Source organism: Rhodococcus sp. FG69, from assembly GCF_057808915.1.
In genome coordinates this window covers 1-57,671 of sequence record NZ_JBMDIX010000033.1, presented here as the reverse complement: position 1 = coordinate 57,671, position 57,671 = coordinate 1, and the positions used below count along the sequence as shown (strand labels likewise).

Sequence of the window (57,671 nt, the reverse complement as noted above, 5' to 3'; positions counted from 1 at the left end):
AGCACTGCGATCTGAATCTCGTCCGCCGACATATGGATCTGTCGGAGTTCGCCGGTCATCGCAGTGTCGATCCACCGCAATGGAACGAACGTCACGATGCGGCCGATATCGGAACCGTCGAGCCGATAACCCGGCTTGCTCACCTCCGATGATCGGACCAGTTCAGGACGCGGTGGTCGGAGACGGTGACGCCCGGACGGACGCGAGTGCAGCTCGTGATCGAATTCGGAGATCACCGCAGCCCCCGATCGGTAACAGGACGCGATGCTTCGACGGTGGCACTCGGCGCTTTCCTCTCACGAGGCTGGGCGGGTTGCCGATTGAGCATCGACCGCAGACTCGCCGGTTGCGACGACGACCGGGACGCGCTGACGTCCTCGCCCTGCACTTCGGTGCCGGTCCTCACGCCGCGAGGACCGCCCTCCTGGATGGCGGCTTCGAAGGACGGCGTCTGAGCCTGCAGGCCCGTCATCTCTTTTTTCAGATCACCGAGTAGTTGTGCGTCGGTGGTCTTGTCCAGAGTCGCAATATTCGCGCGAAGATGATTGATCCGATCCTGACGTTGGACCGCCTCGCTTTCGGAGTCGGTGACCTCGACTGTGTGTTCGACGGCGAGGACCTGGTTGTCGTGCGTCGAGGCGACCGTCCCGCCGACACGTGTGGCGATCGCGTCAGCGATGCGCACAGCATCCTCTTTCGAGTACACGCCCACCGGAGTACGCGAGGTGGGGAGGGGATCGATGCGATAAGACCGAACCACCACTTCGACGACGTCGACGCCGGAGGGTGCTGAATCGGCGTAGGTGGGTGCCGAGCCTGCAAGCTCGGACACGACCTCGGATACGACCGCCGGCGGTGGAACTTCGGCGCGCCGCACCCCGGCGGCGTAGCTCGGTAGTCCGCTCAACACCACCGCGAGCTCGTTCGGTGTTCCGGTGAAGGGCAGCTCGGTCGCGGTAGCACCGACGGTGGCGGCGGTGATGGTCGCTGCGATGCGCTCGACTTCCCGACCGGCCGCGAGCATCGCAGCTTGGCTGACTGCGAACGTCGCGGCCGCGGTGCGTCCGAGGAACTCGGCGCGTGAGTGCACGTGGCCCGGGTCGCCGTGTTGGTCGATCGTGGCTATCTCGACGGTGATGGTCTCCGAGCGGGAAGGGACGTGTTCTGCAGAAGTCATCGTGATCCGTTTCGTCGAGCGCGACGAGGGACTCGCCGCGCGAAGAGTTAGGGGTCGAGCAAGAGCAGAGAGGGACGAGCGCGCAGAGGCACAGCGAGCCGGTCACGCTTGGGTAGGGGACAACCTGTCGGTGTCGTGGTGTGTAATGACCGCCAAACGGGCAGATCCGTTCAATCGACAAGGAAAGAGGCGAGGATCGTGGTGATAGCGATAGTGGTCAGCGCGGTCATCGCGCTTGCAGTGCTCCGCGCCGGAGTGACCGACGACGGCGGGTGGAGATTCGCACCCGTGCGCGCTACCGGCATGGTGTTCGGGATGGGCTTCCGGATCGTGAGTGTGGTGCTGGGAATCTTGTTCGCAATGGCCGTTGCGGTGGTCGTCAGCGCGTTCAGCAGCCCGCTCTGACACCGCCGACGAACCCCACAGCTCAGCACACCGCGATATTGCTGTGCCGGTGTGCGTCCGTGTCAGAACAGGGTCGGAGTATCGCTGTCCAACAACGCCTCTTGCACCGCAGTCTCGTTCCAGCCGCCGCGTACCGCGGTCCGTAGCCGCCGCGATCGCGCTGCCCTCGCAGCGCGGTCGGGGCCGTACCAGAGCCCAGGTTGCCTGCGTCCGCCGCCACGTCCCTTCGCGGCCATGTCCAGCAGATTCTGGGACTGATTGCCGTCGACGACGTGCAGGGTTTGCCCCTGAATTATCTCGAGCGTCACCCGCACGCAGATCGGGTTGTCGCACAGGTGCAATGCGTTCACCGTGTCGTCGATCGCACCGCCCAGCGCGCACGCCAGCGCGTAGCGATGTGGGCGCACCACACGTTGTCGCCCATCCCGGGCCACCCAAAATCTGCCGTAACCATCGTCGGCAATAGCCCCGGTCCACACCGCACACGACGAAGGCAGCGGGCCGGCGACGACGTAGCTGCGAAACCGCGCTTGTTCTGCGGCGTCGCCCACGACTAACGGTTGCGGCACGAACTACCCACCCACCTAACGGTTCCCGGCTCATCGGTCGTCCCTCGGGATGGAACCCAGAGTACGGAGCAACTGTGCCGCAGCCAATTTCACCACGGCGTTCGAGCTGGACGTGGCACCGACATGATCGAGCCACAGCAAATCGTCCGGTGTGCGGACCGACTCCAGAACTACCGCGTCGACCGCTGCATCGAAGTCCGGTCGCGCACTGAGTTCGTTGATGACGGCGAGCAGTTCACCGAATCGATCGGCGCTGGCGACGGTGAGCTGACCCGACATCATCTCGAATGCTTCGACTGCGCAGCGGCTTTCCAACATCGACACGATCCGGATCTCGGTCCGGTCGAGACTGGTGAGCGATGGTTCGTCGGGTTGCACGTGATTCGACTCCGAAGACGTCATCGCACTCGCCCTACCCGGTGTGCGCGTACGTCGACGCCGAATCGACCACAGCACCCGAGCTAGGAATCTCGTGCACCGTAGATGAACCGGACTGGCTACTGTGCTCACTCACATCAGCGGCGGCGGTGGTTTCGGCGGCCGACGTGTCGTCGAGGCCGACCCGTCGTTGCCGAGGAGTCGTCGAACGTTTGCGCGGTTCGGACGCCGACGAACTCGACGCAGCGATCACCGATGTCGGCACTGTCAGACCGAAACCGCGCAGTTGCGACGCAGTCCACCCGTCGTCCAACGCTTCCCGAATCGCGGCAGTGACGTTCTTCTTTCGCGCGTCGACATCTTTGTTGGCCGCGCGTTTGACCGCTTCGGCTTCCTTGATCGCCGCGTCGGCTTTCGCCTTGCGTTCAGCAGCTTCTTCTTCCGCAGTGGTGACTGCGGACTGCGCGGCCACGATGGCCTCGACCTTGGCGACACGTTCGCGGATTGCAGCTTCCGCGAGAGCGCGCACGGCATCTTGATTCACTGAATTGGGACTCATGAGTTTGCGGGCCTTTCAAGTCGCCCGAACCATCGGCCACACGAGGCGCGACGAATTCGGTGGGTACACGAACCGGCGCTTCGAGATAGACCCGCAACGTCATCCTCAGCGGGTGTGAGTCTACCCGGTCGACGCCGCGCGCACACGGGCGAACTACAACGTCAACTACCGCGATCGAGACGATGGAACACGAAGTCGATCTGGCGAGTTGCACGAGGGCGGATAGCTAGTCTCACGAGTGCATGTTGTTCGAGATCGAGAGGCCCTGTAGATGACGCGCACCGACGAAACCTGGTTCCGTCTCCGAGAATGGACTCACGGCCAGACGTCGTCCGAACGGCTCGCTGCGCACGTTCTCGGTGCCGAGGGATATGAAGGCATCGATCCCTCACACCCGCTCGGCGGGAAGGACGGCGGTAAAGATGCCGTTGCGACCAAGGATGGATCGAGCTGGGTGATGGGGGTGTACTTCCCCAGGGGACAGAAGTCGATCGGCAAGATCACGAAGAAATTCACCGAGGATCTCGCCGGCGCCAAGAAGCACGGCTCGCAGGGTTTCGTCTTCGTCACCAACCAGGAGCTGACCCTAGGCCAGCGAGACGACCTGAAAGACCTCGGGGACGGTATCGAGGTCGAGCTCTACCATCTCGAACGAACCATGCACGTCATCGACCGGCCCGCAATGGCCCAGATCCGAAAGCAGTATCTCGATATCGAGGCTGACGCACTTCCCATCGATGTCGAACTGTCAATTGACGGACCGGCCCGCTGCTTCTCGGATGGCGATGATGCGAGATCGAAGCTGATCGCAGTCATCGGCGATCAGGAGCGCAAGCGCTTCGACGAAGCCGACGCGAAGGCAAGGAAGAGTTCACCGTTGGGTATCCCACCTATCTACATGCCGAATGTGTTCGGACTCGACGACAACCCGCAGCCGAGAACCAGAGCGCAGCTCGACAATCGTTTGGACGAGTGGGCCGAAGAGGTGGAAGACGGTTGGGCCGAGAGCGAGCACTACTTGGCTGCCATCGCATGGTCGGGCGTTCGGTTGCGCCTACGGAACGTCGGGCGCGTCTTCCTCAATGACGTTCAGGTCATCGTCACGATCAAGGGCGCGCAAGGACTCGATTGGGAAGAGCGCGATGCTTTCGACCAGAACGAGTTCATCACGCCGTTCGCCCCGCCTAGCAAGCCGCTGTTCGACGCCTTCATACCGAGCCCGGCCATGGACTACCGCACAGGCCTACAACTGGCCGGCGCACCCCTTACATGGGAGAACACAGACGACCAAACACTCACCATCACCGTCGACCTCAAACACCTACGGCCACACCCGGCGTGGCGAAGCGACGACAACATTCTCATCCTGCGTGCCGTCGACCACACGACGTCGTCTCTGACCGCCGAATGGACAGTGACCGCACAAGGCTACGGTGACTCCCACACCGGACCAGCTCTAGAAATCCCGGTCGAAGCGACGTCCTTCGCCGAGAGTTACAGATCAGCGTGGAATGCGCGGCCAGTCTACGACTGACGGAATCGGCGCGAGATCTACCGCGAAGTCGCCAGTGCACTTCACGTGTCAATTCGGCGACGACTGCCTGCGCAACAATCTGCAACCGAAGCCCGGAAAGGACCAGACAACCCGGCTCTATCGGCCACGGTGCACTGACCACCTAACGTCTCCTGGCTTGTCGGCGTTGGCGCGCGAGTCGCATTCGGTGCGAGGGGTGAGTGTGTGACGGCCAGGCCCGTCGCCGGGGGTTGTGCGCGGCGTACACCGCCAGGCATGCAGCGACGCCGCCGGCACCGAACTGTCGTATCGCGACGTCGTCTGCGTAGAACTCGCGCGGCCAACTCAACGCGGCGAACACGGGAATCAGTGCACCGCCGAAAAACAGAACAGACGCTGGAACGAACCACCACTGACGGACCACTGGCGCGGCGGTGACGTCGAATTCGGTCGCCAGCAACGTCATCACGATCGACGTAACCAACGCAGCCATCAACACAACGAACGCCACGAAGTACATCTGCCGCGCCCGCCGGACGCGCACCACGTCCTCGCGATGACCTAACTCGTGCGCCAGCAGCGACGACGAAGCGAGTGAATGCGGATCCGGCTCGGCTGCGATCCATCCATCGGTCACTCGGACCGTGTCGGTTCCGTGGTCGTACTGCGCACCGACACCCAACGGTCCCGGCAGAAACTCGACAGCCGGGGGGAGAGGTTGACCGAGCAACGCCGCGACTTCTCCGACTCGCCGCGTCCACACCTGTCGTTCGCCATCGGTGGTCGACGACTCGCCCGCAACCGGGGGAGTCACTCGCGACTTCGTTCGGAGGCAACGCGAGTCAACAAGGCATGCGCAGAGTCGAGCTCCACACCAACCATCGAAGCGGCGGCCTCGATACCGCCGACTTCACCGGCGAGTTCGATCAGTGCCGATGCCATGGCCTGTTCGGCAGCCATCGCTTGGGCGTGCGCCGCATGAAACGAGACCACCATCGGCCGGGTCGATGCCGCCGCGTCGGCCAGTTTCGCCGCCGCAGCCGCACGCACAGCGACGCGGGCGGAGATTCGATCCCGCGACCTACCCACCGCGCACCACCTTCCCGACACGACCCTCAGGCCTGCCACCAGCGTCCCCAGGCCCACCGCCTCAGGCCCTGACCGTTCCCCACACCCTGCCACCGCCCCAAACCAAGATCAAGCCCTACAGACCTCTTGCATTCAGGATAACGAAACGATAACGCACGCTATGCTGTCGTTCGTGACCGCGACGATGCACAAGCTGACCGCCGGGGACGGGTACATGTACCTGATCCGGCAGGTCGCCGCGCACGACGCGACCGCACGTGGCCGGGACACCCTCGCGGACTACTACTCCTCGAAAGGCGAATCGCCGGGCCGCTGGGCCGGGTCGGGCCTTCCCTCGCTGCATTCCATTGGGGCAGGGGATCAGGTCACCGAAGAGCAGATGCTCGCCCTGTTCGGTGAAGGCAAGCACCCCGACGCCACCGCGATGGAGAAGAAGCGGGTCGCCGAACTCGTCGCAGACGGTGCCAGCAAGAAGAACGCGACACTGTTGGCGTTGCGAGAGACCAAGCTCGGCAACCCCTTTCGAATTCACGCCGGGGTCACCGAGTTCCGCAAGGCCGTCGGGGAAGCATTCGCCGACCACAACACCGCCCACGGCGTGCCCGCGCACGCCGCGATCGACGACGATGTTCGCGCGCAGATCCGTACCGACATCGCCCGCGAGATGTTCCACAGCGAACTCGGCCGCGATCCGCTCGACGACCGCGAACTCAGCGGATGGGTCGCGAAGAACTCCCGCGCCAAGACCACCGCCGTCGCCGGATACGACGTCACCTTCAGCCCGGTGAAATCGGTCAGCGCACTGTGGGCACTCGCGCCGCGGGAGATGTCTGAAGCCATCGAAGCCGCGCACCACGACGCCGTCGCCGACGCCCTCGACTGGTTCGAGAACAACGCTTTGCTCACCCGCCTCGGCACCGACGGAGTGCAGCAGGTCGACACCGAAGGGATGCTCGCCGCAGCGTTCACCCACCGCGACTCCCGCGCCGGCGAACCCGACCTGCACACCCACGTCGCGATCTCGAACAAGGTCAAGGTCAAAGGCCAGGACAAGTGGCTCGCGGTCGACGGGCGACCACTGCACAAAGCGATGGTCGCGATCTCCGAGACCTACAACACCCGATTGGAGGGATACCTGCGCGAACGTCTCGGAGTCGACTTCGCCGAACGCCCGGGGACCGATCCGAACAAGCGCCCCATCCGCGAGATCGTCGGTGTCGACGCCGATCTCGCCGCCCGGTGGTCCTCCCGCGCCGGGATGATCGACATCCGGCGCGGTGAACTGGCCGCAGAGTTCCAGCGCGAGCTCGGACGCGAACCCACACCGGTCGAAGCGCGCAAGCTCAACCAACGCGCAAACCTGGAAACCCGCGAAGCGAAACACGAACCACGCTCGCTCGCCGAACAACGTGTCGCCTGGCGCAGCGAAGCGATCGAGGTACTCGGCACCGAACGTGCACTCTCGGACATGATTCGACGCACCACCCACGATCACGGCGGCGTACGCACCGCCGCAACAGTCGATGCGCAGTGGATCTCCGAGAGCGCCGACCGGGCACTGGCAGTGGTCAGCGAAAGCCGCGCGCGGTGGCAGGAATGGCATGTGCGGGCCGAAGCAGCGCGGATCGTGCGTGCGGAGTCGGTACCGAGCGCAGAGATGGAACGCGCCATCACCGCTGTCACCGAAGCGGCACTGTCACCCCAGCGTTCGGTCTCGCTCGGCCCCGTCGAAGAACTCGACGAACCAGAGATCCTGCGGCGCAGCAACGGTGCAAGTGTCTACACCACCGAAGGCACCCGCCTCTACACCTCCGAGGCGATCCTGGCCGCCGAAGACCGACTCGTGCAGGCCGCGCAACTCGGCGGTGGCCGGACCGTGGACGCACTGACCGTCGACCTCGCGCTGCTCGAACACGCCGCCAACAAGTTCGACCTCAACACCTCCCAAGCCCAGATGGTCCGCGAACTCGCCACCTCCGGCGATCGCCTACAACTCGCGCTCGCACCGGCCGGCACCGGCAAGACCACCGCCATGGCCGTCCTGCGCAGCGCATGGGAAGCCGAAGGTGGCCATGTTCTCGGTTTGGCCCCGACCGCAGCCGCAGCCGCAGCACTCGAAGGCGACCTCGACGCGACAACCGACACGCTCGGCAAACTCGTCCACACTCTCCGCGAATTCGACGACGCCGAACCCGGCGACGTCGTCGGTGTCCCGGAGTGGTTCGACCGGATCGACAAGACCTCACTCGTCGTCATCGACGAAGCCGGAATGGCCTCCACCGCCGACCTCGACCGGGCCGTGCAGTTCTTCCTCGACCGCGGCGCAAGCATCCGTCTCGTCGGAGACGACCAACAGCTCGCCTCCGTCGCAGCCGGCGGCGTCCTGCGCGACATCGCGACCACCGCCGGGGCGATCACCCTCACCGACGTCGTCCGATTCGAAGACAACGCCGAAGGCCTCGCCTCCCTCGACCTACGTGCAGGGAACCCCGAAGCCATCGGCTTCTACATCGACAACAACCGAGTCCACGTCGGAGACATCGTCGCGGCCGAAGACCAGGCCTACTCGGCGTGGCAACGCGACATCGACAACGACCTCGACGCGGTGATGCTCGCACCCACCCGCGAGACGGTCCGCACCCTCAACGAGCGCGCACGCACCGATCGACTCGCAGCCTCAAACAAGAAGATCATCGGCCGCGAAGTGACCCTCGCCGACGGATTGCAGGCCTCGGTCGGGGACGTGATCACCACCCGCCGCAACGATCGCCGCATCGTGGTCGGAGCAACCGACTTCGTCCGCAACGGCAGCCGCTGGATCATCGAAGAAGTCCGCATCGACGGCGCCCTGCGCGTGCGCCGCATCGGCGACCAGCGCACGGTCACCTTGCCCGCCGACTACGTCGCCGAGAACGTCGACCTCGGCTACGCCCGCACCATCCATGGCGCTCAAGGAATCACCGCCGACACCTGCCACACCGTTCTCAGCGGAAGCGAGACCCGGCAGCTCGCCTACGTCGCCGCCACCCGTGGCCGCCACGAGAACCACCTCTACTTCGGCTCCGCCCTCGACGGGGATCAGCACTCCGTGATCACCCCCGGCGCAATATCGCCGCAAACCGCGGTCGATCTGTTCACCCGCATCCTCGGACGCGACGGCGCACAGGAATCGGCCACCACCGCCGCACGCCGACTGGCCGATCCGGCGCAACGACTGTCCATCGCAGCGTCGGCGTACGACGACGCGCTGGGCACCGCCGCCGAACACGTCACCGGCGATGAAGAAATGGCGCGGATCGACGCCGAAGCCGAGAAGATCGTCCCCGGTGTCACCGACGCCGACGCTTGGCCCGTGCTGCGCAAACACCTCGCCACCCTCGCCGTCGTCGGCACCGACCCCATCGCCACACTCGCCCGCGCCGCCGGTCACCGCGAACTCGACACCGCCGTCGACGTCGCGGCCGTCCTCGACTGGCGACTGGACCCCAGCGGTGCACACTCCGGCGGCCGGGGTCCGCTGCCGTGGCTACCCGCCATCCCGCCTGCACTGAAAACAGATCCGACGTGGGGTACATACCTGACGGCCCGCTCCGACCTGGTCACCTCCCTCGCCGCCGACGTCGACGACCACGCGCAGTCCTGGACGAGCGAGACCGCCCCGGTGTGGGCGCGGCCGTTCCTCGAGCACACCGACCTCGCCGGTGAACTCGCAGTCTTCCGCGCTGCCCGCGGCGTAGACGAGATCGACCTACGCCCCACCGGGCCCGCGCAGTACGCCGTCGCCCCACGTCGACACCAGACCCGGCTCGACAAGCGCGCCGCACGAGTCATCGGCTCGCCGCACGCGGCCACCAATGCATGGAAGACGCTGGCGGAAAAGATCGAACCGCGAATCCTCACCGATCCGTTCTGGCCGGTGCTCGCCCTACGCCTGACCACGGCACGGCGCGCCGGACTCGATGTCCCAGCGTTGGTCCGCTCGGTCACCGGCGACCGGCCACTGCCCGACGAGATGCCCGCCGCTGCTTTGTGGTGGCGACTGTCCCGGACCTTGAGCCCGGCCACCCTCGACGCCACCACACCGGGCAAGCACCTGGCCCCGCACTGGACTCCCGCCCTCGATGTGGTGTTCGGCGACGAGACCGCCCGACTGATCCGCAGCGACAGCGCATGGCCGTCGCTGGTCGCTGCCGTAGAGACCGCACAAAGCTGGACTCCCGAAGCCCTGCTGTCGTTCACGCGCGATCTGCTCACCGAAGCACGAGAGGCCGAGGACGTACTACGTCCCGACGAGCTCACCCAGGCGCTGGCGTGGCGGATCACCGCACTGGCTCACCACGAGTACACCCACCACGATTTCCCGGACGTCGAGACCGAACTGGTCGACCTCGCCGACGAAGAGGCAGCGGCAGCGTCCGCAGGCAAGAGCGATACGCATGCGTTTGCAACGGACGCCGCGACGAGCGCGCCCGATTCGGAGCGCGCACCGATGGCCGAAGTCGTCCTCGACGACGACTTCTACCCCGAGCTGACCGACGCCGACGTACCGCCGGACCCGGACATCGACATGCCGCCTCCGGATCTCGCCTACGACACCGGCACCGACTGGGACATGCTCGCGCAGTCGCTGGACTCGCTGCGCATGGTGCGCCCGGAACACCAGGACATCGCCCCCGCCGACCGCGTCGCTGCTCTGCATGCAGAGCTGGCCCAGGCACGCGCCCACAGCAACGAGCTGTGGCGCGCCTACCTCGATGGCCGGGGACCGGCGATGACCGCGGCCATCCCGATGATCGTCGAGATTCGCACCCGCGCGGACGCACTGCGCCCGCTGTACTTCGCAGCCCAGGACGCACACGCGCACTGGATCGACGCCGCCCACGAACTCGAAAGCCTCGACGCACGCCTACGAGAGCTGACCAGGTCGGCGGCCGCAGCAGCAGCCGACGCCGACCGGACCGCGTCGACAGGGGAGGACACCGATCTCGCGCACATCGAGGCAGTGCGTACATCGCTGAGCGTGCAAGCCGATCTCGCCCTGACCGAGACCCTTCGCGACAACGCCGTCTACGCAGAAGCGGACTCACGTCAGCGCTGGACGTCCGCACAGACCGCCCTCGAGGAAGCCGCGGGAGGCCCTGAGAACGTCGTCACGACCGCCGATGCCGATGTCGTGAGCGACACGGCGTCGAGCATCGACTTGATGTCGGTCGACGATGCTCGACGCACCGTCCGCGGGCTCGAAGGCGAAGTGCTGCGCGCGGAAATGAGCGAGGCACACACCCACGCTCCGGACGCCGCCGAACACACACCGCTGCCGCCGGCGGCACCGCCCGAGTCGGACCGGCCAGGACAGGTCGCGACCCTCACCCGACCCGACGTCGACCGTGCAAGCCCCACTGTCGCACTGAAAGACCCTGCGCCGAAACGCAGTACGCCGGACCGCACCGCACCGCGCCTTGCCCTGTCCGATCCGGCGTACACAGCATCGCAGCCGTCGCGCGATCCGCGTGCGGTCGATGTCGATGCTGCCGAACACGACGCCGAGACCCCGGCTACCGCACAGGTGGCAGATCCCGACATGCCCACAGCAGAGGTGAACACCGAACCGCCGAACAGCGCCAGCGCCGAAACCGCAGCGACCGCAGTCGAATCGGGCGAGACGAACCTCGATCCGGACGCGATCGAAGAGCGGATCGCAGGAGGAACCAAGGCGATGAAGACGGGCACCACGGAGCTGAGGTCCAAGCTCAAGCAGACCATGCTCAACCAGCGGCTCAATCCCAGCGAGAACGGGGCCACCGCCCTCGCCCGCTACCGCAGCGAGCTCGAACGGCGAGCTGGCCTGCCCGAGACCGAACGCGCCGCCGAGGACGCCGTCCGCGAACGCCTACGGGCACACCACGCAGGCAAGACCAAAGGCCCGAACCGAGAACCCGAGACCGGAACACGAAAGGACCGTGGACGTGAACTCTGAACGAGGGACGAAGGGAACAACACCGTGGAGCAGATGCCAGACGGGGCAGGCGGGCACACCCGACGTATGTGCCGGATGGGTACATTTTCCTCTCACACCACACACCGAGCGGGGGCTCAGCGGACATGGCGCGTGACAACCAAGATCAACCAGCACTGTTTTCGATCGGAGAGGGGACCGACGATGTCGGATCCGGAAGTGAACGTGGATCTGAAGATCCGCGACGAGGTACGCAGGATCTGGGGGGAGTGGATCGGGCTCGATCCGGCGCTCTCGGAGCAGCGCCGCGAGGAGCAGATCGAACAAGAAGCAGCGCGACTGACACAGCTGGTGGAGGAGACGGTCGGAGACAGCGCACACGGCTTTCTGATGGATCGTTGGCGTCAGGAGAATCCGGGCGTGACGCCGGACTACCCGACGACCGTGGCCTTGATGAACACCGCGTGGCAGTCGGCACGATCGAAGATCCTCGAAGAGCACCTGTACCCGCAGGTGACAGAGGAGATCTACCAGCGAGTGACCGAGACGGACACCCTGATCGAGGACGAACGTCAGAACCACCTGCAGGCCTTGCAACAGAGCCGCGACGAGAATCGTTGGACGACGCTGTCGGTGGACATCTCACCGCTGGCCAGCAGGATCGTCGATCGGGTGTGGATGGGCCAGCCGGGCAGATTCCTGCTCCTCGCGCAGGCGTTGATCCAACAGAGGCTCGACGACAATCAGCCGACACCGACGACAGCGACCGACCCGATCGCCGAGACACTGACGGCGATGATCGACGCCGAGATCGAACGCAACCCCGGCACGACGCCCTTCTGACCCTGCAAGCACGGTGGGTCACCGCCCACGCAGAGACAACGGACATCCTGCACAAGGGCGGTCGTGTGCGCCAGCACCTCGACAGCGCCACCCGCGCGCTCAAACGCGCACAGCAACAAGGCAACACCGACGGGATCGAGTCACTCACCCAGCGAATCTCGGACCTGTCCTACCGTCGCACCCGGCTGCTGGCCGACTACGAGAGCGCACGCCGCGCCGAGGGCCAACTCGTCAACGAGCTGCGAGCGTCAGGAATCGACCCGGCCACGATCAACCAAAGCGCCGTCACACGCGCCGAGACCGCACAACGACGAACACCGCCGACCTGGTCGAACGATCCCGCCACTCACCGCCAACTGGTCACCCTGCGTACGCTGCTCGCCCGATCCGGGCTCCCCGACGACCCCGTCGACGGACGCTTGACCAAAGGCGACGCCGACCGCGCCATCAAAGCCATCCTCGCCGGCGAGCTACCACTACTCCTGCGCGAGACCGGCACCGACGCCGACACCACCGACCGGACGACACAAGCAGACCCGTCCGAGATCGCCCCTCCCACAGATACTTCCGAAGCGCTGGAAGAATCCGGCGACACCGTCACCGCGCCCGCCAGTCCAGCCACCGAGCCAGACCTCGTCGAGACCACCGATCCAGACCTCGTCGAGACCACCGATCCAGACCTCGTCGAGACCAATGAGCCAGACCTCGTCGAGACCACCGAACCGGACCTCGAGATCACCGAACCGGCCGACGCCGTGCTGGCCGAGCGCCTCGACGCCGCCGTCCGCGCCGACGCCGAACTGACCGAGGCTGCGCAATCCACCGCGAACACCTACCCCCAGTTCCAGGACTGGGCCCTGGGAAGAACTCGATCGCTCGCGCTCACCGTTCTCGCGGACGTCGTCGACGAGAACACCGCCGACCCCGCACTCGCTGCCGCCGCTCGCTCCTTGCTGACCGACACCGAGCGCATCGACACCCTGCCTTACGAGCTGACCGAGGCCCTGTGGCGGACCCACCGCGGCACGCCGCACGCCGCCACCGACTCCGACGACATCGGTACCGACGAATCCGCACGCCAGCACCGAGCCCAGAGAGAGCTCGACGAGGCAGCCGCCGCCGCGATCACCGACTTCGAGCAGCGCGGCCGCAGCTCCTACGACCCACAAGCACCCTTCGCTGCGCCGGATCCCTCCGCCGACGCAGTCGTCGGCGCCGCGCTCACCGCACTGCCCTCCGACAGCGACGACGCCACCCGAATCCGCAGCGACTTCATCCGCGGATACGACTCCGCAGCAGCCGAGCCTGCCGCGACCGGACCAGCATCCGAGCCGCCGGCACCCTCCGGCGCCGGGGCCGCGAACGCTACCGAACGCGACGACACCCCCACCAGCAGCGACTCCGCACCGGACGAGGACACTTCCGCGCCGACGGAGCAGCCGATCTCGGTACCCCAGTACGAGAGCGGAGAACCGCTCACCAGCCCACTGTGGCGCAGCAAGAGCCTCATCCCCGCGCGCAGACCCGACGGATCGACGGTCTACATCAGCGAGGCCACCGCCGAGCGCTACGCAGACCACGCGACACCTCAGCTCGACGACGACGTCGCGGACGAGCACGACAGCGATGCGGCCGTCACTGCCACTGTCGCGGGCGAGCATGAGACCGGAGCGGTCGTCGACCTTCCCGTCACCAGCGAGCTCGCCGGAACCGAGATCATCGACGCTGCCGCGTCCGAGAACGACGACGCAGCGGCCGGTGATCCGGAGCAGGGCAGCCGGGAACCGTTAGGTTCCGGGTTCGGCGCAGTGGATGCATCCGAATCAGGTTTCGAAGCAACAGATTTCGTGCTCGGAACCGATGTCCTTGCACCGTCCGGAGCCAAGGCCCGAGCACGCGCCAATCTCGATGCACTCGCCGTCGTGCGCGCACTCGAATCCCGGCGACGTCCCGCCACACCCACCGAGCAGGCCACGCTCGCACGCTGGTCCGGGTGGGGAGGGGTACCGCAGATCTTCGACACCGCCAAGGACGAATGGGAACACGAGCGCACCGAGCTGCGCACCCTGCTCAGCGACCAGGAATACACCGCAGCGCGGCTGAGCACCGTCAACGCCCACTACACCGACCCCGCCATCACCGCAGCGCTGTGGCGCGCAGTCGAACGTGCTGGTCTGCCTGCCGCAGCGCGTGTCCTCGAACCTGGTTGCGGCAGCGGTCACTTCGTCGGTCTGGCCCCCGCCGGAACCCGCATGGTCGGCGTCGAGCTCGACCCGATCACCGCCGCCATCGCGCACCACCTGTATCCGCATCAGCAGATCCGCAATCATGGCTTCGAAGAATCCTTCGCCGCCGACGGAGTGTTCACCGCAGCGATCGGCAACGTCCCGTTCGGCGACTATCCCGTCTACGACGACATCCACAACCCGAACAGCCGCTCGATTCACAACCACTTCATCATCAAGTCCCTGCACCTGACCGCACCCGGCGGGTACGTCGCCGTCATCACCAGCGCGTTCACCTCGGATTCGGTACGCCCGGCTGCGCGACGGGAGATGGCCGCGCTCGGAGATTTAGTCGGCGCGGTCCGGCTCCCATCGGCGGCGCATCGCCGACAAGCCGCAACGGACGTGCTCACCGACGTGTTGATCTTCCGCCGGCGAGAAGACGAGCGCACGATGAGCGCGGACACCGAACAGTGGCTCGAGGTCAGTGAAGTCGTGCTGCCTACCGGCAAGGGCGAGGACACCGCGCCGGTGTATCTCAATCGCTACTTCCACCAGCACCGTGACCGTGTCTTGGGCAACCTCGAAGTCGGTAGCGGAATGTACTCCTCGGCCACGCTGAAAGTAGTTGCGCCGCAATCTCAATCCTTGCCGGAGGTGCTCTCGCGCACTCTCGGCACCATCATCGACGACGCGCTCGACACCGATCTGGCGTTGACCGCGCGTGCACCGGAACGCTCCCAGCACAACGAACTTGATGACGCAGGCCTGTTCACCGATGCAGGGACCGACTCCGGCACCATCCCCGGCACGCTGCGCTTCGATGCACCCACCAGCCGTTGGGAGCAGTACCAGGTCGGCGCAGGGTGGGTCGTCACTCCCGCCAAGAGCCGCGAGATCAACGATCAGTGGCAGCGACTGCTCGCCATGGGCGACACCGTGCTCGAGATCGGTGAGGGTGCCCGCAGCTCGGACTCCACCACCGAGCAGCGGCGCGTGCTGCGCGAGAAGCTCGATCGGCAGTACACCGACTACACCAGTCGCTACGGCTCGATCAACAGATTCAAGTGGACCAACGCCGCCGCCGAGAACAGTCCGGAGAAGACCGCCGAGAACTTCGCCGCGCTGGAAAAGAAGTGGCGGATCGATGCAGCCGAGCAGAACGCGATCGAACGAGGCATCGATCCGGCCGAGCTCGCCGAACTCGATCTACCCCCGTACCGGGGTGAGATGCCCACCGAGGTGGCGGAAGAGCTGTTCGAGCAGGCTCGCACCCCGGCGCAGGGGCCTCGTAAGAGCCGCTATCACCTTCAGGGAGCGATCAGCTACGACCCGCGCATAGCGATGGTCCGTTCGCTGGAATTGTTCGACGACGAGACCCAGCTCGCGACCAAGACTTCGATCTTCGACACCGACGTCACCTTCGTCGCTCAACGCGCCACCAGCGCCGACAGCGTCGATGCAGCGATCGCCATCGCGTTCGACGAGAGCGGCCGGATCGACCCCGAGCGGATCGCCGAACTACTTGGAACCGACGTCGAGGACGCGTTGGAGCAGGCCAGGGGCAAGATCTATCCCTCGCTGATCGACCCCGACGTCTACGAGGTTGCCGGCCAGTTCCTCGCCGGCGACGTACGCAGCAAACTCGCGCACGCCCGGGTTGCAGAAGCGGAGAACCCCGACGTCTACTCCGGTGTCGTCGAGGCACTCGAAGCGCTCGTTCCACCGGACGCCGATCCCGCGCGCATCGGTGTGCGGCCCGGTGCCGAATGGGTCGGCGTCGAGACCCACAAACAGTTCCTGGTGGCCGAGTTCGGGATCGACCCCGACGCTCTGTCCGTCTCCTACGCCGCCGTGAACGCCACCTGGCAGTTCGAGGCGAGCATCGACCCGAACTGGCTCGATCCGCAAGGCTACGAGGACCCGTGGGGTATCGCAGGGCGCTACTCCGGTCTGCACCTGTTCGAGACCATCGCCAACAACAAGCCCGTCGAGGTACCCAAGACCGAGAGCGAGCTTGAGCACGAACCCAAACCGAGCTTCCACCCCAAACACACCACCGACCTGCGCAACCGAGCAGTGCGGCTGGAAGAGAAGTTCGTGCAATGGCTCTGGTCCGATCCGGCGCGCTACGAGCACCTCAAACAGGTCTACAACGAACGCTTCAACCGCTTCGTCAAACCCCAATTCGAGACCGAACACAAGCAGTATCCGGGCCTGAATCCCAACTACATTCCGTACTGGTACCAACGCCAGGCCGAGCAACGTCTGACGCACGGCCAGACGATCCTGCTCGATCACTGCGTCGGATCGGGCAAGACGCTCACCATCACCATCACCTGCATGGAGATGCGGCGTCTGGGCCAGAAACGCCAGCCCTGGGTTGTCGTGCCGAACCATCTCGTCGACCAATGGGCGGCCGAAGTCCGGGACGCCTACCCAGCCGCGAAAGTGCTCGTCGGCGGCGACCTATCCGGTCCCCGCGACCGCCAACGCTTCATCGGTCAAACAGCGGTCACCGACTGGGACATGGTGATCGTCCCCGAATCGGTGATGAAGCTGATCGGGGTCAGCAAGGACACCGAACTCGCCTACATCGAGACCCGGCTGATGGAGCTGCGAGACGGCCTCGAACGAGCCAAGGACACCGGCAGCGAGCACACGGTCAAACAGATCGAACGCGTGCTCAAACGCGAGCAGGCCAAGCAGCAGAAACTGGTGACCTCCAAGGCATCGGACACCGGCCTGACGTTCGAGCAGTCCGGGTGCGACTTCCTGTGGGTCGACGAGGCGCACTACTACAAGAACCTGGCGCGGACCTCGAACTCGGCGGATCTGTCGTTGCCGGAAGGATCGCAACGCGCCTCCGACCTGGAAATGAAAGCTCGCTGGCTTCGTGACCGGGCGATCCTGCGCAACATCGAAGCCGGCCAACCGGATGCACCGGCCAAGGCGATCGCCTTCGCCACCGGAACACCGGTGAGCAACTCGCTGAGCGAGCTGTGGGTGATGAACCGCTACCTGCGTCCGGATCTGCTCGACGCCGCTGGCATCGGCCACATCGACGCCTGGGCACAGACGTTTGCCAAACAGCGCACCACCGTCGAAATGAACATCACCGGCACCTCCCTGCGTCCGATCTCACGCATGGCCGAGTACCAGAACTTGCGGCAACTGATCGGCATGGTCGATCAGTTCCGTGACGTGGTGACCGAGGACCAGATCCCGGTCGAGCTGCCCCGGATGCGGACCGGGAAACCGCTGGTCGTCGAGTTCGATCTCGCCCCGCAGGTCCGGGACTTCATGTTCGATCTCGACGAGCGGATGGCGGCGACGTCCGGACGGAGCATGGACGTCGACAACGCGCTGAAGATCTCCAACGACGGCCGCAACGCGTCCCTGCACCCGACGCTGGCGAAACTGGCAGAACCCGAGCCCGAGCACGACCGCGTCGCGGTGGCCGCGGATCTGCTGTTCAAGACCCACACCGAGAACCGAGATCTGTTCACCCCCGCCGATCGCCACGGCCCCGACGCCACCGGTGTCTTCCAGATGGTCTTCTGCGACCGGGGCACCCCGAAAGCCGGTGTGGCAGGGGAGAGCAGCCTCTACAGCCGACTGCGAGAAGCTTTGGTGGACAAAGGGATGAGCAGATCCGAGATCGCGTTCATCCATGACTATCCGACGCCGAAACAAAAGCAGCAGCTCTTCGCGGACTGCCGCGCCGGCAAGGTTCGGGTGCTGATCGGCTCGACACCCAAACTCGGTACCGGCGTCAATGCGCAACGCTTGCTCAAGCAGCTGATCTCCCTCGATCCGGCCTGGACCGCGGCCGACATGCAGCAACGGTTCGGCCGGATCATCCGGCAGGGCAACGTCCACTCGGAAGTCGACGTGGTGAACATCGTCGCCCGCCGCTCCTACGACGCGACGATGTGGCAGATCATCGAACGCAAAGCCCACTCCGTGCAGCAGCTACGTACCGACGACGTGCCCGACACGATGGAGGACGTCGGCGGCGACATCGCGCTGTCGGCCGCGCAGACCAAGGCCGCCGCGACCGGTGACCCCGTCTACGTGCGGGCAATCGAGCAACAAGCCCACGTCGACGCGCTCGAATCGGAGCAGACGATGATCGCCAACGCCAACGCCTCACGTCGAGCCGCGATCGACCGACTTGACCGGGCCGGGGCACGGCTCGATGCAGACGCCCCCACTGTCGACGAGCACGCCTCGCTGGCCGCGACCTGGCTCGACATCGACGATCGCAGCGAGAAGATGCTGACCATCGGGGATCGAACCATCGCCGACGACGATCACGAATCACTCGTCGACGCGCTGCAGACCGTCCTGCGCACCACCTATATCGACCTAAGGGCAGTCAAAAGCGGACGCTCCACCCCATTGGCCAGCGTGGCCGGCATCTCCATCGACGGCCGTCACCGCCTGGTCAACGACCATCTCGAGCTGTCGATCGCAGCAGGGCCGAAACGGTACGTCGACCACCGCAAAGTCACCGAAGCGATGTCCAGCGCCACGGCCGCGCGAGGCATCCTTCAGCAGATCCGGAACATGGTCAAAGAACTCCCCACCCGAGCACGCGACGCACACTCCGAACGCGAACACGTCGCCGAACGACTATCCGAACTCTCGGCGCAGAAGGATCGGGTCTTCACCCGCACCGAGGAACTCGCCCAAGCCCGCTACGAGCTCGCCGAACTGAAAGCCGACGTCAACTCGCGCGAGAACTCACCCGAAGCGCTCGCCGAACGCGGCCAAGATCTCGACCGCCGCAGAGCACAAGGGCTGTACCCGAAATGGAGCCTGGACCTCAACCCCACGCCAGCGCACGCTGAGGCCCAAAAGAGCAGTCGGACAGCGCTCGTGGCGTCCGTGCCGGATCGTATGCGCGACTTCGCTGACGAATGGGCGGCCGGGCAAGCAGGCCGCGACGCCCGGAGGGCAGAGGATCCGTGGAAGCCGAAATCGCCCGACGGATCACGCTTTCAGCAAGGGGCCGATCGTGGCAGCGGCGCACCCGGAGCGGCCATTCAATGGACGGACCGTACCTGGCACTGGACCGCGTGGAACGGCGTCAACGGCTCCGAATCCGGATTCGAAGAACGCCGTGATTCGGCACGGTTCGCGGCCGACTACGCCATGAAGAAGCTGGAGTCGGAGCCAGAGGCATCGGCCACCGCTGAGCACGCTACCGACGCGGGGCCGGCGACACCGTCGCTGAAATCCATGCTGAACCGGCAGTCGGAGAAGAAGCGTGATAGCTCTCGTCGGTCGATCGAAGATTCCAGCCAGTCTCGTGACCAGGGTCTCGACCGCTGAGGGACGTCCGTTTCGATCGGATATCGGTGGTCGGCTCCTAGATAGACGAGAAGGTCACAACAGTGATGTTGTGACCTTCTGTCCGCTGCCGAACCGGTTGCACCCAGGATCGGCCTTCAACCAGGTCAACTGAATCTGCCTTTTACGGAGGTTTGACCCTTCACAGAAACAGCGACGTACCCACGTTAGGAGCATCGGCCAGCAGCGTCAACTACAAAACCCTTTACAAAACCCTCAATTTTGAGGGAAATACTTGACGGTACGCGGCTGTTCTGGTCATTCTATTCCTGGGAGCTGAACGCTTCGGCTCCTGGCCTTCCGCGTAGCGCTGGAGTTGCACCCTTCAGCGTTGATCGAGCGGGCAGTAAGGCCTCGACCAGAAGATGGAGTCCGTTCCCGTGAAGGCCAGGATCTCTCACCCCGAGTAGCTTCCGACACGGTCGTGCAGTCGGGTTGTCTGCACGAAACGGCAATTCGCGGAACGGGCTTCATCCCAAACTGCGCATGCGCGCGGAACGGATGATCGCCATGAGCGCATCCCTGTCCCCAGGCCTCGACACCGAGATCGTCGAGGCCCTCCACCGAAATCGCGCGACGTACGCGGAGCTTCCTGCCGTGTACGAACGCACCGGAGCATTCCGCCGCGAACAGGCGAAAAGGTGGCTCTTGAGCCCTCTCGAAGCCCTGCGGCCTCGAAGGCGTGGTGACCGTCTGCTTGAGCTCGGCTCGGCCGACGGCTACCTCACCGGCATGCTTGACGAAATCGGCTACGACGTCACCGCCGTCGAATACACCCCGCAGATGTGCGAGGCGACGCGGCGCAACGCACCGAGTGCCGAGGTGGTCGAGGCCGAGTTCCTCTCTCACCACTTCGACGACACGTACGACGTGGTTCTCTGCTCGGCGTTCGTGCATCTCTTTCCGCCGCCGTACGATCGCGCCGTCCTGCTCAAGGTTCGCGACCTTCTCGCCGACGGCGGCATCGCGTACCTCGCCACCACCGTGCACTCCGAGTACTCGTCCGGGTACGAGGCCAAAGGCAGCTCTGGGCACCGGTTCCGCACCCGCTATACGCATGAGGAGGTCGTGGATCTGATCACCTCGGCAGGCCTCGAGGTGCGAACCCACCACAGCGCGCAGGATCGTCTCGAAGCCGAGAAGGTCTGGGGCAACTGGTTCGTAGCGAGGACGGACTCATGAACAAGATCACGAAGCCCTGGATGCCCATCGCCGCGACGTTCGCCTTCACGGCCTTGGCTGGTGTGGTGCCCGTACTGCTGTCCGAGAGCATCGCAGTCGTCACCACGGTCGTTATCATCGCCTTCCTGCTTGGAATCGTGGGACTGATGGTGGTGCAAGCAAAGAAGCAGGCGAAGGCGATCCGGCGGCTCCATGATGCGCGCGGCGTTGTCTACACCACATACGGGCAGGATCGATCGAAGGACTTCGCTCGCCTGTGGGAACTCCCTCATGCCAAGAAGATCTTCGTCTGGGGCGTCGGAATGACGCGAGTGACTCAGGACATGGACATGATCGAGAGCACTATCAAAAATCGGGGTGTCAGAGTGGAATTCGAGATGATCGATCCAGTCTTCCTGCGGGAGAATCCTCAGGTCTCGAAGATGCTCAATTTGTACTACAGCCGCCCCAACTTCGTCGAGAGCGTCGAGCACTCGCTACTTCAGCTGGTCCGATTCCGCGACATGATGAACACCGTATATGGAAGCGACAAAGTCAGCATCTACGTCGTCAACATCCATCAGGCCGGCAGCGGAACTGTCGTCAACCCCGGCGACGACGACGCGGTCGGAATCATCGAGGGGCACACCCCGACCTTCCCCACCGGGCAGGCGCGGTTGAAAGCGGTGATGTACAAATCACCGAATCCCGAGACCGAACCACCCCGCATCGAGATGGAGCTTGGCTCTCGTCGTCGCCTGCTTCGATCCCTGGTCGGGGCAACCGCCGCCGATCGCCTCAACCCAAACCCGACCTACAATCCGATCGAAAGCCCGGAACCAGATCCTGCTCCGACGGATACGCCGGACTGATCACGTAGGAAACGGGCATCACTGAGAAGGTCCCGGACGTCGCAGACGCCCGGGACCTTTTCGTGTTGTCCCACCAGCATGTGTTATGTCGATCAACTGCAGTACGAGACACCGCCAGGGCGGGTACACCCGCTAGGTAGGTTGCACCCCTGTCGTCTACCGTCTCGTTTCATGCACGCTTACGTCGACGAAACCAAGGCCAAAGGGCTGGTTGTCGTGGCCGCGGTTGCCGATCCGCGCCACCTCGCCACCGCCCGTAAGGCTCTCGGGGACTTGCGACTGAAAGGCCAGGAGCGGATCCACTTCAAGTCCGAGCGCGACTCGCGCCGCAAAGAAATCTGCTCCGTCATCGTCGCTCTCCCAGTGCAAGTTCACGTCTACGACGCGGCATCCCTGCCCGAACGCGAAGGCCGGACGATGGCTCTTCGAATGCTGGTTTCCGACCTGGCGGAACTGTCCGCTACCCGTCTGGTAATCGAGCAGGACGATTCCCTGCTGAAAGCAGATCGACAGACGCTCTACTTGGCGACCCGTGGGCACCAGATCCAGGACCGCTTGAGCTACGAGCACGTTCGAGCAAAGCATGAACCGATGCTCTGGATCCCCGACGCGGTCGCATGGTGCCTGGCGAAAGGAGGTCACTGGAGCGGCCGAATAGAACCGATCATCCAAGCTCGCAGCACCGTGCGATAGAAACGCAAAACCCGGCTCACCAACCGTCCGGAAGGCTGCCGGGTTCACTTCGACGAGGCTACTGCCCCGCGCACCAACATTATTGCACCGACCGCCGCCGACGTCCACCACCGGGCTGAGCGGACTGTCTCGCAGCCACAAGTCGAAAGCTCCGCTCGGCACATCCCTGAGTGCGAGGCGGCCGTGACGGAATCAGCACTGCCTTCCGGTCCGGCTCTAGAAGTGACGTGGAATCCAGCCTCTACTCCTCCTCGAACCCAGACTGGTCGAACTTCAGTGTGCGTGCGTTCTCGGAAACTGTGCGGATCCTTGCTTCGTCGAAGCCTTGTTCTTTGGTGGCCTCGATCTCGATCGACACAGTCAAGGTGACGTCGGGGTCGGCTCGTAGATGCGTCAGGACCTCGTCTGCAATGTTCTTGAAGTCGAGGGCGATCTTGTCCTCATTGAGGGTCTTCGTCCCGTAGAAGCGCGTCTTGACCTTGACCGCAGGAACATCAGGGCCTGGCCCGGGAGGAGGATCAGGTAGCGGTGGGTGTCCACCACCACCATGGCCTCCCTCGCCGTCGCCGTCGCCGTCGATGTCTACTACGATCTCGCCAGCTCGTTGGCGTGTCGCGGTATCGGGTTGCACGAGTAATAGCGAATCGGTTGGAACAGGTGCGGTGGTTTCGTCGTCCGGTGTCCATAGGCCGACGTACCGGTTAGTCGCGTCGTCGTAGCTCGCGGCTAAGGCGAAAGCATCGGTATGCCAGATCAAGGGCAGATCGAGTACACCTTCGTTCAGCACAGCGCGATTCTTCAATCGCGGCATGTACGGGTAATCGCTGTAGAGGTCCCACAATGTACCGAGTGAGACGTGGCCGCTCTTCCAGATTTGCGGGACTTTGTTGATCGCCAAACGAATGGTGGCGGCCGCTTGACGAATGGAGAGATCTCCGTCGTTTCCAAGACGACGAGAAGCCCTCTCCGCCAGGGATGTCGATTGCCCCTCGACTTTTACTTCCCTGATGGAAAACCTGGCTCCAGGATTGGGCTGGACCGGCACCAGCGCCCAGACGAACGTCTGTAACAGCCGTGATGTAACTGTCTGGTCGGCCTGTGACTGTTTCTGCGCTGCCTGGTTCTTCTGGTTCTGAGTGAGGTCGAGGTCAGCCTCGTTACCGAGGACGTGGCTCCAACCGAGGTAGTCGCGCGTGGCATTGTTCAGTTCGCCGAGCCGGGCTTCGTCAGCTGCGAGGAACACGAGCATGTTGCGGTGTGTTCTGTTCGCAGTCCCACGTTGCTCTGTTGCCTTGTCGGCGAACTCTTTCGCCGCCGACTCGGTTCCGCGTTTGTGTGACACCTTCGGATGTAGGATCACCAGTCGCGCTTCATCGATGTCGGGTATGTCTGCGTTGGACTCAGGATTGACATGCACGCCCGCGAAGTCGGCCCTGGTCTTACTTTGGCCCTGCAGTCTCAGAGCAATCTCCGCCCACACTTCTTCCTTGTGCAGTCGCTCGGCCTGGTCCTTGGCTGTTCTGCTGATGTTCGCTTGCAGGTCGTACCAGTATTTTCCGGAACCCGAGTAGAAGTAAGTGGCTCGATCGGCGAGTTGGGTGATTGCGGCGTGAAAGTTTCCCGGTATGTCCCCTGGGACTGCAGTCCCGAGAAAGACTCTCTGCGTGCCGATCCCCTTGCTTTCTGCACCCGGAGCTACTGTGGGCGCGGCACCGAAGAAGACTGTTCGCGCCAGCCGCTTGGTCAGCGAACGCTGTGCGAACAGTGGGCGATCCTTGTCGATTCGTGCGGGTTCTGAATTCGGCCCGTCGACATCAGCGTCGATAATCGCTTTCCACGAATCCTGCAAATATTGCGTCAGCTCTGAGTTGACGTTCGAGGTCGCAAGAGGGATTGATCCCGGCATGATGAGCGGTGAAGCATCTTCACCGGTCCACAGTGCATGGATGACTGTCGACATCAAGCGAAGCACGCCGCGAGTGCGTTGAAACCGTTCCAGTGATGACCATTCCTCGTACAAGGTGTCGAACAGCTCAGGGTGAATCGGGTAGGTCTGCTTGATGCGATTCTCGTACGCTGGATCGCGGGCTTCGCGAGGAAAATCGTCGCTGTACTTGCGGTACATCTCGACATAGGCGCGAGCTGTGGCCCCGATTGCGGCCAGTGCCGCGGCGTCCGGCTGGGTGAAGAGCCGTTGTTTGACAATGTGGTACGCCTCGTCAGATGACGCCGGCCTCCATTGATCAGCTACACGGCGCACGACGTTCTGCAGACGTTTGAGGGCCTCCAGCCCGTGTGTTCCGCCGACTTCTTCTGCGTTTCCGATCGGCGCATCGTCGTCATTTCCGGACTCGGAGGCGGGGATCGATATTGCCAGCAGGACGCCAGCGGTTCCCTTGACGGCTTCGGTCAACGACTGCGCGAACGTGAACTGATCGTCGAAGGTGCCTCCTGCGAGATCGTCGCGACCCACGAGCGAACGAGCGTAGGAGACCCATTCGTCGATCAAGATCACCGCCGGTGAGTACGTCGCCAGCAGATTGTGGAGTGCTTCACCGGGCGGCGTGCGGTCCGAGTCCGATTGCTCGACGAGGTTGTAGGCCTCGCGGCCGCCCAACTGCCAGGCCAATTCCCCCCAGATGGTGTTCACGTGGGTGCCGTCGGCCTTGGGAACTCCCGACGGACTCAGATGGTTACCCACAATGGCTACTCGATTGACGGTCGCCCCGGCGTAGCCGCTGCTGTTGAGCAGTTCTTGCGTGTCTTGCGGAAACTGGCCGACTGGCAGCCCGGCCGCCACATGCCACAACGACAGCATCGAGTGGGTCTTGCCGCCACCGAAATTCGTCTGCAGGTTGATGACGGGCGATGCGTTGCTGTCACCGGCCAGCCGGCGCACTGCCCGTCCGATCAGATCGCGTAAACCCTCTGTGAGGAACGTCCGTTTGAAAAACTCGACAGGGTCCGCGTAGTCAGCGTCGACTTCACCCCCGTTCGCGACCTTGTACAGATCAGCTGCGAACTCGGACGCGTGAAAATTTCCTGTGGCGACGTCGTGGTGGGGCGGTAGGACCTCGCGCCACGGCTTCAATCCGGTTGCCTCCGGATTGTCGACCGCCGTTTTCAAGACCTTCTTGTCGGCCTTGTCAGCCGTAACGCGTCTGAGGTTGAGGCGGATACCCGTCACCCGTTCGGACTCTGGAAGCGCGCCTATGAGCTTGAGGAGTCTCTCCCCAGTATCCAGGGCGCGGTATGCATCGTCGTCGCTGAAGGTTCCGTTGTGCGCCCAGTTGTTGCGCACTTCGCGGAGTTCATTGGCGAACGTCTCCCCTGAACGTCCGATCGATTGCTTGAACGGATACCAACGCGGTTGATGTGAGGACGTGATGTTCGTTTCGGTGAGAATGCGGAACTGCACCTGAGGATCGAGCGGATCGTATGTTCGCCCTGCTGGCGCGCCGTTTCGCACGTCTTTGTCCTTGACGAGCTTGACCCAGTCGGCACCCAGGGCGGGGTCCGCTTGCCCGATCACCAACGAGATGAAGTCGTCCAGGGCCGGTGCCATCACTTGAAACATCTGGTCGATTCGGTCCCGATTGCTAGATGCCATGTGGTGTCAGCCTTCCTCGTCCATGGGTTTCACTCGTGCGGACCGGCGCCGCCGCATGCCCCAGACCGGCCTGACTCGTTGGCGTCCGCTGCCATTTTCCTGCGGTCTCGCACAGTCTCATTCGTCCACCGCAAAGTCGAAGCTTTCTTGCCGGATGGTTTCGTCGACCGACAAACGCGAGACGTCGAAAATCTCCGGCCAGCTGGTGACGATTGCATTGAAATTGAGCGCGTCCTTGGTCCATCCGTTCGCCTCGGCGATGCGAAAAAGTAGATGACCTAACTCTTTGACAAGATCGACGTCGACTGCACCATCCGGGCGGCCGAGCGCGGAGCGCAGAAAGCTACCTGCTGGTTCGATGCCCTCACTGTCGAGGATCTTGATCAGGTGATGTAGGACTTCCCAGCTGCTGATGTGGGCGTCCGTTAGGACGTCGTACTCGTCTGACAAGGAGACGGGGCTCAGCAGCTGTACATTTCCGGCGCGACTGCTCAGTATCTGGTTCCTGTCCATGACCTCGACGCTCGTGTTACGGGCTCTTGCCAAACCGTCTGCGCTACCGAACTTTCCTACGCCGTACCCGTGCTGGCGGTACCAAGCGATCGCGAAACGTGACGAGGCGTCAAAGTCGCCCTCCTGCTCGTTGAGCACCTGGTCAAGGATCTCGTTGATGCGGGCCAGCGCCGAGCGCACTGTCATCTTTGCGCCATCAGGTTCAAGAACGGCGGAGTACCGACTGAACACCGCCATGCCAGGGCCAATGGCTGCCTGGGGTAAGTCGACGGGGGCGACCTGTCCCTGCTGGAGCTTTCGAAGGGCGTCAGGAAGCTCCGCTTCGAGCGTGGCAATGAACCCCCTCCGGTCGGTCGTAGGCCCGCCGTCCTCGCGGGGACGAAGTGACAGCACGATAGACGACGCAAGGGCATTGGCATTCTGCGCCACCATGCGCGAAGAAGTTTCGGTGCGCACCGGCCAGGTTGATGTAATTTCCCAACCGGATCGGATCATTCCTTCGAGAAGCGTCTCCCATCCAGTTGATGATTCTCCCGCCTCATCGGATTCGCTCTGTTTGAACGCGTAGTAGACGGTGATTGGGTAGTCATAATTGGCCGCCGCACGCGCGTGCGCGAACACTTCCCTAAACCCTTTTTCGAAGAAATCTTTCGCTCCAGCTTTACCGTTATGGCGGTGCGGATTCGCGACCAGTTCTTCTGTTTTGGGAACTAGCATTGTGCTGAATAGGCTTGGGTGAATTTCCCTCAAGGAACGACGTAGCCAGACGTAGAAGAAGTCCGAGAGATCCGAGTAGCCGATATTGTCGTAATAAGGCGGATCGGTACTGATTACGACGTTCGCAAACGGCCGGTCCGACGCGCTGGCCTGCTGGATCGTTCCTGCAGCGGTACGTCCGGTACCGAAGGCAACGCCACCGAATGCCCGTTGAGCACCATCGAGCAGAACTTTCCATGATCCCGAGGAATCGCCTAGTGGGTTGCCCTCCGCGTAGTCCCAAACCATCGGAATTGCCTGGCGGGCGAAAAGGTTTCGAGGGCATTCTGCGTTCGGTTCCCACCGGCAGAGGGCATTACCGAGATCGGCCTGTCTGCTGACCGTCATTGCGAGATAAGTGGCGAGTGCATCAGCATAGTCCGTGGTTGCGCCGTCGGCGATCACCTTGGCATGGGCCGCCATGACGAGGTCGCTGAAAGTCGTCAATGCTATCAATTGCCTGTTGGTGAACAGGTCCGACCACTCGTTGAATCCATAGATTGCAATAGTCTGCGGATTCGCAGGTTGCAAACCGTGTGGCGGCAATGAACCAACTGGAATGCTTTCCGGCGTGCCGACATCGGCGGCCTGTTGGTGCTCTTCGGTCGGAGCAAGATATTCGCGACGTCGATTCCCTTCTGTCGCGACTGCCATCAGTACCGAACCAAGTCGGCCGCTCTTTCCTTCTTCACGAACGTAGCGCAGTGGGACGGACCCCTTGCACGCCACGCACGTTGCTGCTGTCCTTGCGATGGTTCCGTCGTCATCGGAGCGTGGTGCCTCTGCTGGGTCGTGACCAATTTCAAACCGAACGCGGCGCCCGCCAGGGGCAGCGCTGTCTGGCACGACGTGTGGCACGACGTATGCTTCTTTGCCTTTCTTCTTTCCGAGCCACCACGACTTCACCAGCGGCATCTCGATGCCACAGGCGGGGTTGGGGCAGGTCACGGTGCGTGTCCAGATCCAGGCAATGACGTTCTTTCCGTCTGCCTTCGGATATAGGTGACCAATTTCTTTCTCGGCTTCGTCACGTATCCATTGGCCGTACGCGCGCACGTCGGCGGCGAGACCCTCAGTCCCTTCCCACATGCGTATCTGTGAGTCCGCGCGACCGGGAAAGATTGGAGGTTGGTCCTTGAACTTGGGGGGAAACTCGACGAGAGCCTTATTGATAAGTACAGCCACAGGATTCAGGTCTGAAGCCTGCGCTTCTAGGCCGAGTCTCTGGGCTTCGAGCGGGATAGTGCCGCCGCCTGCGAAAGGGTCGAGGATCGCGGGCGGCTGACCGTCCGGTGCTGACTTCACGATCTCCGCGTGTGCCTCGGTGAGGAGCTTTTCGTCTCGTACGTTCTCCCATACGACGAGCCGCTCAATAATGCTATGAAGCCGTTCGCGTTCCACACGCTGGGCTTCCTCGGAGGGAAACTCCTCAGGATGTGCTGACGGGTCGTCCACGAGCTGGGCAAAGAGGACTGCGCGTGCCGCGGCAAGGGGGCGACGGGCCCACCACAGGTGCAGTGTCGACGGATGACCGTGACGGACCGACTTTTCCCGCGCCGACGCGCGATTGATCGCTTCGAGAGGAAGCGCAACCTCGATTAGCTTAGGTTTCGTCACTATTCCGCTATCCCTTCGAGGGCCCGACTCGAGTTGTGTCTTATTGCGCTTGCTACCGATCTACGAACCTTAGCCGGGCCTACGTAGGTGCCCGTCATGTCGGTAGGACTGCGAACATCAGAAAGGCTCCTGGCCCTTGTTCCATATTTTGTCCCAGTTACCTCGGATCCCCGTCGCGTCGAAATCGCCGAGATCTGTGGTTGCGAAGGGGTTGTCCAGATAACGGACCTCGTCGAATTGAGCACCGCGCGTGTCGACACGTACAAGTGCCAACCGGTAACGGGGGGCGGAGTTTTTGCCCATGATGACCTCGTTGTGGGTCACGAAGAAATCCTCAGAGCCTTCGATGCGCGCTTTGACCTCGATGCGGTAGGTGTCACCGTTTGGTGCGGTCGAGAGAATATCGAACCCTTTGTTGTTGAAGGCCTGCTCAACAGGGACGCGACCGACGTCGCGCTCGCGCGCCAAGACCAGATCCACACCGCGACGTTCGACCGCTTTGGTCTCCTTCGCGTGCATGGGGGCACTGGATGGAAGTTCACCCTCCACGAGATCGATCGGTAAGACCAGCGCCGCGGTGAGAATTCGTGGAGGCTTGGTGGACATCAACGCTTGCTGGTCCAGTAGTTCCAGGCGCTGTCGTAGCCGGTAGTCGAGCTCCACTGCCTTTCTGTTGAGGCTCTCCGACGATTCCTTCGCCTTGTCACCGGCTTGTTCCTTTTCGGCAGCAACGGCTGCGTCGAGGAGAAGTCGCTCCGACTCGCCTTGCAGGCGACTGGTCACGAGTTCACGGGTCTTTTGGAGCTCTGCTGCTCTGCGCGGTTGCACCTCGGCGAGGTATTCGGGAAGTTGGTGCGAAATGATCCAGCTCGCGGCTTTGTCCTCGGCTTCCGAAAGCCAAGGCATCGATCTAGCAGCGGCGACCGAGGCTACCTCTGGTGCCGCGACGCAGTCGAGGTAGGGAGCTGGGCCCGCCGGTGTGACCGAACCAAGCTGATCGACGTAGGCGTATCCGAATCGTCGAGCGACCGATGAGCCGGTTGCGTCTGCGACTTCTTCCGACACACCCACGAGTAGATGCGGGGCGTCCAGGGTGGAGGAAACCAGCACTGTGCCTGAGGTGAGCGCCGCTCCGAACTTGCGTAGGGCTTCCTCCATCACGGCGTCGTGAAGGGGATGACCAGGAGCGAGAAGGTCGGCACGAGGGAGGTCGTCGGGTTGGACGTGAGGTAGATCGAAGGTCACCCGGTCGTAGCGACTCGCGATGGGGCCCTGCTTGCTCGAGCGTAGAGATGCCGGAACGTTGGCGATCTCGTAGCGCCCCTTTTCGCGTCGAGCGATACGGCCTCCCAGCCGTGTGAAGGCCGCTTTGAACGCCAGTTCGATGTAGTGCGGTTGGAGACGGCGTGCGCGCGCTTCGTCCATAGCTGCCCGGAGAGCAGCCAGATCGGAGTCCGCGAGGTGCTCGGACGCAAGTGCTCGTTCGTCGAGCAGGCCTCTGAGTCCGTCGCCGACGGTGTGGTCGATCACTTCGTGCATCTTGGCTCGGACGTCCGGTTGCTCACCGTATTGGATAGCGTCCATCAACAGGTTGCGCAGCGGGGTGTCGGAGAACGCTTCGCCGAGAACGTCGAAGACTTTGCCACCATACGCTTTTCGTTGTTCTTCGATCTTGTCGAGAAGTCTGGTGAATACCTCGCCTTCACGGGTGTTGGCTGCGACGACGTTCCACAGTCGGCATACCTCCTCCTGCCCGATGCGGTGAATGCGGCCGAAGCGTTGTTCGATGCGATTCGGGTTCCAGGGCAAGTCGTAGTTGACCATGAGGTGGGCAGCTTGGAGGTTCAGGCCTTCGCCAGCGGCGTCGGTGGCGAGCAAGATCTGGCAGGAGTGGTTCTTGGTGAACTCTTCGGTGATCTGGCGCCGTTCGCCTCGGCGTACACCGCCGTGGATGGCTTTGACTGTGTCCGGGCGTCCGAGGAGAGAACCGATTCGTGCGCGCAGGTATTCGAGTGTGTCGCGATGTTCGGTGAAGATGATGAATTTGCGTGGCCGGCCGTTGCGATCGGTGGTGAGCGCATGGTCCTGCAGGATGGTCGACAGCTCGGTCCATTTTCGATCGGTTCCGGCGTCGCGAACTTGCTTGGCTATCCGGGTGAGGTCGGCGAGCTCGAGTAGTTCGGTGTCGAGCTCTTCGACGGTCTGAGCAGCAGTCGCTGCGTCGAGGAGTTCCTCTTCCAGTTCTTCGATCTCTTCGGCGTTGTAGTCGTCGGAGTCGAGGTCTTCGAGGTCGAGGCCCGGTGCTGGCTCGGTGTAGGTGCCGTTGATGATGTCCTGCTTCTTGCGTTCGAGACGTTCGGTCCGCCGAACCAGGCTCTTGTAGATGGCCTCGGGACTCGATGCCAGTCGGCGCTGTAGCACGGTGAGCGCGAATCCGACTGTGTTCTTGCGTTTGCCGCCGACACGTTCTGCGCGGTTCATGCCTTCGCGGACGTAGCTGGTCACGCGCTCGTAGAGGTCGTATTCACCGGCTGTCAACTGGTACGGGACGGTTTCGGCGATACGTTCGGGAAAGAGTTTCTTACCTTCGAAGGTGAGTAGGTCTTCTTTGACCATCCGCCGCATCACACCGCTGGTGTCGGCGGTGACCTTGTTCTTGCCTTCGAACCGATCCTTGTCGAGCAGAGTCAGGAAGAGCTGGAAATCTTCTTCTTTGCCGGAGTGGGGGGTAGCAGTCATGAGCAATAGGTGCCGAGTGATCTCTCCCAGTGCCTCGCCCAGCAGAAAGCGCTTGGTCTTCTGCAGTTTCCCACCGAAGTAGTGCGCCCCCATGCGGTGGGCTTCGTCGACGATGATGAGATCCCATTGGGTTTCCGCGAGCTGTTCCTGAAGTTGTTCGTTACGAGCAAGTTGGTCCATCCTGGCAATCAGCAACGGATTGGAGTCGAACACGTTGAGGTTGACGTTCGCGTCGATCAGTTGGTTCGTCAGCAGGTCGAATCGCAGGCCGAATTTGAAGAAGAGTTCGTCCTGCCATTGCTCGACGAGACCGCCGGGCGCGACGATCAGGCACTTCCGTACGTCATCGCGCAGGATCAGTTCCTTGATGTAGAGGCCGGCCATGATCGTCTTACCGGCCCCAGGGTCGTCCGCGAGTAGAAATCGGAGCGGGGTGCGAGGAAGCAGCTCACCGTAAACAGCTCTGATCTGGTGGGGAAGCGGTTGAACGTCGCTGGTGGCGACGGCAAGCATAGGGTCGAACAGCCCTGCGAGACCGATACGCTGCGCCTCGGCGACCAACTTGAAGTCCGAAGCCGGCGCGTCGAACGGACGACTGCCGCTCTGCGCGACGTCTAGCTGATCCTGGTCCCTCCGAAAGACGACCTGCTGACCGAGTGCTCCGGCCGTGGTCTTGTACGTCAATTCAAGTGCATCCGCACCGTGCCACTGCACTGCAATGACGGTGACCACGTCGGCCGGGATCACTCCAGCCAGACGGAGCCCGGTTTTCAGATTCTCGAGTTGCACGTAAAGGACCTCCAGTTCGATAGCCGGCCCACGCTACTGGACAGGTCTGACAGCACCGTTGATTCGGCACTCGGTTGGGAACGACTTGACGCCACTTCCACCTCGCCTACGTCACCGGTCGCGCTCAATAGTCAGCGATGTCAGCACCTGTCACCTTTCCATCGAGACCATGCCAGGTTGTGGGGTACCACAATCTGGTGATCAGTTCGTGTCGGATGCTCTGCGCATCGGCTCCTCCGAACTGGGCTTTCGGTGCGATCTTCAAACCCGTCTGCTTCTCGATGTCGTCGACGACGACCAAGTTCGAGAAGTACACAGTGGTCTCATGATCGACCCACAGTTTGCCGTTCGGCGTCGCGTCACGGGTTGCTTGTTCCCAGCACAGGAACACACGGGGGCGAGTAGCGAGGTAGGTGAGAATCCAGTCGCCCTTCTTGTAACTTCGGGCGACGTTCCACAGAAACGTCGAATCCGTGCGTCCGGCGCGCACGTCTCGTAGAGCCTGGTCCCACGGGTCGCCCACGCAGATGAACAGTCGTTGCCCGTCGTTGAGCGGTGGGAGAGTCAGCTCCGGTTCGATGAGCACGGCATTCCTCCTAGAACTGCTAGTGGTCGCACACGAACATTCATTCGGCGTTGCTCGAAGTCGACCATTCGTGTCCGCAGTGTCCACAGTGGTACTGCGGGGACAAGTTGTCATCAGCGACGGGATCGGCGGCGTGAATGGACCCCGGGGGCGGGGATTGTGCCGGCAAACCGTGGAGTACTCGTAACGCGTGGTGTCGCTGGCAGTCCGGGCATGGTGGTCTCCATCCGAGAAGCAGATCCATCACCGATGGCCCGAACGGGTTGTGCAACATCGCATGGCAACCACCGCATACGGTGACACCGGCCGCAGGACCGGTGGGAAAGACGAACACATCGAGTTCCGAGATGTCCTCGGACGAACACTGGTGGAGTTGCAGCGCGTCGCGGCCTGCCCAGAACGGTTGGGACGAATAATCTTTGTTGCAGCAGAAGCACTTCCATGGATCGATCAGGCCGTAGCGGCGGGTCAAGTCGGGTTCGACCGCCACTGACCCGCCCGCGCATCCACTGGTGTCTGTGAGGTACCACGGTGTCGGCTGCTGAGCTTCCTCGTCGATCGCGATCAGAAGCTGGCGGGCGAACTCTGGATCGAGAGTGGCCGGCGCCTCGGGGATAGGGCGGTGTAGGCGGGCTTCGAGTGCTGCGACCGATATACCGCGCGTGTAGGGATCTGCGCTGTCCTCCGATTCGAAAGTGCCCTGCTCGGAGTTGCTGGAGAAGACCTCCACGTTGAGGATGGCGCGTTGCCTTCCTGGCACCACGATGACCATGACGTCACCGATGTCCCAGGTGCCGGGAGCCTCCCAGACCAGATCGTTGTTGGCTTCCTCTGCTGTTTGGTCGTCCCCGACGTAGACGTCGAGAGCGTTGCGCCACGGCGACAGCGACACCAGATGGGTTCGGCGGCTGGCAGGATGGCTCATCACTCGAGCATGCCATCAGAGACCGGTTCGTCGCCGGAGCCTGGCTGTGCTCCATAAACTGACAACCTGAGTACAAGTTCGACAAGTGACCGGATGTAGCGTGCTGTCATGGCTGTACCGCCCGACCTTTTCTCGTCTCGTGAAACCCCAGGGCGGGACTGGGTGCTGTCGCAGACGATTCGGTTCGATCCCGCAGATATTCACACAAAGTTGCCCGACCAGCGGATGTGGCCGGCTGAGCTGGATGACCTCGCCGGCGGTGAGGGAAAGTACCGACTCATCGCGCGTCGTGACGTCTTCGCTATCGCCGACAGAGCAGTCCAGGAAGGGTCTTCCTGGGCTATTGCCCAGTTGCATGTCGCATGTATCGCGTGGGGCACCAACCCCGGTCAGCCACTCGTCCGGGCATTGAGGCCCATGCACGAAGCAGGTGTAGCAGACAAGCTCGCCAGAGCGCTGGATCTCGCGCACCGCGACGGACCGGTGAGCGCTTACCGGGCACTGAGCGGCGGTGGACGCTTCAAAGTGCGCTACCTTGCGGCTGGATTCTTCACCAAGCTGCTCTATTTTGGCGGCTACGACACCAAGCCACTGCTCGGGCGACCGCTGATTTATGACAGCAACGTTGTTGCTGCCCTGAACAAATGGACGAGCGACACCTGGAAATCCGACGGGCCGCCTGAGATGTACTCGCGGTACCTGGACTTGGCCGCCGACTGGGCCAGTGAGGCCGGTACCGATCCGGACGTGATCGAGCGGGCACTGTTCGGCAGATGACGACCCTCGATCGTCAGAATTTTCTGGCACCGGTATTGCCGCAGGGAAGACTGCACTCATGAGTGAGAATCTCGGCCGGACCGACGACAACGTTCTGAGCGAGATCGCCTCGACTCTGGCTGCCACCACCAATCCGGTCGAGAGTTGTACGGCCTCGTTGCCCCCTGCTCCAGGCATCTACTGCTGGTGGGCGGACCCCATGACGTTCCCCCTGCTGGGTAGCCCGACCGCAGCGGCGAACGCGACAGACCGGCTGCTGTATCTCGGTTTGGCCTCGAACTTGCGAAAGCGTGTGACTCAGAACCATCTACGACGGAGCGGGAGCTCGACACTGCGGCGAACCCTGGCTGGGCTGCTGATGGACACGGAAACCTACAGCACGCGGCGTACCGACCGAGTGGTGCTCGTCGAGGAAGATGAACGCCGTCTCACCGACTGGATAAGCGTGCATTTGCGGCTGTCCTGGGTCGAATTCGCGCAGCCGGCATTGATCGAAGCAGCGCTCATTGAGCGCCTGCAGCCGCCCTTGAACGTCACGCACACACGGGGGCCCAATCGCGAGATCGTCGATACAGCGCGTCAGCGCTACCGGGAGAGCGCACCACCAGCGACACCAAGAGACTCGTCTACTTGGCCAACGCCGTGATGTCAGAACAGGTCGTTAATATCCAGCTATGCCACGGGTGACAGTGACAAGCGGGGGTGGATCCGCGCGGTACGGATCAAAGTGCCAGGCCTGCGACGGGTACGGCGACATTCGAAAGCTGCGATCTGAATGGCTGTGTATGCCGTGCAGGATGAACAAGACCACGATCCTGACGGCGGGAAACACGGCAGAGCGAAGGAAAGACGCGCAGCAGCAGATCAGTGATCGGCGAGCTGCGAACGCACGCGCTGCAGCGCAGGCCGTGAACGCGTCGAAAGACGGTCCCCTGCTCCGGCGACGGCGCATCGCCGTACCCCAGTATCCCGCTAATGCAAGTAAAACGAGCAGAGCAGCGAGGAAGGCCAGAAATCAGAAGGCCGCAACGCATACCAAGCAGACTGGCGCAGCGAAGCAGCCATCACCGGGGGAATCCACCGGTGGCCGTGTGAACGATTGCAAGCAGACGAAGCGGCAGCCGCTTCGGTCTCAACCCGCTCCGGAAACTTTCGAGTCAGCTCGAACAAGGTTGCAACAGAAGTGGAACGGGCGACTGGACTAACGCCCGATGAGTCATACCGAGCCCCCGTTTTGTCATGCGATCTTCGTCGGCCTGGGCCGAATGCAGTCGAGGTAAGCGCCTACGGTGGTTTGACCGCGGATCGGCAGGGCCGGCTTCTCGGACCGGGGGCGAACGTCCACTAATGATCGCGCTCGGCCGCTGGAAACCGCGTGTATGACCACGCATCTATCCGTGGCCTGCATCCCTTATTTGATCCAGCTGTGTTTCTTCGTCGATGATGGCGATACCCTCGGACTCCAGAATTCCTACGACATCGATCGATGTCTCGCCGTCGTCCCCAGGAACTGCGTGTTCAGGCTCCCCGTCGATCACGATTGGCGGTATCGCGCCACCCTTTTCATAAAGAAACCTCTCGCGGTAAGCCCAGAATGCAGCATCCGCAACGTCGTCGATCATCTTCCAGTTCAGGACCGCCCCGATCCCGATACCGGCGAACGGAACGAACTGACCAAGCTTCTTCTTGGTGAGCTTCTGGGTGAACTGTCCTGCGAACTTTTGGGCGACCTTGACCAGCAGCTGCTGATTGAGCTCGCGCCATGCCATATTGGTGGCCAAGCTCCGTGTCAGAATTGCAAGCTGCTGATAGGCAATCGCTTTCGCCGATGGCGTAACCGCAAGACCGAGTCCGATGACCTGCATCATGAAGACTTCTTCGGCGGGGTCGAGGGGGTCGTATCCGTAGTAGAGCGCATCGTGAGCAGTAACCCTGCTGCACAGGGTCAGGACAGCGGCAGCATCCACGCCCATCGCAGCTGCGATGGTGCCGAGCCCTGGTGCGGCCGCGGCCCCGGCTCCTGCGACGGCGCCCACAGTGGCAATCGCTTGCCCGCCGCTAACCGCGAATCCAGCTGCGGCACCCTCCGCTGCGGCGGAGGCCGAGTAGGTGTAGTGCAATCGTTTGAACGACGCGACTTTATCGATCGCATGCAGGTCCAGCTGGCGGATGTCGTCCAGGTGCTCGACCGAGTGCCCCTTGTTGGCGTACGCACGGATGACGCGCGTTTCGGAAGTCGTCAGTTGGCCAGTCCGGGTCATTATTTTGCCCGCCCCCTCGGCCACCGACTTGAGGGCGGCGGCTCCGCCGTCGCGAACTTTGGCTGCGCCCGGGGTATCAACAGCTTTGACATAGATACGGCGACCCCTGTCTTTCACGGACTCTGGGACGAACCGGCGTGGCGACCGGCTCAGCTCTCGTTCGCGATGCTCACGCACCTTCTTGAGCTGCAACTTTTCGTACTCCGACATCACCATGTGTGCTCCTCAGCGCTCGCCTTATTTAGCGACATCACAGCATGCCTGACTGACAAAGCGACGTGCGGTAGGGACGATGGGCCGGTCAGAGCGTCAGATGCTTGGGTGAGCGCCAGCCGTCGGGCACGTAGGCGATGGTCAGGGGTGCGTGGCCGGGCCAGTTTCCGTCGATGTCGGCGTTGCTCATCGGTCCGGTCTCGCCGTCGAGCAGCACACGCATGTGCGGGTCGCAGTGCCGGAGCCACCAGTTCGACATCGAGGTCGGATCGTCGGGTGAGCTGCGTGCCTCCTCGAACGCCCACCACAATGCCTTGAGCCGCGAGACCACTTCTTGGTGTCGCCACCAGCAGCGATCCCAGGACAGACCGCGTCCGGGTTTGTCGTCGATCTTGCGGTTGATGACCTGGCTGAGGTACTTCTCGACGAAGTCGTCGAGCCGCAGGAAGGCGGGTGCGGGCAGCTCCTCGGCATCTTCTCCGACTGGGAGGGGATGCTCCTGAGGCAGGTCGGCGAGATCCTCCGCGATCCACCCGTCCGGGGCTTTCTCGCACGCCAGCGGCCCGTATCCGCCCCAGGTTCCAGCATCGTCTGCTCCGCTCATCGGGCCGGTGACGCCATCGAGCAACATCCGCAGATGTGGCTCGCAGTGCTCGACCCACCATCCCGACATTGCGGCGCGATCCTCGACGGAGCGTCTCGCTGATTCCCACGCCCACCACAGGGAGGTCAGTCTCGCGACGACCTCGTCGTGCCTCCACCACCGGGCATCCCAGGTCAGACCGTGCCCGGGCCGGTCGCTGATACGCCGCTGGATCACCCGGGCGAGGTAGTCCTGCACCCACTCGTCGACCGAGGTGTAGGCGGGCTCGATCTGCGGTTCGTCGTCGAGATCGAGATCGTCGAGGGCGAATTCATCGTCCATCGATGCTCACCACCCGATCCCAGCTCTGTTCTTCGTACTCGTCAACCTCGTCGTCGTAGTCCTGGACGTAGTCGACGTTGAACGGTCCGTCGAGCAATTCCTTTGCCTGCTCTGCGGATCCGCTGTATTCGATGATCGAGTCCTTGATCATGGCGGCGTCTTCGGTGTCGGTCCACCAGACCTTTTTGATCAGAACGGGCGGGTTCTCGGGAAATACCACGATGGCCCTCGATTTTGGGAGGGCGGCGAGTTCGTTGACCGGGAGGATGGGCCGTTCCTGCCAGCTCTGGGAGGTGCTGCGGTTGCCTTGGCCGCTGCTGCGGGTAGTCGATTGCACTTCGTGCGTACCGATTTGGTCGGACAGGTCGCTGAGGTACTGCTTGTCCTTGATGTTGCCGCCGTAGAAGTGCACGGCTCCGGCGATCATCGAGTCGAACTCGTCCCGGCCCCACACCCGTGCACCCTGCTGCGGTGATTGGAGGATGGCGATGGGGATGATTCCCCGGCCACCGAAGTGCGAATACTGGTCTGGGAGTTGGCGCAGCAGAACGGTGTTGGCGGCTTCGTCGAGCACGGCCACCAACGGCACGTCGAGACGCCCGCCTTGGGTGGTGACGGTCGGCTGCCACAGCCGGTCGGGCCACCACCGCGGCGTCTGCTTGTCGTAGGTGCGGGCAGGTGTGCGCGAGGCCAGGGCTGCTGCTTCGTCGAAGATCTGCCCAACCAGTGCGGTGGTCAGCGGTGCGGCCGAGTCCGGTCCTTCCAGCGACAATGCGTACAGGGTGTCGGTGCTGGCGACGAATGCGCGCGGGTCGAACTCGATCCGCTCGTGCAGCGGTTCTCCGAAGCGGGTGTTCACCTGCGGTGGTGCGGTTCGGTCGGTGGCGTCGACCTCGATGATCGCTCGTGCGGGCGGCGTGACTGCGCCGGCGTATTCGTCGTCGGAGAGGATGTCGAGGAATCGGCGGGCCATGTCGAACAGGCCGTCGCGCTGGCGATCGGTGAGACCCTGGGCTTCTTTCACACGCGCGGCGGCACGAGTTTTGCCGAACGCGGCGAGGATCTGCGCGGGTGTGTCGTCCTGGTCGCGGCCGAGCCAACCGACGGCGTGCAGCAGGTCACCGCCTGCGGACGCAGCTGCCAGGCAGTAGAGGGCGAGGAGTTCCTGCGCGCCGCCGTCGAAGTATCCGTCGGTCTTGGCGTCCTTCTTCGTCGACGCCGAGACGAAGAACGACGCGAGCTTGCGGGCCTGGGCGAGGGTGGTGACGTGTTTGAGCGGGTTCCACCAGAAGCTCAGATGCACCGATCCGCTGACCGCCTGCAGGTCGAACACCCACACTTGCCCGTATCGTTCGCGGCCGAGGCGGGTGGCGACGTACAGGTCGGGTTTGTTGCTGGTGACGATGGTGGCACCGGGCGCTGCCAGGGTCGCTCGGACGGCGAGGGCAACGGTCTTTCCCATGCGGGTTCCGGCCAGGGCCACCATCACCATTTCCCAGGACAGGTAGACCGGTCTGTTGCCGGCAACGGTGACCCCGAGCAGGAAGCCGAAGGAGCGGGGATCGGCCTTGTCGAATTGAGGCACGAGGCGCTGTGACTCGCGCGGTGAGGTGCCGCGGAGTTTGCCGGGCGCGACCATTGTCCGGGCGGCGCGGTCGACTTCGGTGCGGCCTTTGCTGCGGCGCACAGCCATCGGCACCGCGACCGCCCCGGCAGCGAGCACGAGCGCGACGGCGATCACCGTCGATTGCCATGGCCACGGCCGACTGCCGGTCAGGGAGTCGAAGACACCGACGATCGGGTTGCCACTGGGGTCGCCTCCGGAGAGGAATGTTCCGGCCCACCACGAGAGCACCAAGGTCGACACGACGCCGACGAGCAGAACCAGCAGGACGGCCTGGAGGATGTTCTCGTTCGATCTCGTTCCGGTTCCGGATCTGCGTGCCTGTGCCATCAGAGCACCCACCGCACTGCGAGCGGCGATGTCGTGTTCAGTGCGGCCTGTTTCATCGGAAGGTCCTTCGGTTCGTCCAGCACTGAGGCAGAGATGGTCGGTCGAGGCAGAGGGTCGAATGAGAAGTTCTCGAGTGGGTAGTCGTCGAGTGGATAGCTTTGGCGCGCTGGTGCGCGGGTCCAGAACACGCGGCACAGTCCCGCGGCGCCGAGCACGGCCATCGGGGTGATGTAGCTCAGTGCGTCCATTTGATTGGTCGCGGTGATCAGAGTTCGGGCGACGGCGACGGCCGCTCCGAGAACACCTGCGGTCAGGAGCACGGACGCGGTCCGTGCCCACAGGTGTCGGCGCGACCAGAGCGGTATCGCGACGGCGGCGATGATCACCGCTGCCACGGTGTTGGTTCCCATGGCTGAGATAAGTTCGATCGGTGTCGGTTCAGGGCCGATATACCCGGTGGGGTCGATGTGGCGCATGTCGGTCGATGTCCTTTCGTCGAGCATCTCGGCTAGGTGGGGGAGAGGTTGTATTCGGTCAGTCGCCAACCGTCCGTGGTGGATTCGACGACCGCTCGGATCTGATACGCGCTGTAGGGCGTCGTGCTGCCGTCGCGGTGCAGCACTGTCTGGGTCAGGGCGACCTCGAGCACCTGCCGGGTGTCGCTGCTGGTGATCGCTTTGCCCGATTGTGCTGTGGCGCTGACGATGTCGCCGGATTCGCGCCACCCGGCCCACTGGGGGAGTGGACGGACGTCGGTGGCTGGAGGCTGCGCAGCGTCGGCGGCGAGCTGGCCACCGAGCCAGGACCGGGCGCGGGTCACCGCTGCAGCGGGGGAGGTGTCGGTGGCCGGTTGCCAGGAGAACATCGCTGCCAACGCAGCTTCGGCGACGCTCGCCGGATCGGAGCTACGGTGCTCGTCGAGATGCACGTGCGCGTCGGTCGCGGCCCCGTCGGTGTCGTCGTGGCCGCTGCGCAGGGTCACCACAAGCACCGCGGCGACCCCAAGCACCAGTATCAACGCGCCTGCCACCAGGACTGCGACGACGCTGCGGCGCATCAGGCGACCTGTTCGTCGACGACGAGGGTGGTCAGATTGGTCTCGCGCCAGGACTTGTAGCCGTTCTCGCGGCACCACTCGGCAGCCGGGTTGTCCTGGTCGATCTCGATGCTCACGTGCACTTTCCCGCCCAGTGCGGCGCGGTCCAGAGCGGGATCGTCGGCGCTGACTTCGTGGTTGAGCACGTGCAGGACGAGCCGGATGGCGTCGACGTCGAGTTCCTCTCGGGCTTGGCCGGCGATGAAGACCGCGAGTGCGGCGACGGACAGGTCGGCGGAGTTCTGATCGCCTTGGCGGTAGGTCTTGTTGTCGGGGTGGAAGGTGTTGTAGGTGACGACCTCGCCTTCGGGGCCGCAGATGGCGAAGGACTGCACTTCGTCGTCGGCGGCGGTCCAGAGTTCGAGCACCGGGCCGTCGGCGGCGGCATCGGCGATCTGCTCGCGCCGCTGGGCGTAGGCCTGTTCGCGGAGGGCGTCGTAGTCCAATCCCAGTTGCTTGTTCAGCTCGGTCTTGTACTTGGGAAACAGCAGTTTGGTCGCGAGCTCGTGCTCTTTCGCCCATTCGTACAGTGCGGTGTGGGTGTCGAGGCCTCTGAGCTCGTCCAGGTTGTCCTTGACCGCGATCCTCGCGGTGTCCCAGTCTGCGGCCGAGCTGTTGGTGCTTCGTTTCTTCGTCATGGTCGTTCGTCTCCTTGTGTGTCGGTGAATCGGTGCGGTCGGGTGGCTTTTATGCGATCGAGGCGTAGTCGGCGGCGTACTGCTGGATCAGGTCGGCGTAAGGGCGGGTCTGGTTGACGTAGTCCGGTGAGCCGGTAGGGAAGCCGCCCGAGGACTGCACGGCGCCGAAACCGGCGTTGTAGGCCGCGAGGTACAGCTCGACGGGGCCGTTCGGTGCGGAGATAGAGCCGCTCGAGATCCCGGCGTCGACTTGGCCTGCGATCTCGCACATGTACCGGCCCTGTGCCATCACCGCGTCCCCGATGTCGTACGGGGAGACCGAACCGTTGCCGTCGTCGTCGCGGCCGTACCCGGGCCAGGTGCCGGGCATGAACTGCGCCGCACCTTCGGCTCCGGACGGGCTCACTGCGCGGGCGTTAAAGCCCGATTCCTGCCGGAGTTGACCGGCGATCAGCGGCGGCTTGATCTGCGGGCAGGTGTTGCCGGCCTGGATCACCCACGGCTCGAACTCCGCTGGCACCGTGCCTGGTGCCAGATCGGCCTCACCGCCCGTTGCGGCCGGGTTCGGCCCGCACGGCGTCGGTACGGCACCGGGATTGCCAGCGGCTCCAGGAGTGGGGCCGTAGCTGGTCAGGGTGTCGGGCATGCCGCCGCCGATGGTGGTGACGTGGACGTGGTCGAAGTGATTCTGGGTAGGCGATCCTCGATCCTCCATCTGGTTCGAGGATCCTTCGGCGGGGATGTAGGTCTGTCGCCAGATGATGTACTCGATGTGCAGTTGCACCTTGTTGGCCATCAGGTACTCGACGATGCGGTCACCGAGTTCTTTTCCGGCACCGGTGTCGTAGCCGGGGATCATGATGTCCGCAGCGCGGCCGCTCGGGTGATCGTCATAGGTGTCGTAGGGACGCCACCCGCCGATCGTCTTGATCTCCGGGAACTGCTGTGCCACGGCGCGCGCCACTCGCACCGTGTCGACCTGCCAGTGTTCCTCCGAACCGACCGATTCGGGAAGCGGAGGCAGATCCCCACCCGGCGCGGGAGCCGCGGGGGCGGGAGTGGACGGCGTCTCAGCCGACGACGAGGACAGGGGTGCGTCGGGTTCGGCGGCGTCGGCTATCCACCCGGCCGGGTCGACAGCTTCTCCGCTGTCGTGTCCGCCCTGCCAGATCTCGAAGTGCAGATGCGCCCCGCCCGGACCGGACGGCGATACTTCGCCGTTGTAGCCGACTTTCGCGATCTCCTGTCCAGCGCGCACGTGCTGGCCGGGGGTGACCATCAGATCCTCGGGAAACATGTGTCCGTAGACGCTGGAGATGATCTGGCCGTCGATGTTGTGGTCGATGACGATCCATTGGCCGAACCCGGAGGCCTCCCCGGCTTTGGACACCACCCCGTCGGCGGTGGCGTAGATCGGTTCTCCCGCAGTGGATCCGAAGTCCTGACCTTTGTGCATGGTGCCCCACCGTGGACCGAAACCGGAGGTGAGTTGATACGTTCCGGCCTTCATCGGCTTGACCTTGGTTCCAGCAGGGAACGAGGCGGTCGGCGCGCCGCCGGGCAGGCAGGCCCCGACCGCGGTGTCGTCGTCGTCACCGAAGATGAGCAGCACCAGAGCCAGGATCATGGCCAGGAACAGCGCGAGAGCGACGAACGCGCCCTTGCTCGCGGTGCTTTTCACCTTCGCTCAGATCCTTTCGCTGCCGAGAGCGCGTTGCAGAATGCGTACTTGGTCCTGGAGTTCGCGGAGGGCGATTTCGGTGTCCGCCGAGAATTGATCCGTGCGCGCCGCGCCGCGCTCGGATCTGACCCAGTTGCGCAGGGTGGTCACCGGAATGCACAGTGCCGCAGCGACAGTGACGATCGCCTCTTCGCGAGAGGACGCGGTTTTCATCTGGTCACCGACCAGTGCGAGGCACTTGCCTCGAAACTCGGGCGTGTAGTTCCGTTTGGCCATCTCACGCGACCTCGTCGTAGTCGTCGAGTTCGTCGTCACCTACGAAGGTGAATCGGTGGTTGGTGTCGTGCACGCCGGATTCGATCTCCGAGGGCATGAGCACGGTGCGGAACGGAATGCCCGGTGCGCCTTGCTCACCGAGTTTGACGATGAATTTGCCCTGTCCGGGCGGGGCGCTGAGAGCGCCTGCCTCACCGGTCAATGCTTTGGGCGAGGACCAGGAGGTGATGTCCGCGATCTCGGTGTCGGTGAACGGCTTGATGTCCGACAGCCGTGTCATCTCCTTACGCGGCAACGCGCCCACCACCAGCACGCCAGCGCGCTCGACGAGACCCTTGGCGGTCGCGACGTCCTCCGGGTTGGGCAACGACTCGAGGTCACTGACGGTGTGGGTGCACATGAGCAGTGCGGTGCCCCAGGCGCGGTTCAGACGGGTCAGTTCGTCGACGCGGTCGACCATGCCGACCCCGGCTCGCAGCACCTGCCACATCTCGTCGAGCACGACCAGGAAGTTTCGGCGCGGCCCGCATTCGGCGTCCGCGAGGTAGTGGGCGGCGTCGGTCGCGGCGAAGCCGTGCTCCCAGCACGCCAGCAGGACTGCGCCCTTGAGGGTCTTGTCGGCGGTCCCGATGCCGGAGACGTCCACGCACACGGCGGCGGCGTTGATGTCGATCGGCACGGTGGTCTGTCCGCAGAACACCTCACCGAACTCCCCGTCGATCAGCGCGTGCAAGGTGCGCCGCAGCTTCTTCGAGTCCTGGCGGTACTCGATGTCGGAGTCGGATTGGAACGCGCGCCGTACGGGCAGCGGGCCGTCGTCGAGTACCTGGGCGAGGTCGGACAGCAGAGGCTGTTCGTCGCCGGTGAAGCGGTCCTCGAGGACGCGGATTCCGGCTCCGAGCGCGGAGATCTCGAAGTCCTCGATCGGATCTGTACCGCGGGTGACCTGCAACAGCGTCTTGACGCGGCGCACGCGGTCGCCGGCGATGCGTTTGCGGACCAGTGCCGCGGTCTTGTCCGCGAGCGCGGTGCCTGCGGCGTCGAGGATGGGCAGAATCTGTGCGAGTGGTCCCATGTCGAGCGGGTTGATCTGGCCGCGTCCGAGCCCGAGGTCGATGATCTGTCCGCGATCACCGAGAGCTTCGACGAGTTTGCGGTAGTCCGGACGCATGTCGCCCATGATCAGAGTCGAGACCCCGGCGTAGATCAGGCCGAGGATGATCTTGCGTGCAAGAGTGGACTTGCCGAAGCCCGGCAGTCCGAGCAACATCATCGACGGTTGCTGCAGGAAGCGTGCGCGCGTCATCCACGAGAGCGGGTCGAAGCACACCGGTGCCCCGGTGTAGAGGTGCACGCCCAGCGGTACGCCGACGATCGGTGCGCCCGCGCCGACCGGGAACGGCCACAGTCCGGCGGCTTGGATCGTGGTGGCCCGGAATTCGGTCAGCGGCAGCACCGGTCCGGCTTTGCCGCCGCCCTTTCCGGACAGGCCCTGGTGGTTGCCGCGCAGGGTTTCGGTGTCCTTGGTGTGGCCGACGGTCTTGGAGCGGGCTGCGGCGTCGCGCCCCAGGTGCAGGCGGGCACGCCACGACACGGCGACGTTCTTCGATTCCGCGGCCTGTTCGAGTTCGCGGCGTTCGTCGTCGTCGAGCAGCGCTACGGGAGCCGAATCGATGCTCTCGCACAGTTCCTGGCGGTGGCGCTGTGCCGCTGTGCGGCTCACGCCCCGGTGCGAGGTGGCGTGCGCGGCGCGACGCCAGGGACGTTTGATGCTCATCTCACGCCCCCAACTTCTTGGCGACGTCCTTGGTGTGCGAGGGCATGAGGACGCCGACGCCGAGGCTGGCGGCGAACGCGGTGTCCTGGGTGAACCACAAGCGCTGCAACCGAAGTGAGGACCTGGTGCCGAGATCCTTGGTGACCGAATCGGCTTTCGGACGGTCCTCGCCGTCAGGTGTCGTCACGGTGACCAGCAGTCCGATCATCGTCAGGCCGTGACCGTGGCCTTGTTCTTCGAGCTGGTCCTCGACGCTCCTGAGGCGTTGTTGTGCTTCGAAACTGGGGCCGTTCTTGCCCAGACGGTTCATGCCGCTGGTGGCGTGCTTGAGATCGCGGCCGATGATCGTTGCTGCGTCGGCCGGTGAATGCGGACGGAAGCAGATCGCAACCCGTTTACGCAGCACGTCCGGGTTGTAGTCGAGCAGCGGTCGCAGCACGGTCTCGGTGAACGCGTTCTTGGGTCGTTCGGCCATTTCCCACGTCGTGGAGTAGCAGCCGTCGTGGAAGAGGTTCGCGATGTTGGCCTTCTGTGCCTGCGGACCGGCATCTTCCCAGCCCAGGTCGTGACCGCCCTTCATCTCCGAGAGTTCGAGGTCGTTCAACGCGGCCGGGGTGTAGGCATGTTTGACGAAGGAGACGATTTCCTCCGAGGCCAGCAGGCGGGGGTTCAGTTGTGCTTCGTTGAGCACGGTCAGCACGCCACCGATGCGCCGAGCGAGCTCTTTGATCTGCTCGCCGGGATCTTTACGGCGGTTGGCGGTGGCGGCGCGGTAGGTGATCGCTACCCGTGCCCACAATCGTGGTGTCCCGGTGGCGAGGTACTCCGCGGATTCCATCATCATCCGCGCGGGCAGCTCCCCGCCGTAGAAGCCGTCACCGTGTGCCATCGACCGGACCTCGCGGCGCAGACGATTGCCCGATTCGGGGCCGTTCTCGATGACGACGGTGACACCGTCGACGTCGCCGGTCTGGGAGATGAAGTTGACCGCCGCGCCCCAGGAGAACACCGAGTGATCGACCGCGTCCTGGTCGATGGCTTCGTTTCCCTGCGGCCAGCATTCGATGACGATGGTGAACTGATGCGTCTTGGGCATCTCGACGACACCGAATTTCTGACGTGCCTGGTGCTGAACCCAGCCGTCGTGCAACACACTCTCGTAGAGGACGCCGGGTAGGCGGTTGGTTCCGCCGGGAACGCGCGAGAAACGGCCGGAGAGGTACAAGTTCTCACCTTTCGACACGTGGATCAGCCACTGCGCGAACAGTGAGACCCACTGGTAGACGGTTTTGCGTTGGAAGCGCACGATCAGCGGAAGGGCGGTGACGGCCATGACGCCGATGAAGATCAGTGCGTAGAGCTTGTTGCTGGCCAACGAGACTGCGGCGACGCCGATGATGGCGCAGACGAAGCAGTAGATGCTGGCGAGGATGTTCAGCCCGAAGAAGAACGATTCTTTCGGTACCGGGCCGATCATGTACGTCTGGCGTTGACGCATCGAGGCCGAAGTCGTACTCACTTCATCACCTCGTTCGTTGCGAAGGGCCGTCCGGGAACGTCACCGGCGATGTCGTTGGCCATCGCGTCGAGTGACTGACTGCCACGGGAAATCCCTGCGCGGGCCGACTGCACGCCTCCAGAGAGCGAGGGAACCCGTCGACCGCCGCCGCGGCCCCCGCCGAAGCTGCCCCGCGCGGGGCCGGTACCGGCGCTGGACGAGCGGCTTCGTGCACCTCCGCCCCCACCACCCCCGCCTCCACGACCACCACCCCCACCGCCGCCACCACCGCCGCCGCCACCGCCACCGGTGCCGGGTGCTGTGCCGCCGTAGCCGCCCTGGCTGCGGCTGACCACTCCACCGGCGGCCTTGGCGGCGCGAGCGGCGCCCATCGCGACAGCGCTGGTGCCGCCGCTCATCGCTGCCGCACCCAGTGCCATACCACCGGCGGCCATGCCCGCCAACGCCATAGGGCTCCCGGATGATGCACTAGAGACGTTGAGAACCCGCAACAGAGCCGGAAGTGCCACTGCGGCAACGGTCAGCAGGATCAGGCCTTGAAGCTTGGTGACATCGGAGCTTGGATCGGCAGCCCAGAACGCGGTGGCCATGATCGCCGCCGAGGCCGGTTTGAACAGGATGAACGCGATCGCCCAGTTGCGCATCTTCTCGTAGGACTGCGAGCCCATCTCGGTGCCCGATGCTGCTGCGGCCACCGGGAGCGTGCCGACGATGACCATCAAGAACGCCATCCGCACGACCAACAGGACTGTCTGGACGAGAGCGCCGAGCATCCCGAACAGGGCGATCAACAGCACCCAGCCGGGGCCCCAGGTCGAGTTGTCGTCGATCATCATCGCCTGCACCTTGGTGCCGAGATCGTTTCCACCGGATTCGGTGAGCAGCCACAAGCTCAGTCCGTCCGAGACCTGGATGGCCAGCCCGATCGCCACACCGAACAACGAGACCGAGGTGATCGTCCGGACGAACGTCCGCGCGAGATCCATCGCCGCTGCACTTTCGTTGCCCGATTGCGCGAGAGCGACACGAACGCACGCGACGAGAATCGAAATGACCAGCACGACACCCTGAATGGGAAGCATGTAGCTCTGCAACACCGTCAGGTAGTTCGCGTCCGAGAGTGCCGGTGACGGAGTGGTGAACCACCAGTTGATCATCGTTCCCCAACCGTCGGCGACACCGGAGATGAGTGACTTGACGTTCTTGCCGAAGGCGGAGTCCCACATCTTCTGCAGGGCATCTCCGGGGTGCGAGACGACGTTGGCGAGTTTGCAGACCTGCTCACCCGGGTTGGCGAAGATCTTGCGTAGGGCACCGGAGATGCTCGTCCACGAGCCGGTGTCCTGAGTCATCGACTCACATTGCTGGTCGAACCCGAATGTTCCCTCTCCTGGTGCGCCGCTGCCGATTTCCGGTAGCGCCGGGGCTTGCGGTGCTTCGGTCGGTCCGCCTTCGGGGACGGCGTAGGTCACCGTCGGGCACGATTTCGTCGATTGCCCGCCGCCGAGGGGGATCGTGATGCAGGTCAGTTCACGCTGGACCATCGTGTAGCCGGGAGGCAGCGGCTTGGGCGTCGCGCCGGCGAGACCGCCGAGTGTGATCGCTCCTGCCGGGAGGTTCTGGGCCTTCAGATCATCTTCACCGACGAGTTCGTAGCCCTCCGGTGCAGCCGGAACAGCACTCGTGGTGTCCTGTGCCGACGCGGAGGGAGCGAGTGCGCCCACGGCGCCGCCGACGGTGATCAACACGAACGCAGCCGCGAGCAGCGCGTGCAGCACCCGGCTGGCTCGACGGGCGAACGATTGGCGGGTCACCATGTGGTCCACCCGCTCAGCGAGGTTGCGGTTCCGGTGGGATCTCCGAGCTGTTCGGGGAAGGTCAGCTTCCAGTCGCCGTCGACCCACGTTGCGATCAACCGAGTCGTCAGCCACTGACTGGTGCCATCGGATGCCTTTTCCGCAGGGCTCGCGGTTTCGAGGACTGCGAGATCGTCGGCGTAGTCCAGAATGCGGAAGCCGTCGGACTTGGTCTGGTAAGTCAGCGCTGCATCGCTCGCCCCCCGGTGGTACGGGCCCTCGGCGTCGAGCTGTGCGTACAGCTCGCTGCGCTGGCTCGCTGTCATGACGGTTTGGTTGTCGTAGATCCCGCGCGCGGTCTCGTTGTTCGCCGATCCAAGACGCAGCGCGATCTGCACTGCTGCGATCGCAGCACCTTGCGGGGTGTGTGCGAAGCCGGTCGCGGTGAGCCCGTTGACCGCGCTCGGCCCATCTGAGGTGGAGAACGGGACGATCGCTCCGTCGCCCACTTTCTGCCAGCTGACCCCGGCTGGGGCCGGTACCGGCACTGCCGGGTTGTACGGCCCGTACTCGACCGGCGACTGCGGCAACGCCCATCCACCGGGCCACTTGGGGATGTCCACACGCCGTCCGAGGCGGTCGACGGTCGGCGTCGACAGTCCCGCCATCGCGCCGTCGGTGTTCGGTACCGCGCGGGGACCGGTGGACGGTAGTGCCGTCACGGTGAGCGCCGGGGACGGGTCCGATGCCTGGTCGGAGGATCCGCCGCTGACCCTGATGACGATGGCCACGACGATGCAGACCACGATGATCGCGACGATGAAGATAGCCGCTGCGGTCACCGCCCCGCTGCGCTGCTTGACGGGCTTGTCGGCGGGCTCGGGGCTGCTCATGATGCCGCCGCGAGGTCGGTGAAACCGGCCTTGTCGGTGACGATCTCGGGTGCGGTGACGTCGTCGGCGGCGGGCAACAGAAGCTTCCAGTCGTCACCGGACCACACCAGGGTGTGGGTGGTGGCGACTGCGGTGCCGTCCGCTTTGTCGACGAGGAGCCGGACCACGGCGCGGTTGTCGGTGTAGTCCGAGACTTCGAAGGCGCTGACCGGGTTCTCCGATCCAGCGGGTGCGGCTGAGGTGATCGAGACCTGTGCGCGGTTGATCGCGTAGGTGTCGCGGCCGACGCCCGGTGCTGCGACCGCGTTGACGACGTCGGGCCAGGAATTGTCCGGTGCCAGGCGAAGTCTGGTGATGCCTTGCACCGCAGCGAGGACTGCACCTTGCGGGGTCGGTGAGTATCCGGAGGCGACGTCTCCGGAGACTGTGTGCGGGCCATCGGTATCCGAGGTTGGGAGCGATGCGCCCTGCCACGTCGCCCACTGCACATCCGTCGGTGCTGCAGAGGTGTCCGCGACCGATGAAGTCGAGGGGCCGGAGGTGTCGGACGGGTCATCCGAGGATCCGCAACCGGCCAGGGCCACGACCGCTGCTGCGGCGACGGCGGCGATGAGGTGACGTTTCATGTGATGGCTCCTGCTTCGAATAGCGTTACGAGGAAATGAAGTTGGTGATGGCTGCGGCCGAGCTTGCGGTGATCGCGGCTCCGCAGATCCACATGGCTTTGCGGGCGGTCCGCGAGAATGGTGTGGAGGTGGCGAAATGCCACCACATCATTCCGCCGGCGACGATCAGTGACGTCACCAGTACCGCTCCGACGATCCACATTCCGAAGCCGAGAAGCTGGTCGAGGGGTGCGGTGACCTCGGGTGGGAGCGGCTGGGAGGGTGGTGCGGGTTGGGCGTGCAGCGGCGTCGATGTCACGTCATCACCCAGGTGACCCACGACGCGGCGAGGGACATGATCAATGCGCCGATGAGCGCCCCGAGGACGATTTTGATTCCCTTTCCGGCCATCGCACCTTGGCCGAGCGCATGGTCGAACCACATCACGCCACCACCGCAGATGACTCCGAGGACAGCTATGACGGTCAGAACCCACAGCGCGACGCCGACCATTCGCCATATTCGATCGCCGCCAGGGGGCACCACCGCATCAGGTTGCGGGATGGCGAGGATCGTGGTGTGGACTGCGTCGATTGTATTGAGCAGCATGAGAGTTCAGCCCCTAAGAGGTGGTGTGAAGGATCGAGACGATGGTGGTGCGGATGGATTCGGCGACGTCGGCTACTTCGCGAGGTACCGCGCGGTGAGGTGGTTCTCGTTTGCGTCCGGTGGCGACGGGGTCTCCTGGTGTCCAGAACGGGAGTTCGTCTGGAGTCAGTTCGATCCATGCGTCGATCCACGGGATACGCCAGTGGCGGTCGTCGACGAGACCGGCGACGACTTCGAGGCGTTGCCGTAGTGCGGTCTGTAGTCGGCCCGGTGCGGCCGCGACCGTCACCAGCCCGATCAGGGTCGTGTCTCCGCCGTGTCCGGACAGGTGCTGGGTGAGTAGGTCGTGGGCACGTGCGATGCCCCATGCTGATTCGCGTGCGACGATCACCACGAACGGTGATTCCTCGTCGAATCCGGCGGGGAACGCTCCCAACGAATCTCCGGCGATCGACCATGATGCGGTCAGCATCGAGACCCCGGCGCCGCCGTGCGCGCTGACCAGCCACCAGGAGGGCACTGCGCGGTCGTGCGCAGTGATGACCGGTTCGGGCCACACGTCGATGCAGCGCGCTGCGGGTGGTGGTGTGATCAGGCTGTTCTCTCGGTTGCTGTCACTAGACTCGTCGTAGGCTGCCCAGGCGGTTGCGTTCATCGCGTCGCCTGGTCGACTGGGGTGTTCCAGGCCTCGGCGAAGTCGCCGGCGACCAACTGTGCGAGCGAGCGGTACGCCGCCTGGGTGGCTGGGAGCAGCCGATCCCAGTAGATCTCGGCTCCTTCGTCCAGGTGCGGGTCGAAGGGAATGCTCACCACGGCCCGGACACGTCCGGAGAAGTAGTCCTGCAGCTGTGTCTCGGTCAACGGTGTTCGGTTGCTGCTCGACATGCGCGAGACGACGATCACGCAACGCTCGACCAGATGCGAGTAATGGTGGGCGTCCAACCAATCGAGCAACGCGTTCGTTCGGGTCACCGCCGATACGTCGAGCTTTGTCGGCGCGATCAGTGACTCGGTGAGATCGAGTACCCCGGACATGGCCGGGTGGGTGATTCCTGTTCCGCAGTCGGAGATCAGCACCTGAAAGTGGTCTTGGAGGATCTCGATGACCCGCCGGTAGTCGTTCTCGCTCAATGCTTCCGACCGTTCCGGGTCGTCGTGTGAGGCCAGTACCTGCAGTCCGGTCTCGGCCTCGAGGGTGTGTTCGCGGACATCGGCGTACCGGTCGTGGCGCTGCGCTGCGAGCAGGTCGTAGATGGTCGGTGGAATGTCGGTCCGCGCGGCGACCTGCACGATGCGTTCGGCGAGGACACCGGCGTCGGGGTTCGCATCGATGGCCAGCACCCGGTCGGTGCGTACCGACGCGAAGGCGTGGCCGAGCACCACCGATACCGTCGACTTGCCGACCCCGCCCTTCAATCCGGCCACGGTGATCTTGTGATCGTTGCGAACCGGTGAACCGATTTCGGCGTCGGCGGCACGCCTGCGCAGCTCTGTGCGCGAGTCACCAGCGTTGATCGTGCGCAGCGATGCCACGTACAAGGCACGTCGCCACCCTGATCGCGGTACAGCAGGAGCTTGTTCGACCACGAGCGCTGGCGGAGCGGCCGCGCGCAACGTCTCTGTGCGTGCGGTGCGGCCCAGCGCGATCACCGATGCGGTGCCGCGGTCGAGATCGATCGGTCCGTACGCGACCTGTTGGTGCGCTGGTTCGGTTTCGTCCACGGACGGGCTCGCTGGACCGGCGGCCATCAGGCCCTCTCTCCAGTCTGTGCTCATCGCTTGGTCTCCACTCTGTTCGTTGTCAGTGCGTGCGGCATCAGTTGGAGGGGGTCAGCCACGCGGAGTCGTCGGATTCGCCTGTCGGGGACCCGACCGTCGGCGGCTGCATCGGGAAGGAGTCACCGGAGGTCGACGTGGTCGGTGTTGCAGCGCTGGTCACGGTGGAGAAATTGTTGGGCTCTTGCGCGGTGTAGGTGGGTGTGGTGAGCGATTGCGTATTGCTCGACCATGGATCGAACTCGGTGGTGGCGTGCGCGGATGCATCGGCTCCGATCTGGAACTGCAGTCCGGGCAGGCCTTGGTAGGAGCCCTGACCATCGACCGGGACGGTGCGCGTGAAGGCCTCCGTGTTCGCGGCCGGTGCTGCCGATCCGGAGGACAGATCCTTCACCAGCGCAGTGATCCAGTCGCTTGCGAAGCTCAACCAGGTGCCGCCGGAGGGGGTGACTGTGTCGCGCTGGTAGGACTCGTGATTGGCCCGCACCGACCAGTACTTGACGTCGGTGGCCATCTTGATCAGGCCTTTGTTGTCGGCCATTTCGTTCTGCACGATCTTCGAGACGGCAGTGGTGGTCTTGTCGGTGAGGTTCGCCGGGATCAGTTGCAGTGCAGCGTCGGCGGCCTTGGCGCCGAGCAGTGCCAGTCCTGCTGCCGGGTTGGTCAAGCCGACCGTGGCCAGTTGCGCGATGGTGTCCATGGTCAGGACTTTCTTCACGAAGGTCACTGCGGTGTTGATGCCGATTCCGAGGACCTTGTCGATCGCGGCGAATGCGTCGACCTCGTGGGTGGGGTTGGATGCGTCGGCGGCACGGTTGCTCAAGGAGTCGCCGGGGCGGTAGTCCAGGCCGCGGGTGGTTCCGTCGCTGGTGGTGATGTCCTCGTTGACGACGTCGACGCCCATCTTCAGTGCGGTGGTGCCCATGACCTGAGCTGCCGACCACAGCACCCCGACCGGGTCTTGGGCGTTGAGGTTCAGCTGTCCACTGACATTGGTCACCAACCGCGCGAGCGGCGCGTCGGCCGGGGTGTCGCAGGCGATGTCGCCGCCCGCGCACGCGGAGGCGACGCGTCCGGTCAGCGATCCGAACGAGGTCGGAGTTTGCGCGGTCAGCGGTGCGATTCCGCCGCCGTCGGACGGTGGGGTGGGGAGTGCTTCGATCTTGGCGACCTCGGCGCCGCGGGTGCCGGGTGCAGGTGCGGGTGTCACCTGCGAGGGTGCGCCGGGGAAGAGGCCGGCACCCTGTTGGCGGGTGGGATCGGAGTAGAGCATGCCCATGGCCACTCGTGCTGGTGGGATCGGGCCTTGGCCTGCGCCGATCAGGCGCAGCAACTCCGAGGCCACTTCGGCCCCCTGGGAGTAACCGAGGAAGCCGAATTTGGTGTCGGGGCAGCGTGCAGCTTCGTCCTCGACGATCTTCGAGGCGTTCTGCACCCCGCGCGCGGCCGAATCTTTGTAGGGCACGCCCGTGAAGCCGAAGTCGGCCGGATACGGAACGTAGGTGCGATCGAATTTGTCCGACGTCGTTCCGCCGAACTCGGCCAGGACCGGCAGAATGGCCGCCGCCAGGGTTCCCGAATCCTGTTTCGGCATCGATCCTTCGGTCGACTCGGTGGTGCCCTGCGTGATGACGACATGCAGCAGAGCGCATCGGTCATCACCCGTAGCTTCCGTCGAGCTCGTCGAGGTCTCCGATGGGCTGGTGGTGGTCGGTTGCGCAGCTGCGATGCCTGCGGTGCTGACGGTGATCGCGACCGATCCCAGCATCGCGACCGCTGTGTAGGTGAATCGCCTGGCGTTCATCAGTTCTCCGTTTCGGTGATGTCGACGATCGAGGTGATGAGAGTGCGATCACCGTCTGTTCGCGTTCGTACGATCTGGGTCCACGTCAGCGGCTGTGCCTGCGGGACAGCGTGTGTGAGTTCGACGGTGTACTCGTCGGGGCCTCGCGGGGTGATGCGGAGGCAGTGCGTCGTGTCGGAGGGAAAGGTGTCGATGCCGTCGCGCTGAAGGACGTCGGCGGCTCCGACTGCAGCGTCGGGTGTGGTGAATGCGCGAGCTGCCGCGCCGCTTCGTTCCACGTAGTAGGCGTGGTCGAATCCAAGGATGGCATCGGGGCCGGATTTGTAACTGCCTGGGCCGGAGCCGGTTACGACACCGTTGCTGGTCGATTCGACGCAGGCAGGTGCAGCGGGCACCGGCGCAGGCGTCGACGTCGACGTCGTGATCGGTGCAGTCGAGGCGTCGGCTGGTGTGGTCAGCATGGGGGCCATTGCGTCGGCGAAGGAGCTGTCATCAGGCTCGCCGGGGCTCACCGCCCACACTGCTGCGCCGATGCCCGCACCACCGACGAGGCCGGTAGCTGCAAGGGCCACGCCGATGGTGAGGACGCGGGAGCGGCGGCCACGCAGCTTCTGTGGGATGGGTTTGGGAACCGGACGTGCTTTCGGCCGGGGTGCGAGCCCGGCGACCGCAGCCTCCCGTGTCGGCGGCGTCGGTCGCGGAACGGGGTGCGCCGAGGCGACCGAGGTTTCTTGTGACGGAGGGTTGGGCGTGTTCGGCGTGTCGGTCAGTACGGCGCGCTCCCAGGGCTTGCTTCCTGGACGTGATGTACTGGGACTGCGATCAGACAGCGATGGCATAGCTGCTGCTCACTCTCCTTCTGCTCGACGGATTGTTGGTGCACCGAACACGCCCGACTCCTTTAGACGGGCAGGCTGTTGGTCAGGGTCTGCCAGGCTGCGTTGGCCTGTTCGAGGGCCGGTCCCGCAGCGGCTACTGCGTCCGCGACCGCAGGCTGCTCGAGCACCGTCGAGGTGAAGCCCTGTACCGCCGTCGCGGCTGGTTCGACCCAGGCGCTCGCGTCACTGGCGGCGTGCTGGATCACCGGTGCAGCATCCTGAACAGCGGTGTTCGCCTGAGCGAGCAGATCCGGAGCCGGTTCGATGGTCAGCGGTGCCGGAATCACCGGGAGCTGATTGGCCGACGGACCTTCGGGCGGCGCTTCGATCGCAGGTGCGGGCTCCTCGATGATCGTTGCTTCACCGCCAGCAGCTGCGCCTCCGAGCAAGCCGCCGGTGACAGCTCCGATTGCAGTCGTCGTGGCGACGATCGGTGCTGAAGCAATCGCTCCAGCACCGGCTCCCGCCAATGCTGCCGCTCCGGGCACGAAGACGAAGAGACCGGGCCCAACCGCGACGACGGCCGGAGTCAGTAGCGGCGTCGCTGCGACACCGAGTCCCGCACCGATAGCCGCACCGCCCGCAGTGAGCGCAGCTGTCGGGAGGAGACCCACTCCGAGACCAGTCAGGCCGCCTGTTATCGCCCCGGCTGCGGTGCCGGCGGCGATGCGGTCCGCGCGCGGGGCATCCGCTAGACCGTTGTCGACAAGAAGGTTTCCACCGTCCGCCTGGATCGCTTGGAACGTGTTGGAGAGCTGACGAGCGAACGTCGGATCGACAAGCGCGGGGTCGAAGGGAACAGGGTTCGCCCCCACCAAAACTGTGTTCTCCGGCGTCTCGATCGGCACGATCTTGGTTCGCTTGACCGTCGGGACAGGTGCTGGTTCGGGCTGCGGGGCAGGGGCGATGGTCTCGGCTTCATCAGAGGGGCCCTCTGCCTGGCTGGGTGCCGGTTGGCTCTGGTAGATCACCGGGGCCGTGTAGTAGGACTGCTGGCGGCCGGCGTTGTAGTCATCGACCGTGCGGGTTTCGCCGGAGTAGTCGTAGAGCGGTGTGTAACCGGGGAGGTAGGTGTCCTCGGCGGCGGGGGCAGGAGCCGCGGGAGCCGGAGCTGGCTGGGTTACACCAGGTTGCTGACTCGGGGGGACTGCGACACCGGGTTGGCCTGGGGCTGCTTGGGCTACACCAGCACACATCAGGCACAGCGCGATGGGAACAGCGCACGCCGTTGCAAGGTGCAGCGGCTTACGGCGGTGCCGCCCCTCGCTACTGGTCGATCTGAACATCGGGTCACCTTTCTTTCATGGACAACTCGGGAAATGAGGTAGCGCGCGGGTGGGAGATCCACATCGCCGAAGGCGGCGTTTCGATTGGTTGTCAACCAATGTTGTTGCGCAACAATGGCAGTGGAACAGTGCTGCCTAGACCTGCTGTCTCTTCCACTCAGTGGTGCAGACGATTGCCGAAAGTTGCGGTTTCGGAGAATCGTCCGCACCACCACCCGGGGAAGCTCCGTCATACGGAGGAGCTGCCGAACCACAGCTAGGGCTGTAGCAAGATCCAGGGAGGCATCGAGCGTGATCCTTTCTGTCAGAACGGGTTTGATACTGGCAGGTTGATGTCCCGGCGGGCCGAATGGCGATGCCCATGATGTAAACGTCGCCATACGACCTCCACCGGTCCACCGGATGAGTTGGACGATGCCCGTCCACCGGGGGCGGAGATGACGGAATTGTCCAACTCGCAACTGCGGCCGGGGGACGGTCCGCAGTTGAGACTGTGGGGGTCAGGCCGCGTGGCTGAACGGGGGTCGGGGAGCAGATTGACGAAATCCGGCGCTAAGGGGCAATCGCCGAGCGA

Annotated in this window: 42 protein-coding genes (1 of these 42 running past the window's edge); 10 read left to right on the top strand and 32 right to left on the bottom strand. The window is 64.0% G+C overall.

Features of this window, described 5'->3' with window-relative positions:
• Together ACODSO_RS22060 and ACODSO_RS22055 are read right to left on the bottom strand one after the other, a co-directional pair.
• A protein-coding gene (locus ACODSO_RS22060) for a hypothetical protein (RefSeq protein ID WP_489038807.1) crosses the window boundary here: on the bottom strand, window positions 1-143 show its 5' portion. Its footprint begins 121 nt before the window's first position; the window shows 143 of its 264 coding nt (coding positions 1-143); its start codon is at window positions 141-143; the stop codon falls past the left edge of the window.
• An 89-nt stretch (window positions 144-232) separates the two neighbouring features.
• Window positions 233-1,177 carry a methyltransferase gene (locus tag ACODSO_RS22055; RefSeq protein ID WP_489038806.1) on the bottom strand — a complete coding sequence of 315 codons (945 nt, stop codon included), beginning with the start codon at window positions 1,175-1,177 and terminating at the stop codon, window positions 233-235.
• A gap of 198 nt (window positions 1,178-1,375) precedes the next feature.
• On the opposite strand from ACODSO_RS22055, the gene ACODSO_RS22050 reads away from it, so the two are divergent.
• Window positions 1,376-1,582 carry a hypothetical protein gene (locus ACODSO_RS22050; protein ID WP_489038805.1) on the top strand — a complete coding sequence of 69 codons (207 nt, stop codon included), beginning with the start codon at window positions 1,376-1,378 and terminating at the stop codon, window positions 1,580-1,582.
• 62 nt (window positions 1,583-1,644) lie between these two features.
• Here the strand turns inward: ACODSO_RS22050 and ACODSO_RS22045 are convergent, their stop codons facing one another.
• The 3 genes from ACODSO_RS22045 to ACODSO_RS22035 are packed head-to-tail and all read right to left on the bottom strand — an operon-like array spanning window position 1,645 to window position 3,088.
• Entirely contained in the window at window positions 1,645-2,151 is a 507-nt protein-coding gene (locus ACODSO_RS22045) for a hypothetical protein (protein ID WP_489038804.1), read from the bottom strand.
• A 30-nt stretch (window positions 2,152-2,181) separates the two neighbouring features.
• Window positions 2,182-2,553: a hypothetical protein gene (locus tag ACODSO_RS22040; RefSeq protein ID WP_489038803.1), complete on the bottom strand. Its 372-nt coding sequence runs from the start codon at window positions 2,551-2,553 to the stop codon at window positions 2,182-2,184.
• A 10-nt stretch (window positions 2,554-2,563) separates the two neighbouring features.
• On the bottom strand, window positions 2,564-3,088 hold the full coding sequence (locus ACODSO_RS22035) for a hypothetical protein (RefSeq protein ID WP_489038802.1): 525 nt from the start codon (window positions 3,086-3,088) through the stop codon (window positions 2,564-2,566).
• Between the two features lie 271 nt (window positions 3,089-3,359).
• Between ACODSO_RS22035 and ACODSO_RS22030 the strand changes: the two genes are divergently transcribed.
• On the top strand, window positions 3,360-4,622 hold the full coding sequence (locus ACODSO_RS22030; RefSeq protein WP_489038801.1) for a hypothetical protein: 1,263 nt from the start codon (window positions 3,360-3,362) through the stop codon (window positions 4,620-4,622).
• 142 nt (window positions 4,623-4,764) lie between these two features.
• On the opposite strand, the gene ACODSO_RS22025 is transcribed toward ACODSO_RS22030, so the two are convergent.
• Window positions 4,765-5,415: a M48 family metalloprotease gene (locus tag ACODSO_RS22025; RefSeq protein WP_489038800.1), complete on the bottom strand. Its 651-nt coding sequence runs from the start codon at window positions 5,413-5,415 to the stop codon at window positions 4,765-4,767.
• The gene (locus ACODSO_RS22020; protein WP_489038799.1) at window positions 5,412-5,690 is read right to left on the bottom strand and encodes a hypothetical protein; all 279 of its coding nucleotides are present in this window, start codon (window positions 5,688-5,690) and stop codon (window positions 5,412-5,414) included. Before ACODSO_RS22020 ends, ACODSO_RS22025 begins: the two co-directional genes overlap by 4 nt.
• Window positions 5,691-5,862: 172 nt before the next feature.
• Between ACODSO_RS22020 and mobF the strand changes: the two genes are divergently transcribed.
• The 6 genes from mobF (at window position 5,863) to ACODSO_RS21990 (ending at window position 22,798) form a co-directional block, all read left to right on the top strand.
• Window positions 5,863-11,667 (top strand): MobF family relaxase, encoded by a 5,805-nt coding sequence (mobF, locus tag ACODSO_RS22015; RefSeq protein WP_489038798.1) that lies wholly within the window; start codon window positions 5,863-5,865, stop codon window positions 11,665-11,667.
• A 183-nt stretch (window positions 11,668-11,850) separates the two neighbouring features.
• Window positions 11,851-12,489, top strand: a complete 639-nt coding sequence (locus tag ACODSO_RS22010; protein WP_489038797.1) for a hypothetical protein — start codon at window positions 11,851-11,853, stop codon at window positions 12,487-12,489.
• Between the two features lie 65 nt (window positions 12,490-12,554).
• Window positions 12,555-20,054, top strand: coding sequence for a helicase-related protein (locus ACODSO_RS22005; RefSeq protein WP_489038796.1), 7,500 nt, complete (start codon window positions 12,555-12,557; stop codon window positions 20,052-20,054).
• A 528-nt stretch (window positions 20,055-20,582) separates the two neighbouring features.
• Entirely contained in the window at window positions 20,583-21,254 is a 672-nt protein-coding gene (locus tag ACODSO_RS22000; protein ID WP_489038795.1) for a class I SAM-dependent methyltransferase, read from the top strand.
• The gene (locus ACODSO_RS21995; protein ID WP_489038794.1) at window positions 21,251-22,105 is read left to right on the top strand and encodes a hypothetical protein; all 855 of its coding nucleotides are present in this window, start codon (window positions 21,251-21,253) and stop codon (window positions 22,103-22,105) included. The genes ACODSO_RS22000 and ACODSO_RS21995 overlap by 4 nt, the downstream gene beginning before the upstream one ends.
• A gap of 171 nt (window positions 22,106-22,276) precedes the next feature.
• A complete protein-coding gene (locus ACODSO_RS21990; RefSeq protein WP_489038793.1) occupies window positions 22,277-22,798 on the top strand; it encodes a hypothetical protein in 522 nt (173 codons plus the stop codon).
• A gap of 241 nt (window positions 22,799-23,039) precedes the next feature.
• On the opposite strand, the gene ACODSO_RS21985 is transcribed toward ACODSO_RS21990, so the two are convergent.
• From ACODSO_RS21985 to ACODSO_RS21965, 5 genes are all read right to left on the bottom strand, one after another.
• Window positions 23,040-26,408 (bottom strand): DUF499 family protein, encoded by a 3,369-nt coding sequence (locus ACODSO_RS21985; protein ID WP_489038792.1) that lies wholly within the window; start codon window positions 26,406-26,408, stop codon window positions 23,040-23,042.
• Between the two features lie 117 nt (window positions 26,409-26,525).
• Window positions 26,526-29,297 carry a DUF1156 domain-containing protein gene (locus ACODSO_RS21980; protein ID WP_489038835.1) on the bottom strand — a complete coding sequence of 924 codons (2,772 nt, stop codon included), beginning with the start codon at window positions 29,295-29,297 and terminating at the stop codon, window positions 26,526-26,528.
• Between the two features lie 114 nt (window positions 29,298-29,411).
• Window positions 29,412-32,822 (bottom strand): helicase-related protein, encoded by a 3,411-nt coding sequence (locus ACODSO_RS21975; RefSeq protein WP_489038791.1) that lies wholly within the window; start codon window positions 32,820-32,822, stop codon window positions 29,412-29,414.
• 124 nt (window positions 32,823-32,946) lie between these two features.
• Window positions 32,947-33,408, bottom strand: a complete 462-nt coding sequence (locus tag ACODSO_RS21970; protein WP_489038790.1) for a hypothetical protein — start codon at window positions 33,406-33,408, stop codon at window positions 32,947-32,949.
• A gap of 40 nt (window positions 33,409-33,448) precedes the next feature.
• Window positions 33,449-34,333 carry a hypothetical protein gene (locus ACODSO_RS21965; RefSeq protein WP_489038789.1) on the bottom strand — a complete coding sequence of 295 codons (885 nt, stop codon included), beginning with the start codon at window positions 34,331-34,333 and terminating at the stop codon, window positions 33,449-33,451.
• Window positions 34,334-34,441: 108 nt separating this feature from the next.
• Between ACODSO_RS21965 and ACODSO_RS21960 the strand changes: the two genes are divergently transcribed.
• Together ACODSO_RS21960 and ACODSO_RS21955 are read left to right on the top strand one after the other, a co-directional pair.
• Window positions 34,442-35,110 (top strand): 8-oxoguanine DNA glycosylase OGG fold protein, encoded by a 669-nt coding sequence (locus tag ACODSO_RS21960; RefSeq protein ID WP_489038788.1) that lies wholly within the window; start codon window positions 34,442-34,444, stop codon window positions 35,108-35,110.
• A gap of 58 nt (window positions 35,111-35,168) precedes the next feature.
• Entirely contained in the window at window positions 35,169-35,756 is a 588-nt protein-coding gene (locus ACODSO_RS21955; protein WP_489038787.1) for a GIY-YIG nuclease family protein, read from the top strand.
• A gap of 745 nt (window positions 35,757-36,501) precedes the next feature.
• Here the strand turns inward: ACODSO_RS21955 and ACODSO_RS21950 are convergent.
• The 20 genes from ACODSO_RS21950 to ACODSO_RS21855 form a co-directional block, all read right to left on the bottom strand.
• Complete coding sequence (locus tag ACODSO_RS21950) at window positions 36,502-37,587, bottom strand: EcsC family protein (RefSeq protein ID WP_489038786.1); 1,086 nt, start codon at window positions 37,585-37,587, stop codon at window positions 36,502-36,504.
• Between the two features lie 85 nt (window positions 37,588-37,672).
• Window positions 37,673-38,509, bottom strand: coding sequence for a DUF4913 domain-containing protein (locus ACODSO_RS21945; protein ID WP_489038785.1), 837 nt, complete (start codon window positions 38,507-38,509; stop codon window positions 37,673-37,675).
• Window positions 38,499-40,463: a type IV secretory system conjugative DNA transfer family protein gene (locus ACODSO_RS21940; RefSeq protein ID WP_489038783.1), complete on the bottom strand. Its 1,965-nt coding sequence runs from the start codon at window positions 40,461-40,463 to the stop codon at window positions 38,499-38,501. The genes ACODSO_RS21945 and ACODSO_RS21940 overlap by 11 nt, the downstream gene beginning before the upstream one ends.
• Window positions 40,463-40,939 carry a hypothetical protein gene (locus ACODSO_RS21935; protein ID WP_489038782.1) on the bottom strand — a complete coding sequence of 159 codons (477 nt, stop codon included), beginning with the start codon at window positions 40,937-40,939 and terminating at the stop codon, window positions 40,463-40,465. Before ACODSO_RS21935 ends, ACODSO_RS21940 begins: the two co-directional genes overlap by 1 nt.
• A gap of 32 nt (window positions 40,940-40,971) precedes the next feature.
• Window positions 40,972-41,520: a hypothetical protein gene (locus ACODSO_RS21930; protein WP_489038781.1), complete on the bottom strand. Its 549-nt coding sequence runs from the start codon at window positions 41,518-41,520 to the stop codon at window positions 40,972-40,974.
• Complete coding sequence (locus ACODSO_RS21925; RefSeq protein WP_489038780.1) at window positions 41,520-42,197, bottom strand: hypothetical protein; 678 nt, start codon at window positions 42,195-42,197, stop codon at window positions 41,520-41,522. Before ACODSO_RS21925 ends, ACODSO_RS21930 begins: the two co-directional genes overlap by 1 nt.
• A gap of 49 nt (window positions 42,198-42,246) precedes the next feature.
• Window positions 42,247-43,878, bottom strand: a complete 1,632-nt coding sequence (locus ACODSO_RS21920; protein ID WP_489038779.1) for a VldE C-terminal domain-containing protein — start codon at window positions 43,876-43,878, stop codon at window positions 42,247-42,249.
• Between the two features lie 6 nt (window positions 43,879-43,884).
• On the bottom strand, window positions 43,885-44,154 hold the full coding sequence (locus ACODSO_RS21915; protein WP_489038778.1) for a transposase: 270 nt from the start codon (window positions 44,152-44,154) through the stop codon (window positions 43,885-43,887).
• A 1-nt stretch (window position 44,155) separates the two neighbouring features.
• Window positions 44,156-45,931, bottom strand: coding sequence for a hypothetical protein (locus ACODSO_RS21910; protein WP_489038777.1), 1,776 nt, complete (start codon window positions 45,929-45,931; stop codon window positions 44,156-44,158).
• A gap of 1 nt (window position 45,932) precedes the next feature.
• Window positions 45,933-47,450 carry an SCO6880 family protein gene (locus tag ACODSO_RS21905; RefSeq protein WP_489038776.1) on the bottom strand — a complete coding sequence of 506 codons (1,518 nt, stop codon included), beginning with the start codon at window positions 47,448-47,450 and terminating at the stop codon, window positions 45,933-45,935.
• Entirely contained in the window at window positions 47,447-49,267 is a 1,821-nt protein-coding gene (locus tag ACODSO_RS21900; RefSeq protein WP_489038775.1) for a hypothetical protein, read from the bottom strand. Before ACODSO_RS21900 ends, ACODSO_RS21905 begins: the two co-directional genes overlap by 4 nt.
• Window positions 49,261-50,139: a DUF8175 domain-containg protein gene (locus tag ACODSO_RS21895; protein WP_489038774.1), complete on the bottom strand. Its 879-nt coding sequence runs from the start codon at window positions 50,137-50,139 to the stop codon at window positions 49,261-49,263. The genes ACODSO_RS21900 and ACODSO_RS21895 overlap by 7 nt, the downstream gene beginning before the upstream one ends.
• On the bottom strand, window positions 50,136-50,765 hold the full coding sequence (locus tag ACODSO_RS21890; RefSeq protein WP_489038773.1) for a DUF8175 domain-containg protein: 630 nt from the start codon (window positions 50,763-50,765) through the stop codon (window positions 50,136-50,138). The genes ACODSO_RS21895 and ACODSO_RS21890 overlap by 4 nt, the downstream gene beginning before the upstream one ends.
• A gap of 25 nt (window positions 50,766-50,790) precedes the next feature.
• Entirely contained in the window at window positions 50,791-51,063 is a 273-nt protein-coding gene (locus ACODSO_RS21885) for a hypothetical protein (protein ID WP_489038772.1), read from the bottom strand.
• Window positions 51,060-51,353, bottom strand: a complete 294-nt coding sequence (locus tag ACODSO_RS21880; RefSeq protein ID WP_489038771.1) for a hypothetical protein — start codon at window positions 51,351-51,353, stop codon at window positions 51,060-51,062. The genes ACODSO_RS21885 and ACODSO_RS21880 overlap by 4 nt, the downstream gene beginning before the upstream one ends.
• Window positions 51,354-51,366: 13 nt before the next feature.
• A complete protein-coding gene (locus tag ACODSO_RS21875; protein ID WP_489038770.1) occupies window positions 51,367-52,008 on the bottom strand; it encodes a hypothetical protein in 642 nt (213 codons plus the stop codon).
• The gene (locus ACODSO_RS21870; RefSeq protein ID WP_489038769.1) at window positions 52,005-53,129 is read right to left on the bottom strand and encodes a MinD/ParA family ATP-binding protein; all 1,125 of its coding nucleotides are present in this window, start codon (window positions 53,127-53,129) and stop codon (window positions 52,005-52,007) included. Before ACODSO_RS21870 ends, ACODSO_RS21875 begins: the two co-directional genes overlap by 4 nt.
• Window positions 53,130-53,169: 40 nt before the next feature.
• Window positions 53,170-54,933 (bottom strand): cutinase family protein, encoded by a 1,764-nt coding sequence (locus ACODSO_RS21865; RefSeq protein WP_489038768.1) that lies wholly within the window; start codon window positions 54,931-54,933, stop codon window positions 53,170-53,172.
• Complete coding sequence (locus ACODSO_RS21860) at window positions 54,933-55,772, bottom strand: DUF8176 domain-containing protein (RefSeq protein ID WP_489038767.1); 840 nt, start codon at window positions 55,770-55,772, stop codon at window positions 54,933-54,935. Before ACODSO_RS21860 ends, ACODSO_RS21865 begins: the two co-directional genes overlap by 1 nt.
• Window positions 55,773-55,834: 62 nt before the next feature.
• Window positions 55,835-57,097, bottom strand: a complete 1,263-nt coding sequence (locus ACODSO_RS21855) for a hypothetical protein (RefSeq protein WP_489038766.1) — start codon at window positions 57,095-57,097, stop codon at window positions 55,835-55,837.
• Window positions 57,098-57,671 lie beyond the last annotated feature (574 nt).

Coding starts and splice junctions, on each gene's coding strand:
- ACODSO_RS22055 (WP_489038806.1), bottom strand. CDS start 1,177: ATGACTTCTGCAGAACACGTCCCTTCCCGCTCGGAGACCATCACCGTC.
- ACODSO_RS22040 (WP_489038803.1), bottom strand. CDS start 2,553: ATGACGTCTTCGGAGTCGAATCACGTGCAACCCGACGAACCATCGCTC.
- ACODSO_RS22035 (WP_489038802.1), bottom strand. CDS start 3,088: ATGAGTCCCAATTCAGTGAATCAAGATGCCGTGCGCGCTCTCGCGGAA.
- ACODSO_RS22030 (WP_489038801.1), top strand. CDS start 3,360: ATGACGCGCACCGACGAAACCTGGTTCCGTCTCCGAGAATGGACTCAC.
- ACODSO_RS22010 (WP_489038797.1), top strand. CDS start 11,851: ATGTCGGATCCGGAAGTGAACGTGGATCTGAAGATCCGCGACGAGGTA.
- ACODSO_RS22000 (WP_489038795.1), top strand. CDS start 20,583: ATGAGCGCATCCCTGTCCCCAGGCCTCGACACCGAGATCGTCGAGGCC.
- ACODSO_RS21995 (WP_489038794.1), top strand. CDS start 21,251: ATGAACAAGATCACGAAGCCCTGGATGCCCATCGCCGCGACGTTCGCC.
- ACODSO_RS21990 (WP_489038793.1), top strand. CDS start 22,277: ATGCACGCTTACGTCGACGAAACCAAGGCCAAAGGGCTGGTTGTCGTG.
- ACODSO_RS21985 (WP_489038792.1), bottom strand. CDS start 26,408: ATGGCATCTAGCAATCGGGACCGAATCGACCAGATGTTTCAAGTGATG.
- ACODSO_RS21965 (WP_489038789.1), bottom strand. CDS start 34,333: ATGAGCCATCCTGCCAGCCGCCGAACCCATCTGGTGTCGCTGTCGCCG.
- ACODSO_RS21960 (WP_489038788.1), top strand. CDS start 34,442: ATGGCTGTACCGCCCGACCTTTTCTCGTCTCGTGAAACCCCAGGGCGG.
- ACODSO_RS21955 (WP_489038787.1), top strand. CDS start 35,169: ATGAGTGAGAATCTCGGCCGGACCGACGACAACGTTCTGAGCGAGATC.
- ACODSO_RS21950 (WP_489038786.1), bottom strand. CDS start 37,587: ATGGTGATGTCGGAGTACGAAAAGTTGCAGCTCAAGAAGGTGCGTGAG.
- ACODSO_RS21945 (WP_489038785.1), bottom strand. CDS start 38,509: ATGGACGATGAATTCGCCCTCGACGATCTCGATCTCGACGACGAACCG.
- ACODSO_RS21940 (WP_489038783.1), bottom strand. CDS start 40,463: ATGGCACAGGCACGCAGATCCGGAACCGGAACGAGATCGAACGAGAAC.
- ACODSO_RS21935 (WP_489038782.1), bottom strand. CDS start 40,939: ATGCGCCACATCGACCCCACCGGGTATATCGGCCCTGAACCGACACCG.
- ACODSO_RS21930 (WP_489038781.1), bottom strand. CDS start 41,520: ATGCGCCGCAGCGTCGTCGCAGTCCTGGTGGCAGGCGCGTTGATACTG.
- ACODSO_RS21925 (WP_489038780.1), bottom strand. CDS start 42,197: ATGACGAAGAAACGAAGCACCAACAGCTCGGCCGCAGACTGGGACACC.
- ACODSO_RS21915 (WP_489038778.1), bottom strand. CDS start 44,154: ATGGCCAAACGGAACTACACGCCCGAGTTTCGAGGCAAGTGCCTCGCA.
- ACODSO_RS21910 (WP_489038777.1), bottom strand. CDS start 45,931: ATGAGCATCAAACGTCCCTGGCGTCGCGCCGCGCACGCCACCTCGCAC.
- ACODSO_RS21900 (WP_489038775.1), bottom strand. CDS start 49,267: ATGGTGACCCGCCAATCGTTCGCCCGTCGAGCCAGCCGGGTGCTGCAC.
- ACODSO_RS21895 (WP_489038774.1), bottom strand. CDS start 50,139: ATGAGCAGCCCCGAGCCCGCCGACAAGCCCGTCAAGCAGCGCAGCGGG.
- ACODSO_RS21890 (WP_489038773.1), bottom strand. CDS start 50,765: ATGAAACGTCACCTCATCGCCGCCGTCGCCGCAGCAGCGGTCGTGGCC.
- ACODSO_RS21880 (WP_489038771.1), bottom strand. CDS start 51,353: ATGCTGCTCAATACAATCGACGCAGTCCACACCACGATCCTCGCCATC.
- ACODSO_RS21875 (WP_489038770.1), bottom strand. CDS start 52,008: ATGAACGCAACCGCCTGGGCAGCCTACGACGAGTCTAGTGACAGCAAC.
- ACODSO_RS21870 (WP_489038769.1), bottom strand. CDS start 53,129: ATGAGCACAGACTGGAGAGAGGGCCTGATGGCCGCCGGTCCAGCGAGC.
- ACODSO_RS21865 (WP_489038768.1), bottom strand. CDS start 54,933: ATGAACGCCAGGCGATTCACCTACACAGCGGTCGCGATGCTGGGATCG.
- ACODSO_RS21860 (WP_489038767.1), bottom strand. CDS start 55,772: ATGCCATCGCTGTCTGATCGCAGTCCCAGTACATCACGTCCAGGAAGC.
- ACODSO_RS21855 (WP_489038766.1), bottom strand. CDS start 57,097: ATGTTCAGATCGACCAGTAGCGAGGGGCGGCACCGCCGTAAGCCGCTG.